The 56,455-nt window shown below is 71.2% G+C and carries 57 protein-coding genes and 1 riboswitch (2 of these 58 cut by a window edge); of the genes, 10 read left to right on the top strand and 47 right to left on the bottom strand.

The genetic code is table 11. The features are described from left to right. From infC to BKA14_RS42480, 4 genes are all read right to left on the bottom strand, one after another. Nucleotides 1-8: the beginning of a translation initiation factor IF-3 gene (gene infC / locus BKA14_RS42495; protein WP_184957278.1), read on the bottom strand. It extends 619 nt beyond the left edge of the window; only the first 8 of its 627 coding nucleotides appear in the window; the start codon lies at nt 6-8; its stop codon lies beyond the left edge, outside the window. Between the two features lie 285 nt (nt 9-293). Then, a complete protein-coding gene (locus BKA14_RS42490; protein ID WP_184956365.1) occupies nt 294-731 on the bottom strand; it encodes a PH domain-containing protein in 438 nt (145 codons plus the stop codon). Continuing rightward, entirely contained in the window at nt 731-1,576 is an 846-nt protein-coding gene (gene hisG, locus BKA14_RS42485; protein ID WP_184956364.1) for an ATP phosphoribosyltransferase, read from the bottom strand. Before hisG ends, BKA14_RS42490 begins: the two co-directional genes overlap by 1 nt. Nucleotides 1,577-1,624: 48 nt before the next feature. Next, nucleotides 1,625-1,888 carry a phosphoribosyl-ATP diphosphatase gene (locus BKA14_RS42480; RefSeq protein WP_184956363.1) on the bottom strand — a complete coding sequence of 88 codons (264 nt, stop codon included), beginning with the start codon at nt 1,886-1,888 and terminating at the stop codon, nt 1,625-1,627. A gap of 77 nt (nt 1,889-1,965) precedes the next feature. On the opposite strand from BKA14_RS42480, the gene BKA14_RS42475 reads away from it, so the two are divergent. The 5 genes from BKA14_RS42475 to BKA14_RS42455 all read left to right on the top strand — a co-directional run bounded on the left by BKA14_RS42475 (nt 1,966) and on the right by BKA14_RS42455 (nt 5,390). Continuing rightward, entirely contained in the window at nt 1,966-2,838 is an 873-nt protein-coding gene (locus tag BKA14_RS42475) for an ABC transporter substrate-binding protein (RefSeq protein ID WP_184956362.1), read from the top strand. Further along, complete coding sequence (locus BKA14_RS42470) at nt 2,835-3,698, top strand: amino acid ABC transporter permease (RefSeq protein WP_184956361.1); 864 nt, start codon at nt 2,835-2,837, stop codon at nt 3,696-3,698. The genes BKA14_RS42475 and BKA14_RS42470 overlap by 4 nt, the downstream gene beginning before the upstream one ends. Continuing rightward, the gene (locus BKA14_RS42465) at nt 3,698-4,438 is read left to right on the top strand and encodes an amino acid ABC transporter ATP-binding protein (RefSeq protein ID WP_184956360.1); all 741 of its coding nucleotides are present in this window, start codon (nt 3,698-3,700) and stop codon (nt 4,436-4,438) included. Before BKA14_RS42470 ends, BKA14_RS42465 begins: the two co-directional genes overlap by 1 nt. Nucleotides 4,439-4,540: 102 nt before the next feature. After that, nucleotides 4,541-4,957 carry a hypothetical protein gene (locus BKA14_RS42460; protein ID WP_184956359.1) on the top strand — a complete coding sequence of 139 codons (417 nt, stop codon included), beginning with the start codon at nt 4,541-4,543 and terminating at the stop codon, nt 4,955-4,957. Nucleotides 4,958-4,967: 10 nt separating this feature from the next. Continuing rightward, nucleotides 4,968-5,390 (top strand): hypothetical protein, encoded by a 423-nt coding sequence (locus tag BKA14_RS42455; protein WP_184956358.1) that lies wholly within the window; start codon nt 4,968-4,970, stop codon nt 5,388-5,390. On the opposite strand, the gene ribH is transcribed toward BKA14_RS42455, so the two are convergent. The 6 genes from ribH to rpe all read right to left on the bottom strand — a co-directional run bounded on the left by ribH (nt 5,387) and on the right by rpe (nt 11,064). Next, nucleotides 5,387-5,863 carry a 6,7-dimethyl-8-ribityllumazine synthase gene (ribH, locus tag BKA14_RS42450; RefSeq protein ID WP_184956357.1) on the bottom strand — a complete coding sequence of 159 codons (477 nt, stop codon included), beginning with the start codon at nt 5,861-5,863 and terminating at the stop codon, nt 5,387-5,389. The two genes, BKA14_RS42455 and ribH, sit on opposite strands and share 4 nt — an antisense overlap. 47 nt (nt 5,864-5,910) lie before the next feature. Then, a complete protein-coding gene (locus tag BKA14_RS42445) occupies nt 5,911-7,116 on the bottom strand; it encodes a bifunctional 3,4-dihydroxy-2-butanone-4-phosphate synthase/GTP cyclohydrolase II (RefSeq protein WP_184956356.1) in 1,206 nt (401 codons plus the stop codon). Next, on the bottom strand, nt 7,109-7,708 hold the full coding sequence (locus BKA14_RS42440) for a riboflavin synthase (protein WP_184956355.1): 600 nt from the start codon (nt 7,706-7,708) through the stop codon (nt 7,109-7,111). Before BKA14_RS42440 ends, BKA14_RS42445 begins: the two co-directional genes overlap by 8 nt. A gap of 233 nt (nt 7,709-7,941) precedes the next feature. Continuing rightward, entirely contained in the window at nt 7,942-8,997 is a 1,056-nt protein-coding gene (ribD, locus tag BKA14_RS42435; protein WP_184956354.1) for a bifunctional diaminohydroxyphosphoribosylaminopyrimidine deaminase/5-amino-6-(5-phosphoribosylamino)uracil reductase RibD, read from the bottom strand. 121 nt (nt 8,998-9,118) lie between these two features. Beyond that, nucleotides 9,119-9,293: riboswitch (FMN riboswitch) on the bottom strand. Nucleotides 9,294-9,391: 98 nt separating this feature from the next. Beyond that, the gene (locus BKA14_RS42430; protein ID WP_184956353.1) at nt 9,392-10,399 is read right to left on the bottom strand and encodes a GGDEF domain-containing response regulator; all 1,008 of its coding nucleotides are present in this window, start codon (nt 10,397-10,399) and stop codon (nt 9,392-9,394) included. Beyond that, nucleotides 10,396-11,064, bottom strand: a complete 669-nt coding sequence (gene rpe, locus BKA14_RS42425) for a ribulose-phosphate 3-epimerase (RefSeq protein WP_184956352.1) — start codon at nt 11,062-11,064, stop codon at nt 10,396-10,398. The genes BKA14_RS42430 and rpe overlap by 4 nt, the downstream gene beginning before the upstream one ends. Nucleotides 11,065-11,403: 339 nt before the next feature. On the opposite strand from rpe, the gene BKA14_RS42420 reads away from it, so the two are divergent. Then, entirely contained in the window at nt 11,404-12,267 is an 864-nt protein-coding gene (locus BKA14_RS42420) for a septum formation family protein (RefSeq protein ID WP_184956351.1), read from the top strand. Nucleotides 12,268-12,280: 13 nt separating this feature from the next. Here BKA14_RS42420 and BKA14_RS42415 read toward each other — a convergent pair whose 3' ends face one another. The 4 genes from BKA14_RS42415 to BKA14_RS42400 form a co-directional block, all read right to left on the bottom strand. Next, nucleotides 12,281-13,753 carry an RsmB/NOP family class I SAM-dependent RNA methyltransferase gene (locus tag BKA14_RS42415; protein WP_438861937.1) on the bottom strand — a complete coding sequence of 491 codons (1,473 nt, stop codon included), beginning with the start codon at nt 13,751-13,753 and terminating at the stop codon, nt 12,281-12,283. Next, on the bottom strand, nt 13,750-14,676 hold the full coding sequence (gene fmt, locus BKA14_RS42410; protein ID WP_184956350.1) for a methionyl-tRNA formyltransferase: 927 nt from the start codon (nt 14,674-14,676) through the stop codon (nt 13,750-13,752). Before fmt ends, BKA14_RS42415 begins: the two co-directional genes overlap by 4 nt. Before the next feature lie 5 nt (nt 14,677-14,681). Further along, nucleotides 14,682-15,239 carry a peptide deformylase gene (gene def / locus BKA14_RS42405; protein ID WP_184956349.1) on the bottom strand — a complete coding sequence of 186 codons (558 nt, stop codon included), beginning with the start codon at nt 15,237-15,239 and terminating at the stop codon, nt 14,682-14,684. 104 nt (nt 15,240-15,343) lie between these two features. Further along, nucleotides 15,344-16,663 carry a cytochrome P450 gene (locus BKA14_RS42400; protein WP_184957276.1) on the bottom strand — a complete coding sequence of 440 codons (1,320 nt, stop codon included), beginning with the start codon at nt 16,661-16,663 and terminating at the stop codon, nt 15,344-15,346. Nucleotides 16,664-16,942: 279 nt separating this feature from the next. On the opposite strand from BKA14_RS42400, the gene BKA14_RS42395 reads away from it, so the two are divergent. Next, nucleotides 16,943-19,321: a primosomal protein N' family DNA-binding protein gene (locus tag BKA14_RS42395; protein WP_311776129.1), complete on the top strand. Its 2,379-nt coding sequence runs from the start codon at nt 16,943-16,945 to the stop codon at nt 19,319-19,321. A gap of 72 nt (nt 19,322-19,393) precedes the next feature. On the opposite strand, the gene metK is transcribed toward BKA14_RS42395, so the two are convergent. From metK to pyrR, 13 genes are all read right to left on the bottom strand, one after another. Further along, a complete protein-coding gene (gene metK, locus BKA14_RS42390) occupies nt 19,394-20,584 on the bottom strand; it encodes a methionine adenosyltransferase (protein WP_184956347.1) in 1,191 nt (396 codons plus the stop codon). A 45-nt stretch (nt 20,585-20,629) separates the two neighbouring features. Then, nucleotides 20,630-21,877: a bifunctional phosphopantothenoylcysteine decarboxylase/phosphopantothenate--cysteine ligase CoaBC gene (coaBC, locus tag BKA14_RS42385; protein WP_184956346.1), complete on the bottom strand. Its 1,248-nt coding sequence runs from the start codon at nt 21,875-21,877 to the stop codon at nt 20,630-20,632. An 896-nt stretch (nt 21,878-22,773) separates the two neighbouring features. Further along, nucleotides 22,774-23,037, bottom strand: coding sequence for a DNA-directed RNA polymerase subunit omega (rpoZ, locus tag BKA14_RS42380; protein ID WP_015623990.1), 264 nt, complete (start codon nt 23,035-23,037; stop codon nt 22,774-22,776). A 13-nt stretch (nt 23,038-23,050) separates the two neighbouring features. Continuing rightward, nucleotides 23,051-23,650 (bottom strand): guanylate kinase, encoded by a 600-nt coding sequence (gene gmk / locus BKA14_RS42375; RefSeq protein WP_184956345.1) that lies wholly within the window; start codon nt 23,648-23,650, stop codon nt 23,051-23,053. Between the two features lie 32 nt (nt 23,651-23,682). Beyond that, nucleotides 23,683-24,000, bottom strand: coding sequence for an integration host factor, actinobacterial type (gene mihF, locus BKA14_RS42370; RefSeq protein ID WP_020517554.1), 318 nt, complete (start codon nt 23,998-24,000; stop codon nt 23,683-23,685). A 185-nt stretch (nt 24,001-24,185) separates the two neighbouring features. Next, complete coding sequence (gene pyrF / locus BKA14_RS42365) at nt 24,186-25,016, bottom strand: orotidine-5'-phosphate decarboxylase (protein WP_184956344.1); 831 nt, start codon at nt 25,014-25,016, stop codon at nt 24,186-24,188. Between the two features lie 35 nt (nt 25,017-25,051). Further along, on the bottom strand, nt 25,052-26,314 hold the full coding sequence (locus BKA14_RS42360) for an adenosylmethionine--8-amino-7-oxononanoate transaminase (protein ID WP_184956343.1): 1,263 nt from the start codon (nt 26,312-26,314) through the stop codon (nt 25,052-25,054). Further along, entirely contained in the window at nt 26,311-27,312 is a 1,002-nt protein-coding gene (locus BKA14_RS42355; protein WP_184956342.1) for a quinone-dependent dihydroorotate dehydrogenase, read from the bottom strand. The genes BKA14_RS42360 and BKA14_RS42355 overlap by 4 nt, the downstream gene beginning before the upstream one ends. Next, the gene (carB, locus tag BKA14_RS42350) at nt 27,309-30,617 is read right to left on the bottom strand and encodes a carbamoyl-phosphate synthase large subunit (RefSeq protein WP_184956341.1); all 3,309 of its coding nucleotides are present in this window, start codon (nt 30,615-30,617) and stop codon (nt 27,309-27,311) included. The genes BKA14_RS42355 and carB overlap by 4 nt, the downstream gene beginning before the upstream one ends. 2 nt (nt 30,618-30,619) lie before the next feature. Beyond that, on the bottom strand, nt 30,620-31,726 hold the full coding sequence (carA, locus tag BKA14_RS42345) for a glutamine-hydrolyzing carbamoyl-phosphate synthase small subunit (RefSeq protein WP_184956340.1): 1,107 nt from the start codon (nt 31,724-31,726) through the stop codon (nt 30,620-30,622). Beyond that, on the bottom strand, nt 31,727-32,992 hold the full coding sequence (locus tag BKA14_RS42340) for a dihydroorotase (protein WP_184956339.1): 1,266 nt from the start codon (nt 32,990-32,992) through the stop codon (nt 31,727-31,729). After that, nucleotides 32,989-33,912, bottom strand: a complete 924-nt coding sequence (locus tag BKA14_RS42335) for an aspartate carbamoyltransferase catalytic subunit (protein WP_184956338.1) — start codon at nt 33,910-33,912, stop codon at nt 32,989-32,991. The genes BKA14_RS42340 and BKA14_RS42335 overlap by 4 nt, the downstream gene beginning before the upstream one ends. Beyond that, nucleotides 33,909-34,469, bottom strand: a complete 561-nt coding sequence (gene pyrR, locus BKA14_RS42330) for a bifunctional pyr operon transcriptional regulator/uracil phosphoribosyltransferase PyrR (RefSeq protein WP_184956337.1) — start codon at nt 34,467-34,469, stop codon at nt 33,909-33,911. Before pyrR ends, BKA14_RS42335 begins: the two co-directional genes overlap by 4 nt. A gap of 287 nt (nt 34,470-34,756) precedes the next feature. Between pyrR and bldD the strand changes: the two genes are divergently transcribed. Then, complete coding sequence (gene bldD, locus BKA14_RS42325) at nt 34,757-35,245, top strand: transcriptional regulator BldD (RefSeq protein WP_020517563.1); 489 nt, start codon at nt 34,757-34,759, stop codon at nt 35,243-35,245. Between the two features lie 261 nt (nt 35,246-35,506). Here bldD and BKA14_RS42320 read toward each other — a convergent pair whose 3' ends face one another. Further along, nucleotides 35,507-35,998, bottom strand: coding sequence for an NUDIX hydrolase (locus BKA14_RS42320; RefSeq protein ID WP_184956336.1), 492 nt, complete (start codon nt 35,996-35,998; stop codon nt 35,507-35,509). A gap of 90 nt (nt 35,999-36,088) precedes the next feature. Here BKA14_RS42320 and BKA14_RS42315 point away from each other — a divergent pair, with 90 nt between their 5' ends. Further along, nucleotides 36,089-36,583: a GNAT family N-acetyltransferase gene (locus tag BKA14_RS42315; RefSeq protein ID WP_184956335.1), complete on the top strand. Its 495-nt coding sequence runs from the start codon at nt 36,089-36,091 to the stop codon at nt 36,581-36,583. A 48-nt stretch (nt 36,584-36,631) separates the two neighbouring features. On the opposite strand, the gene nusB is transcribed toward BKA14_RS42315, so the two are convergent. The 4 genes from nusB to aroB all read right to left on the bottom strand — a co-directional run bounded on the left by nusB (nt 36,632) and on the right by aroB (nt 39,190). Further along, nucleotides 36,632-37,042, bottom strand: a complete 411-nt coding sequence (nusB, locus tag BKA14_RS42310) for a transcription antitermination factor NusB (protein ID WP_184957275.1) — start codon at nt 37,040-37,042, stop codon at nt 36,632-36,634. Nucleotides 37,043-37,067: 25 nt separating this feature from the next. After that, entirely contained in the window at nt 37,068-37,625 is a 558-nt protein-coding gene (gene efp / locus BKA14_RS42305; protein ID WP_184956334.1) for an elongation factor P, read from the bottom strand. Nucleotides 37,626-37,688: 63 nt separating this feature from the next. After that, nucleotides 37,689-38,123, bottom strand: a complete 435-nt coding sequence (gene aroQ, locus BKA14_RS42300; protein WP_184956333.1) for a type II 3-dehydroquinate dehydratase — start codon at nt 38,121-38,123, stop codon at nt 37,689-37,691. After that, on the bottom strand, nt 38,120-39,190 hold the full coding sequence (aroB, locus tag BKA14_RS42295; RefSeq protein ID WP_184956332.1) for a 3-dehydroquinate synthase: 1,071 nt from the start codon (nt 39,188-39,190) through the stop codon (nt 38,120-38,122). The genes aroQ and aroB overlap by 4 nt, the downstream gene beginning before the upstream one ends. A gap of 59 nt (nt 39,191-39,249) precedes the next feature. On the opposite strand from aroB, the gene BKA14_RS42290 reads away from it, so the two are divergent. Continuing rightward, on the top strand, nt 39,250-39,945 hold the full coding sequence (locus tag BKA14_RS42290) for a Clp protease N-terminal domain-containing protein (RefSeq protein WP_184956331.1): 696 nt from the start codon (nt 39,250-39,252) through the stop codon (nt 39,943-39,945). On the opposite strand, the gene BKA14_RS42285 is transcribed toward BKA14_RS42290, so the two are convergent. From BKA14_RS42285 to aspS, 15 genes are all read right to left on the bottom strand, one after another. Beyond that, nucleotides 39,942-40,445 carry a shikimate kinase gene (locus BKA14_RS42285; RefSeq protein ID WP_184956330.1) on the bottom strand — a complete coding sequence of 168 codons (504 nt, stop codon included), beginning with the start codon at nt 40,443-40,445 and terminating at the stop codon, nt 39,942-39,944. The two genes, BKA14_RS42290 and BKA14_RS42285, sit on opposite strands and share 4 nt — an antisense overlap. Next, nucleotides 40,445-41,623, bottom strand: a complete 1,179-nt coding sequence (gene aroC / locus BKA14_RS42280) for a chorismate synthase (RefSeq protein ID WP_184956329.1) — start codon at nt 41,621-41,623, stop codon at nt 40,445-40,447. Before aroC ends, BKA14_RS42285 begins: the two co-directional genes overlap by 1 nt. Nucleotides 41,624-41,658: 35 nt before the next feature. Next, entirely contained in the window at nt 41,659-42,489 is an 831-nt protein-coding gene (locus tag BKA14_RS42275; RefSeq protein WP_184956328.1) for a shikimate dehydrogenase, read from the bottom strand. 77 nt (nt 42,490-42,566) lie between these two features. Next, nucleotides 42,567-42,920 carry a hypothetical protein gene (locus BKA14_RS42270; RefSeq protein WP_239092625.1) on the bottom strand — a complete coding sequence of 118 codons (354 nt, stop codon included), beginning with the start codon at nt 42,918-42,920 and terminating at the stop codon, nt 42,567-42,569. Between the two features lie 97 nt (nt 42,921-43,017). Beyond that, a complete protein-coding gene (mltG, locus tag BKA14_RS42265; protein ID WP_184956327.1) occupies nt 43,018-44,217 on the bottom strand; it encodes an endolytic transglycosylase MltG in 1,200 nt (399 codons plus the stop codon). Next, nucleotides 44,214-44,672, bottom strand: a complete 459-nt coding sequence (ruvX, locus tag BKA14_RS42260) for a Holliday junction resolvase RuvX (RefSeq protein ID WP_184956326.1) — start codon at nt 44,670-44,672, stop codon at nt 44,214-44,216. The genes mltG and ruvX overlap by 4 nt, the downstream gene beginning before the upstream one ends. Before the next feature lie 23 nt (nt 44,673-44,695). Then, a complete protein-coding gene (gene alaS / locus BKA14_RS42255) occupies nt 44,696-47,380 on the bottom strand; it encodes an alanine--tRNA ligase (protein WP_184956325.1) in 2,685 nt (894 codons plus the stop codon). Further along, nucleotides 47,377-47,652, bottom strand: a complete 276-nt coding sequence (locus BKA14_RS42250; RefSeq protein WP_184956324.1) for a hypothetical protein — start codon at nt 47,650-47,652, stop codon at nt 47,377-47,379. The genes alaS and BKA14_RS42250 overlap by 4 nt, the downstream gene beginning before the upstream one ends. Before the next feature lie 25 nt (nt 47,653-47,677). Continuing rightward, a complete protein-coding gene (locus tag BKA14_RS42245) occupies nt 47,678-48,130 on the bottom strand; it encodes a DUF948 domain-containing protein (protein ID WP_184956323.1) in 453 nt (150 codons plus the stop codon). Nucleotides 48,131-48,206: 76 nt separating this feature from the next. After that, complete coding sequence (locus BKA14_RS44805; protein ID WP_184956322.1) at nt 48,207-52,175, bottom strand: hypothetical protein; 3,969 nt, start codon at nt 52,173-52,175, stop codon at nt 48,207-48,209. Then, nucleotides 52,172-53,833: a replication-associated recombination protein A gene (locus BKA14_RS42235; protein WP_184956321.1), complete on the bottom strand. Its 1,662-nt coding sequence runs from the start codon at nt 53,831-53,833 to the stop codon at nt 52,172-52,174. Before BKA14_RS42235 ends, BKA14_RS44805 begins: the two co-directional genes overlap by 4 nt. Nucleotides 53,834-54,051: 218 nt before the next feature. Further along, nucleotides 54,052-54,270, bottom strand: a complete 219-nt coding sequence (locus BKA14_RS42230; RefSeq protein ID WP_184956320.1) for a hypothetical protein — start codon at nt 54,268-54,270, stop codon at nt 54,052-54,054. Between the two features lie 60 nt (nt 54,271-54,330). Further along, complete coding sequence (locus BKA14_RS42225; protein ID WP_184956319.1) at nt 54,331-54,825, bottom strand: GyrI-like domain-containing protein; 495 nt, start codon at nt 54,823-54,825, stop codon at nt 54,331-54,333. Between the two features lie 90 nt (nt 54,826-54,915). Then, nucleotides 54,916-55,713 (bottom strand): sugar nucleotide-binding protein, encoded by a 798-nt coding sequence (locus BKA14_RS42220; RefSeq protein WP_184956318.1) that lies wholly within the window; start codon nt 55,711-55,713, stop codon nt 54,916-54,918. Nucleotides 55,714-55,803: 90 nt separating this feature from the next. Beyond that, nucleotides 55,804-56,455 carry the 3' portion of an aspartate--tRNA ligase gene (aspS, locus tag BKA14_RS42215; RefSeq protein WP_184956317.1) on the bottom strand. The gene runs 1,151 nt beyond the window's last position, so the window shows 652 of its 1,803 coding nt (coding positions 1,152-1,803); its start codon lies beyond the right edge, outside the window; the stop codon is at nt 55,804-55,806.

The following is a 56,455-nucleotide window of genomic DNA, read 5'->3' as shown; positions in this document are numbered from 1 at the left end:
ACGCTGATGGGGCCTCCTCAGAACGGTTACACATGCCAATGTCGGTCGGCCCCGTCGCCCCTTTGTTGCAGGGCCGGGAAAGCAGAAGACCTCAGCACATGGCTGAGGCCCGCTCGACCGGTCATCGGCGCCCATGAGGACGCTCCCCGAGCGCTGGATATTCCCCAGCGCTCGGGTGACCGGACCCGGCCCTCAAGGAAAGGGCGGCGGGTGGGAACCAGCGGGCTCCTCTTTCGCGCACACTCTCACGAGCATGCGTGGTCGACGGCGTCAAGCTTACCAGGTGCCGCTGGTCACGCGTCCACCGCGGCCGAGTGCAGCTTTCGCAGGGTGCGCACACCCTCCACGGCGTAGTCCTTGTCGGCCGCCTGCAGCGCGTGGATCGACACCTGCTCCTCGTCGTGCAGCTCGAGCTGGGCCCACGGGGAGTTGCGGTCGAAGCGCACCGCCCGCACCACCGACCACGGCAGCTCGTAACCGCCGACGACGTTGCGAATGCGGATCTTCTCCTCGTCGGCGATCACGCGTGGGCGCAGGAAGGCCAGCACGCCCAGGCCGATCAGGATGCCCAGGCCGATCATGGCGGCCTGGTCGCCGCGCTGGAACGAGCCCGAGTTGTCGAAGCCTGCCGAGCCCTTAAGACCGAAGCTGAGCACGGTGAACAGGATCATGACCGCCACGGCGATCGGGACGGCGACCAGGCGGATCTTCTTGGGGCGATAAGTGACCATCACAACCTGCAATTCGCGATATCGGTCACGAGGATAGCGCGCGCGCCCAGCTCGTAGAGCTCGTCCATCACGCGGTGCACGTCCTTGCGGGGCACCATCGCCTGCACGGCCACCCAGCCCTCGCGGTGCAGCGGCGAGACGGTCGGCGACTCGATGCCGGGGGTGAGCGCACCGGCGTCCTCGAGGAGATCGGCCCGTACGTCGTAGGCCAGCATCACGTACGACCGGGCGACCAGCACGCCCTGCAGCCGGCGGATCAGCTGGGAGACACCGGCCGCCGGCTCCCCCTCGGCCCGGCCGATCATGATGGCGGACGAGCGCAGCAGCGGCTCGCCCAGCGTGACCAGGCCGGCCTGACGCAGCGTGGCGCCGGTCTCGACGACGTCGGCGATCAGGTCGGCCACGCCGAGCCGCACCGCGTTCTCGACGGCACCGTCGAGCCGCACGACGTCGGCCTTGAGCTCGTGCTCGGCCAGGTAGCGCTCGACCACCCCGGGGTAGGCGGTGGCGATGCGCTTGCCTCCGATCTCGTCGGCCGAGGCCAGCGCGCCGGACGGGGCGGCCCAGCGGAACGTGGCGCCGCCGAAGTTGAGGTCGAGCACCTCGGTGGCGGGCACGCCGGAGTCGACGAGCAGGTCACGCCCGGTGATGCCGAGGTCGAGGTCGCCCGAGCCCACGTACGTCGCGATGTCGCGCGGACGCAGGTAGAAGAACTCGACGTGGTTGGCCTCGTCGCGGCAGATCAGGTCTTTGGGGTCGGTGCGCTGGCGGTAGCCGGCGTCACGCAGCATCTGGGAGGCGGGCTGGGACAGGGTCCCCTTGTTGGGGACGGCGATGCGCAGCATTACGGACGTGCTCCTTCTGTTTCTGCTGATGAGAGACGAGGTGGCACGTCACAGATGTCGATACACGTCCTTGAGGTCGAGGCCGGTCGCGATCATCAGGACCTGAGCCTGGTAGAGCAGCTGGGAGATCTCCTCGGCGGCCCGCTCGGGGCCCTCGTGCTCGGCGGCCATCCAGGATTCGGCCGCCTCCTCGACGACCTTCTTCCCGATGAAGTGGACTCCGCGCTCCAGGGCGGCGACGGTGCCGGAACCCGGGGTCCCCTCCGCCGCTTTCGCCTGCAGCTCGGCGAACAGCTCTTCGAACGTCTTCACGGCGGCCATTTTGCCAACTCGTCACGGGATGGCGACGAACGGCCCCAGCAGGTGAGACGTGCCCTAGGCTCCCGGACATGGTCAGCCGATTCACCCTTCTCACCACCGGCGGCGCCGTCCTTGCGCTCGCCGCCCTCGCGGGCTGCTCGCCCGTCGAGGACAACGCCGCCCCCACCGCGTCGGCCAGCGCCTCCGCGGACGTTTGCCCTGCTGGCGCCCTTCCGACGAAGACCGCCGGCAAGTTGACGATCGGCACCGACAACCCGGCCTACGAGCCGTGGTTCTCCGACAACGACCCCAAGAACGGCAAGGGGTTCGAATCGGCCGTCGCGTACCAGGTCGCCCAGCGTCTGGGCTATTCGCCGGACAACGTGATCTGGACCTCTGTGACGTTCAACAACGCCATCGCGCCGGGTCCGAAGGCGTTCGACTTCGACGTCAACCAGTTCTCGATCACCCCCGAACGGCGCAACGCGGTGGACTTCTCGTCGCCGTACTACCTCGTACGGCAGACGGTCATCTCCACCAAGGGCTCGAAGATCGCCAACGCCAAGACGCTGGCCGACCTCAAGGAGGCCAAGCTCGGCGCGCAGGTCGGCACGACCAGCTATCAGGCCGTGACCGACCTGATCAAGCCGAGCAACCAGCCGTCGGTGTTCAACAACAACGACGACGCCAAGGCCGCGCTGGTCAACGGCACCGTCGACGGCATCGTGGTGGACCTGCCGACCGCGTTCTACATGACCGCGGCCGAGCTCAAGGACGGCATCATCGTCGGCCAGCTGCCCCAGGTGGGCGTGCCCGAGCAGTTCGGCCTGGTGCTCGACAAGGGCTCCACACTGACCAGCTGCGTCAGCACCGCGGTGGACCAGTTGCGCCAGGACGGCACCCTGGCCGTGCTGGAGAAGACCTGGCTGGCCGGCTCGGGCGGGGCCCCCGAACTCCAGTGACCGGTTCTCACAAGCCGAGCGACATCCAGCTGGAACGGGTCGCCTATCGCCGTAAGCGGGCGATCCGTTCCACGCTGCTCGCCGCCCTGTCGACGGCCGTCGTGGGCGTGCTGCTCTATCTCGGGGTCACCGGCTCGCCGGGCTGGGAGCGGGTCAAGGCGTCGTTCCTCGACTGGGACATCGCGGTCAAGGCGCTGACCGGCCGGGACAACTACCCCTCGATCCTGTCGGGGCTGTGGCTCAACATCCGGCTGATGGTGATCTGCACGGCCTGCGCGCTCGCGCTCGGCCTGCTCATCGCGATCCTGCGCACCCTGCGGGGTCCGGTCACTTTCCCCGTACGGGCCCTGGCCACCACGTATACGTACTCGTTCCGCGGCCTGCCGCTGATCATCGTGATCTACCTGTTCGCGTTCGGCATCCCGGGTCTGCGGTTGCAGGGCACGCCGAGCGTGACGGTGCTCGGCGCGGCGGCCATCGTGGTGACCTACGGGGCCTACCTGGCCGAGGTGTTCCGGGCCGGCATCGAGTCGGTGCACCCGAGCCAGGTGGCGGCGGCCCGCTCGCTCGGGCTGAGCTATCGCCGCACCATGCGCCACGTGGTGCTGCCGCAGGCCATCCGACGGGTCACGCCGCCACTGCTCAACGACACCGTGGCCCTGCAGAAGGACGTCGGGTTGATCTCACTGGCGGGGCCGATCGACGCGATCCGGGCCGCGCAGATCAATCAGGCCGGCACGGCCAACTTCACCCCGTACGTGGTGGCCGGCGTGCTCTTCGTGCTGCTGGCCCTGCCGCTGATCGGGGTCACCGACTGGGTGACGTTACGCGCCGCGCGCCGGCAGAACGCGGGTAACTGATGCTGCTCTCCTGCACCGACGTCCGGAAGACGTTCGGCCCCAACGTGGTGCTCGACAACCTCTCGCTCGACGTGGACGAGCACGAGGTGGTCGCGCTGATCGGGGCCTCCGGTTCGGGCAAGTCGACCCTGCTGCGCTGCGTCAACCTGCTCACCGAGATCGACGACGGGGTGGTGCGGCTCGACGGCGAGGACATCACCGATCCGCGGGTCGACCCCGACCTCGTACGGCAGAAGATCGGCCTGGTCTTCCAGTCGTACAACCTGTTCCCGCACATGACCGTGCTCGACAACATCACCCTGGCCCCCGTACGGGTGCACAAGCGCACTTCGAAGGACGCGCGCGACCAGGCGATGGAGTGGCTGGGCCGGGTCGGCTTGTCGGACAAATCAGGCAGCTATCCCGATCGCTTGTCGGGTGGGCAGCAGCAGCGCGTCGCGATCGTGCGGGCGCTGGTCAACAGTCCCCGCCTGCTCCTGCTGGACGAGGTCACGTCGGCGCTCGACCCGGAACTGGTGGGTGAGGTGCTCACGATGATCCGCGAGCTCAAGGACGAGGGCATGACGATGGTGCTGGCCACGCACGAGATGGGCTTCGCCCGGCAGGTGGCCGACCGGGTGGCCTTCCTCGACAAGGGACGCGTGCTCGAACAGGGACCGCCCTCCCAGGTGCTGGGCGACCCGGTCGAGGCACGGACGCGGCAGTTCCTGGCCCGGATCTTCGAGGCGGGCCGGCTTTAAGGCCTGGCGCATTGAAGCCGGTGCATGGCATGGTGCTATCGCGGGCACGGGGGTGAACCGCCGAATACGGGGAGGCGGCCCTCTGCCCTGGAGAGGACCGTAATGCGCCGAATTCTGGCATTCTCCGGCTTCCTGGCCGCTGTCGTCACCGGGTCCCTGCTCGTCGCGCCGGCCGCCAACGCCGCCACCGGCCCGTCGTCGACCCGCATCGACTCCGTCGACCGTCGCCAGCAGGGCGACCGGGTTCTGGTCAACCTCAGCTACAACTGCCCCGCCGGGGCGCGGATCCAGCTCGTGGTGACCGTCACCGCGGCCAACGGCACCCGCATCGCGCAGGGCACCCGGCAGAAGCGGGTCGACTGCACGGGCGACTGGACGGCCACCGAGCTGCGGGTCGACCGTGACCTCGCGGGCGCCGTCTTCATCGTCGGCGCGGCCACCGCGCGGACGGTGCGCACGGTATGCGACGACACGAGCTGCGAGACCATCTCGTTCGACGAGACCATCCGGATCAGCTGAGGAGGCTGCTGTGCTTGTGCGTGGACGTATCGCTCTGGCTTCCGCCCTGTCCGCTTTGACTTTCGCTTCCCTCGGCGCGGTGCCCGCTCACGCCGCCGCTGACGCCACGATCGACGTCATGTTCGCTTTCCGGGTCGCCCGGGGCGCGGCCGTCGACGTGTCGTACGGGATCACCTGCCCGGCCGACTACCGGGCGACCGTCACCGTCTCGCTCGACCAGGTTCGCAAGGACGGGCTGCGGGCCAGCGGCACCGTCACCGAGCAGCTGACCTGCGCCGGCACCGGCGTGCTGGAGATGGGCCGGGTCACCGCGAACATCGGCGGGGCGCCGTTCCAGGTCGGCTCGGCCACGCTGGCCGTCCTGGCGACCGGCTGCAACAACCAGGACTGCTTCGTTGTGCCGGTCAACCAGGAGATCCACGTTCAGAACTAAGGCTTGCTGATCTCGCGGAGGGCGAGGGCCGCGTCGAGCACGGCGACCGTGCTCTGCCAGCCCTTGTCCTCCACCGAGTCCTCCAAGCCGGCCCGGTCGCGGGCCTGGCCCAGGCTCATCACCGTCAGCACACCGTGGGCGACGGGGGTGCTCTCGTCGAGCGCGACCCGGGTCAGGCCGTCGGTCACGGCATCGCAGACGTACTTGAAGTGGTCGGTCTCGCCCTTGATGACCACGCCCAGGGCAACCACGGCGTCACACTTGCGGGCCAGCGCCTGCGCCACGACCGGCAGCTCGACCGAGCCGGCCACCCGCACCACCACGACGTCCTCGACCCCGCACTCCTCCGCCGCCGCCTTGGCCCGTTCGATCATGTGATCGACCAGGTCGGCGTGCCAGCGCGAGCCGACGATCCCGAGCCGCAGCCCGGCCGCGTCGACCGTCTCCAAATGCGGATCCCCGAAGCCGGCCATGTGTCCCCCTCTGTGAAAGTTCATCCTCACCCGTACCGGGCGGGAAATCAGCCCAATGCTTCGAACAGGTGCCCCATGCGGTCCCGCTTGGTTCGCAGGTAACGCACGTTCTCGGGGTGCAGGCGCACGGGCAGCGCCTCCCGGCCGGTGATCGTCAGGCCGTAGCCCTCGAGCCCGGCCCGCTTGGCCGGGTTGTTGGTGAGCAGCCGCATCGAGCGCACACCCAGGTCGTAGAGGATCTGCGCGCCCGTGCCGTAGTCGCGGGCGTCGGCCGGCAAGCCCAGCTCGAGATTGGCGTCGACGGTGTCGAACCCGCGGTCCTGCAACTGGTACGCCTGGAGCTTGTGCAGCAGGCCGATCCCCCGGCCCTCGTGCCCGCGCATGTAGAGCACCACGCCCCGGCCCGCATCGGCCACCCGCTCCAGAGCGGCGTCCAGCTGAGGGCCGCAGTCGCAGCGCTGCGAGCCGAAGACGTCGCCGGTCAGGCACTCCGAGTGCACGCGCACCAGCACGTCCTCGCCGTCGCCGAGCTCGCCGCAGACCAGCGCCACGTGCTCGCTGTCGTCGGTCCGCGACCGGTAGCCGACCGCCGTGAACAGGCCCTTCTCGGTGGGCAGCCGGGTCTCGACCACCCGCTCGACCTGGGTCTCGCGGTGCCGGCGGTAGGCGATCAGCTCGGTGATGCTGATCAGCGCCAGGTCGTGCTCGACGGCGAACTTCTCGAGGTCGGGGCGGCGCTGCATGGTGCCGTCGTCGTTGACCATCTCGCACAGCACACCGGCCGGTCGCAGCCCGGCCAGCACGGACAGGTCGATGGCGGCCTCGGTGTGGCCGGGACGGCGCAGCACCCCGCCCGGCTTGGCCCGCAGCGGCACCACGTGGCCGGGGCGGGACAGATCCGACGGCTTGGTCTCGGGCGAGGCCAGCAGGCGGATGGTGCGGGCCCGGTCGGCGGCCGAGATGCCGGTCGCGACACCCTCACGGGCGTCCACGGTCACGGCGTACGCGGTGCCGCGGGCGTCCTGGTTGGTGTGGAACATCGGCGGCAGGTCGAGCCGGTCGGCCTCGTCCTCGGTGATCGGCACGCAGATGTAGCCCGACGTGTAACGCACCATGAAGGCGACGAGCTCCGGCGTGGCCTTCTCGGCCGCGAAGATCAGATCACCCTCGTTCTCGCGGTCCTCGTTGTCGACCACGATCACCGCGCGTCCGGCCGCGATGTCCGCGATCGCCCTCTCGACCTGCTCAAACATTGCGGCCCCCCAGCATCTTCTCCACGTACTTGGCGATCACGTCGACCTCGAGGTTCACCGGCTCGCACGGCTGCTTGCTGCCCAGGACGGTCAGCTTGGAAGTGGTCGGGATCATCCCGATGCTGAACGTCTCGTCGTCGACGGCCATGACGGTCAGCGAGACGCCGTCGACAGTGATCGAACCCTTCTCGACCACGTATTTCGCCAGGTCGGCGGGGAGCGAGAAACGCACGACCTCCCAGTCGGCGGCGGGCTCGCGGGCGATCACCCGGGCCACCCCGTCGACGTGGCCCTGCACCAGGTGACCGCCGAGGCGGCTGCCCAGCGCGGCGGCCCGCTCCAGGTTGACCTGACTGCCCACCTCGAGCGCGCCCAGCGAGGAGCGGCGCAACGTCTCACCCATGACGTCGGCGGTGAAGACGCCGCCGACGTTGTCGATCACGGTGAGACAGACGCCGTTGACCGAGATCGAGTCGCCGTGCTTCGCGTCCGACGTGACCACCGGCCCCCGTACGGCCAGCACGGCGGAGTCGTCGGTGGTGTGCTCGAGGCGGACGATCTCGCCCAGCTCCTCGATGATGCCCGTGAACATCCGATCTCCTTCTTGGGCGCCTCGCCCTTGTGCCTCACGGCCCTTGCCTTACCTGCCCTGCCGCCTTGCCCCTGCCGCCTTGCCCTGCCGCCTTGCCTTGCCCGGCCGCCTTGCCCTGCCCGGCCGCCTTGCCCTGCCGCCTTGCCCTGCCCTGCCCTGCCGCCTTGCCTGCCGCCTTGCCCTACGCCCCGCCTTGCACTGCCCGATTTATCCCTTTGGCGAGGATGCCTGCATCAGCTCTCCTTCTGCCGGAGGGCGGCGGTGAAGCGCAGGTCGGGGCCGATCTGCGCGATGTCCTTGAGGTCGAGCTCGATGGCGTCGCCGATCGTGGCGACGCCCGCGTCGACCAGGGCCGTCTTGCCCGCGCCGAGCAGCTTGGGCGCCACATAGCCGATCACCTGGTCGACCAGCCCCGCCTCCAGGAACGCGCCGGCCAGCGTGGGGCCGCCCTCCAGCAGCACCGAGCGGATGCCCCGGCCGAACATGGCGGCCAGCAGCGCGTGCAGGTCGACGCGGCCGTCCGTCCCCGCGCCGAGCTCGTGCTTCGTGGCGATCCAGGTCGGTGCGGCGGCGTCCCTCACTCGCGCTTTCTCCGGCGTACGCCCCTCGGAGTCGACGACCACCCGGAGCGGCTGCTTGATGGCGAGCGTGCCGTCCTTGAGGTCGCGCACGGTGAGCTGGGGGTCGTCGGCGATGACGGTGCCGACGCCGGCCACGATCGCGTCGACCGTGCTGCGCAGCACGTGCACGTCCGAGCGGGCGGGCGCCGACGTGATCCACTGGCTGGTGCCGTCCGCGGCGGCCGACCGGCCGTCCAGCGTGGCGGCGAACTTCCAGGTCACGTACGGCCGGCCGCGGCGCACGGCGGTCAGCCAGGCCACGTTGCCCTCGCTCGCCTCCAGGCGGCGCACACCGGTCTCGACCTGAAGCCCGGCGGCGCGCATGGTGACCGCGCCACCCGCCGCGACGGGCGTGGGGTCGTCGACGGCGATCACGACCCGCCGGATGCCCGCGTTGATCAGGGCCCGGCTGCAGGGCCCCGTACGGCCGGTGTGGTTGCAGGGCTCCAGCGTGACGACGGCCGTGCCGCCCTGAGCCCGCTCACCGGCCTGCGCGAGCGCGACGATCTCGGCGTGCGGCCCGCCGGCGTACGCGTGGAAGCCCTCGCCGACGATCTCACCGTCGCTGTCGAGCAGGATGCAGCCGACCACCGGGTTGGGGCTGGTCGTGCCGAGGCCCCGGGCGGCCAGCGCGATCGCGCGGCGCATCGCCTCGTCCTCGGTCACCATCGTCGTCTTCCTCTCACAGCGCGGACAAAACACGCGCTGTGCACGGGGAGGAAACGCCGAGAATCGGACACGAGGGTACGCTTCGCGCACCCCGGACATGGACTGGCCATGATCCGATTCCGCGCGCTGTCTCCCATCCGGACTGTCTGATCGGGCTGCTGCCTGATCAACCGTCGGCCCTGGGTTTTCACCAGGTCCACCGTCCGTCGTCGGGTAACGACGTCCGGGTCGCGGGCTTACCGATCAACGATCGGATCACCGCCGGTTCGGAATTTCACCGAGTCCCGCCAGCGCGTGGTGGGTCAATCCCGAGTTTGACACGACAACAAACTTTTGACACCCCTCGGGCGAGGCATCTCACATCTTGACCGGTTAGATGGGGTTTGACCAGCGCTTATCCTTCTTCGCCGTCCGCACGCCGACGGTCGATCGCCACATACGACCCGGGCTGCGACTTGGCCACCTTCTTCATCTCGGACGCCACAGCGATCACCACGCGCGGGTCGGTGAAGCGGCGCCCGTCGACTGTGGCCTGGGCGACGCCGATCGACAGGGTCACCAGGGCGGCCCGGTTCTTGTTGCCGCGGCGGTCGGGCACCTCGATGTAGCCACGCTCGGCGTCGCGGGCGTCGTACAACTGGTCGGCCGCCTGCTCGAAGTCCGTGACCGTGCGTTTCGTCAACGGCAGCACCTGGTCAGGCGTACAGATGAAAACGAAGTCGTCGCCGCCGATGTGGCCCAGGAAGATCGAGGGCGGGCCGACAGTGGTGACCGCCCGGTGCAGGCTGCGGGCGAGCGCGGTGATGAATTCGTCGCCCCGGTCGAAGCCGTAGACGTCGTTGACGCTCTTGAACCGGTCGACGTCGATGTAGCCCACCGAATACTCGCCGCCCAGCTTCATCCGGTCGGCGATCTCGCGCCGCACCCGCGCGTTGCCGGGCAGACCGGTCAGCGGCGAGACCTCGCGGAACTCCTTGTTGCGGCGCAGCGTGGAGGCCACCCGCGCGATCAGCTCGGCCGTGTCGAACGGCTTGACCAGGTAGTCGTCGACCCCGGCGGTCAGCCCCACGACCTTGTCGACGGTCATGCTCTTGGCGGTCAGCATGATCACTGGGAGGGCCGAGGTGAGCGGCTCGGCGCGCAGCCGGCGGGTCAGCTCGACGCCGTCCATGCGCGGCATCATCCAGTCGACCACGGCCAGGTCGGGCCGGTTGTTCTGCATCAGGTCGAGCGCAGCCTGGCCGTCGGGGGCGCGGATCACCTCGTACCCGTGGACCTTGAGGTTGAACTCGACGAAGCTGGCGATGTCCTGATCGTCGTCGACGACCAGGATCAGATCGGGGCGGTCCTCGGGCTCGGGACCCAGCTCCTCCGGCTTGGGATCGGCGACCCCAGTGCTCATCCGGCTCCTCCCGCCAGCTCTCGCAGCTTACGAATGGCCGCGGCGGGATCCTGCGCCCCGTAGACCGCCGTGCCGGCCACGAAGGCGTCGGCGCCCGCTTCCGCCGCCTGTTCAATTGTGTCGGCCGCGATGCCGCCGTCCACCTCCAGGCGCACTTCGAGATGACCGGCCTCGATGCGGCGGCGCACCTCGCGCACCTTACCGAGCGTTTCGGGCAGGAACTTCTGGCCGCCGAACCCGGCCTTGATCGTCATGATCAGCACCGTGTCCACATGGGGCAGCAGGTCGAGATAGGGCTCGACAGGAGTGTCGCGGTCGATCGCAAGGCCGGCCTTGGCCCCCGCCGCACGCAGGGTCTTCGCCAGTGCCACAGGGTCGTCGGTGGCCTCGGCATGGAAGGTGACGTTGTAGGCCCCGGCCTCGGCGTAGCCCGGTGCCCACCGCTCCGGATCAGTGATCATCAGATGCACGTCGAACGGGATGCTGGTCGCCTTGCGCAGACTCTGCACAACCGGGAGCCCGATTGTCAGATTGGGCACGAAGTGGTTGTCCATGACGTCGACATGCACCCAGTCGGCCGCACCTTCGATGGCGTGCACCTCGTCGGCCAGACGGGCGAAATCGGCGGCCAGGATGCTGGGAGCAATGATCAGCGACGGTTCCACGGGACGAAGTCTATGGCCTCGCTGTCGCCGCCCGTGGCCAACCGCACCCCGCGCCGGCCGCTCCGCCCTCCAGCGGCGCCCCTCACACCCCGGCCCGCCCGCCCTCCATCGGTTCCTCTCACACCCCCGCTCGTCCCGCCCTTCCCACCCCGCTCGCCTCGCCCTCCAGCCGCGCCCTCCACACCCCCGCTCGCCACACCTCCAGCCGCGCCCTCCACACCCACCGCCCCGGCCCCGCCTCGCCTCAACCACGCCTCAGCCCGCCCTCGCCGGCGATGGACCGGTCTCGCTGTCTTCCCGATAGAGTGACGGCCCTTGACCGCTCGACGGGGGGACAGCATGCGACGGTGGGCTGCCGGACTGGCCGCCGCCGCGCTCGCGCTCCTGCCGGCCGGGTGTGCCGACCTGCCGGAAGGCGTCGACGGCGACCTCACCGACGCCTGGCCCGCCGTGCCCGCGGCCCAGCAGTTCCGGCCGACGGCCGCGTGCCACCCCGACGTCGTCGCGGAGGGCACGATCGACAACTGGTCGCCGGTCGCGTGCACCGGACCGCACCTGACCGAGACGGCGGTGATCGCCGATGTGACGGACGGCGGTGTCTCGGCCGACCGGGGCCGGGCGTTCCGGGAGTGCTCGAAGCGGGTCAACGCGTTTCTCGGCGGCGACTGGCGTACGGGCTGGCTGGTGCTGCAACCGGTGCTGCCCGGCCAGGCGGCCTGGCGGGGCGGCGCCCGGTGGTTTCGCTGCGACCTCATGGAGACCTCACCCGTGAACGGGGAGCTGGTGCGCCGGTCGGGCAGCCTCAAGGGTGCGCTCGCCGGGGCGGGCAAGCTCCGGATGACCTGCGCGAACCCCGAGGTCGTGGACGAACGGGTGACCGCGATGCACCCGGTGGCCTGCTCAACCGGGCACACGTCGGAGTTCGCGGGCCTGTTCGTGAGCAAGCGCGCCACCGTGTCCGGCCTGACCCCCGGCGAGCTGGAGAAAGGCTGCGACACGACGATCGCCGAGTTCGCCGGCATCCCGGACGACGGGACCGTGCGCAACCGGGTGGGCTGGCTCGGTTTCCCGCCTGACGCGGCGTCGTGGAAGCTGGGCGACCGCGCGGTCCGCTGCTTCCTGTGGCTCAACGGCGAGCGGATGACCGGCTCCTACCGGAACGCGGGCACCCGCAAGCTCAAAATCCACTACATCTACCGCTAGCCCGCCGCCCCCGTCAGCTGGTCCTCCTCAGGACAGCGAGGAACATCGCGTCGGTGCCGTGGCGGTGCGGCCACAGCTGCACCGTCGGCCCCGAACCCAGCCCCGGCATGCCCGGCGGCAGCAGCGGCCGCGCGTCCACGAAGTCGACCCCGACCCCGCTGCGGCGCGACCCCTCGGTCACGGTCACCTGGGTCTCGACCATGTGCGGTGAACACGTCACGTAGGCCACGACGCCACCCACCCGCACCGCCCGCAGGGCCGCCACCAGCAGTTCCCGCTGCAGTTTGGTCAGCGGCGGCAGGTCGGCGGGCTGCCGGCGCCAGCGCGACTCGGGCCGCCGCCGCAGCGAGCCGAGCCCGGTGCACGGCGCGTCGACCAGCACCCGGTCGAACGCCTCCTCGGGCAGGTCGGGGTCGCGGCCCACGGAACGCCCGTCCATCGGCAGCACGGTCACCGGCATGCCCTCGGTGGCCTGCTCGACCAGCCGGGCACGGTGCTCGGCCACCTCGACGGCGGTCACCTCGGCGCCCCGGCCCGCGGCGATCGCCCCGATCAGGCCGGTCTTGCCGCCCGGCCCGGCGCACAGGTCGAGCCAGCGCGTGTCCTGCCCCTCGATCGGCGCGGCCAGCAGCGCGGCCGCCACCAGCTGGGAGCCCTCGTCCTGCACGTGCGCGCGACCCTGCCGGATGGCGGACAGCTCGCGCGGGGAGCCGCCGTTGAGATAGACCGCGTACGGCGAGAACGCCCCCGGCACCCCGTCGACCTCGTCGGCCAGCTCGACCGCGTCGGCCCGGCCCGGGCGGGCGCACAGGTGCACCACCGGCGGCTGGTTGTCCTCGATCAGCAGCCGGGTGGTCTCGGCCAGATCGCCGCCCAGCGCCTCCGAGAACGCCCGGATGATCCACTCGGGGTGGTTGTGATGGACCGCGAGATTGCCGATCGGGTTGGCCTCGTAGTCGGGCGCGAGCCGCTCGAGCCACTTCTCCAGCGGCGTCTCGGCGATCGTGCGCATCACGGCGTTCGCGAATCCGGCCGCCCCCGGCGCGACCGAACGCACCAGGTCGACGGTCTGGTTGACGGCGGCGTGCGCGGGCACCCGGGTGTGCAGCAGCTGGTAGGCGCCCAGCCGCAGCGCGTCGCGCGCCGGCGGGTCGATCCGGGACACCTCACGCCCGGCCGCGTCGGCCACGATCAGGTCGAGCGTGCCCAGCATGCGCAGCGTGCCGTAGGTCAGCTCGGTCGCGAACGCGGCGTCCCGCCCGGACAGCGCCATGCCCCGCAGGATCTCGGGAAGAACCAGGTTCGCGTACGCGTCGTCGCGGTGCACGGCCGCAATGGCCTCGTACGCCGCTTGCCGCGCCGGATCCGACGGCGGCCGCCCACCGCGGGGAGCCCGCCCCGAACGTGCGTCCCGGTCGAACCCGGGGCCGCCGGGGCGCCGGGGCCGCCCCGAACCGTGCGGCCGATCTGCCCTGTGCTCGGTCACTGAAGCTTCTCTCCCTGCTGGATGCGGAGGCCGCGGGCCCAGTCGGTGGCCGCCATCGGCTTCTTGCCCGCGGCGCGCACCTCGCCCAGCACCACCGGCGTGGTCGCCGTGCCCACGAGCACCTGCGTCCGCTCGACGAGCAGGTCACCCGGCGCCAGCTCGGGACCGTTGGCCACCGGCCGAACCGGACCCAGCTTGAGCCGGTCGTCGCGCAGGGTCGTCCACGCGCCCGGCGCCGGGGTGCACGCGCGGATCCGCCGATCGACCGCGAACGCCGGGTCACCCCAGCGGATGCGCGCGTCCTCCACGGTCAGCTTGGGCGCGAGAGTGACGCCGTCGGCCGGTTGCGGATGCGCCCGGGCCGAGCCGGACTCGATCGCGTCGAGCACCGCGACGAGCAGGCCCGCTCCCTCGGTGGCGAGCCGTTCGAGCAGGTCGCCGGACGTGTCGGTGGGCCGGATGTCCTCGGTCAGCGTGCCGTAGACCGGGCCGGTGTCGAGGCCCGCCTCCAGCTCGAACACGCTGGCCCCGGTCACCTCGTCGCCGTGCAGGACGGCGTGCTGCACGGGGGCCGCGCCCCGCCAGGCGGGCAGCAGCGAGAAGTGCAGGTTGACCCAGCCGTGCTTGGGGATCTCGAGCGCACTCGGCGGCACCAGAGCGCCGTAAGCCACCACGGGGACGCAGTCGGGCGCGAGCGACCGCAGCCGCTCCTGGAACTCGGGCTCGCGCGGCCTCTCCGGCGTGAGCACCTCGATGCCCCGCTCGTCGGCCCACGCGGCGGCGGGCGAACGCACCAGACGACGGCCCCGCCCGGCGGGCGCGTCGGGACGGGTGACCACGGCGAGCAACTCGTGCCCCGAGGCCGCGATCGCGTCGAGGCTGGGCACGGCGACGGCCGGCGTGCCGGCGAAGATCAGACGCATCCCGCTCACCGCCCCAGACCGAAGAGGCCCCGGCCGTGCGGGCTCTCCTTGATCGTCGGCGGCTTGCCCGCGTCGTACCAGTCGGCGGCGCGGATCTGCTTCATCGCGTCCTTGCGCGAGGCGGCATCGAGGCGGTCGAGGAACAGCACGCCGTCGAGGTGATCGGTCTCGTGCTGCACGCAACGCGCCATCAGGCCGGTGCCGACGATCTGGATCGGGTCGCCGTGCTCGTTGAACCCGGCGGCCACGACGTTCTGCCGGCGCTTGGTGTCGATGTAGATGCCCGGGATCGACAGACAGCCCTCGGGACCGTCCTGCTCCTCGTCGTCGGGGAACGACAGCTCGGGGTTGATGATGTGCCCCACGACGTCATCCACGTCGAACGAGAAAACGCGCAGTCCGACACCGATCTGCGGAGCGGCCAGGCCGGCCCCGCCCTCCTCCAGCATGCTGTCGGTCAGGTCCTTGACCAGGGTGCGCAGTTCCTTGTCGAAGTCGACGACGGGATCGGCCGGCGTCCGGAGCACCGGATCGCCGAACAGACGGATGGACTGGACGGTCACGCGGGCAGACTCCTGACATCTCGGCTCGGCACCCGACTAGTCTACGGAGTGCCTCGGACCAGGCACGGTTCGCGTCACGCTCGCACCCTCCGACGTGCCCGGCGTCACGCCCCGGCCCCCGGCGGGCCGGGCGTCGCGCCACCACCGGCCGACGGGCTCAGCGCCGTGCCACCACCGGCCGGTGGGCCCGGCGCCGTGCCACCACCCGCCGGCGGGCCCAGCGTCACCGGCAAGGAAGACCAGCCGCGCAGATTCATGCGGGGGCGGCGTGTGGGTGGCCCGGCCGGCGCCAGCTCGGGGAAACGGCGCAGCAGAGCGGGCAGGGTGATCTGGGCCTCCAGCCGGGCCAGCGGCGCGCCCAGGCAATAGTGAGCGCCCGCGCCGAACGACAACGGCGCGTTGCCTGGCCGGTCCGGGTCGAAGACGCCGGGATCGCCGAACCGGGCCGGATCCCGGTTGGCCGCCCCGAGCAGCAGCACCAGTTCCGCGTCGGCCGGCACCTCGATCCCCCCGATCACGGCCGGGCGTGACGTGTAACGCTCGGTCAGCTGCACCGGCGACTCGATCCGCAGCACCTCCTCCACATACGCCGGGGCCAGCCCCGGGTCGGCGCGCAGCCGCTCGGCGTAGGCCGGGTGCTCGAGCAGCAGCACGATGCCGTTGCCCAGCAGGTTGGTCGTCGTCTCGAAGCCCGCCACCAGCAGCAGCGTGAGGTTGCCCAGCAACTCGGCGCCGGTCAGCTGCTCACCACCGGCGTCGTGGGCCGCGGCCAGGGCGGTGACCAGGTCGTCCTGCGGATGCTCGCGGCGCAACGCGACCAGATCGGTGAAGTAGTCCTCCAGCTCGAGCGCGGCCTCGTGGGCGAGTCGCCGATCCTCCTCGGTCCAGCGGACCTCGAGCACGGCCGTGAGTGCCTCGGCCAGCCGCCGGAACCGCCCCCGATCGGCCGCGGGCACCCCGAGCAGGGCGGTGATCACCCCGATGGGCAGCGGATAGGTCAGCTGGCCGACCAGGTCGACGACCCCGCCCTGGGCCCGCTCGGGCAGCGCCTCGATCGCCTCGTCGACCTGGGCCGTGATCACCTCGCGGAGGGCGCTCACCCGGCGCGCGGTGAACACCCCGGCGGCGAGGCGGCGCATCCGCGTGTGCTGCGGCGGGTTGGTCCTCAGCATCGAGTCGGCGAACAGCGCGACCGCCCGGTTGTCACGCCAGTCGGACCACTGGCTGTCGAGCCGGCGCGCGTCGTAGGCCTCCATGCCCGGGTCGCGCAGCACCGCGTCGACCTCCGCGTAGCCCGAGACGAAGTAGTAGCCTCGGCCCGCCCGCACGACGGGGCCGTGGTGGTGCAGCGCCTCGTAGGCCGGGACAGGGTCGTGATTCGCGCGCGGGTCCAACAGCATCGCAACCGCCGCGGCCGCATCCATGGGCCCCTCGTGGGTGATCGTCACCACTGCGCTCTGCCTCCCACGGTCCATCGAGGAACTGACGCCTCCCACCGTAGGGAATGCGGGCCGGGGCTGCGTCGACCCGGGGTTCGACTTCGGGTTCCACCCGTGGGTTGACGCCACGAAAACGCGATCCGGCAAGGATCTGGGAGCGACCAGGATTGTCGGAGGGGGCGGGCAGAATGTTCAGCGATGGCGACAAAGGGTGGACGCAGCGAACGGGTGCCGGCGGAACGGTTACCTGTGGCTCGCGTGTGCGTGGACGTGCCGCTGGCCCACCTCGACCGCCCGTTCGACTATCTGGTCGCGGCGGCCGACGACGAGGCGGCGCAGCCGGGTGTGCGGGTGCGGGTTCGGTTCGCGGGTCAGCTGGTCAGCGGCTTCCTGCTCGAGCGGGCGGAGTCCTCGCCCCACGGTGGCAAGCTGGCCTATCTCGACAGGGTGGTCTCCCCCGAGCGGGTCCTCGACCCCGAGATCGCCCGGGCGGCCCGCGCGGTGGCCGATCGCTACGCGGGCAATCTGTACGACGTGCTGCGCCTGGCCGTCCCCCCTCGCCACGCCCGCGTCGAGGCCCAGCCCTCGAAAGCACCCAAAAACAACGATCACCCCTCGTTGGCCGACGGCAGCGATGAGTCGGATGTGGCCGGCCACGACGCGGACACCGAGGTGGTCGACGACGCAGACGAATTGGCGGCGGGCAGCCGCGCTGCCGCGGAAGGGAGCGGCGACGCGGACGACGAGCCGGGCGTCAGAGCGCCGGAGGGCAGCGAGCCGGGCGCCGTCGCGCCGGAGAGCAACGAGCTGGGCGGCAGCGTCGGCCCAGACGGCCCGGGCGCCGGCCCGGAGGGCGCGGATGACAGCGTGAGCTCGGACGCCTCGGGCGGCAGCGTCGGCCCGGACGGCCCGGGCGCCGGCCCGGAGGGCGCGGATGACAGCGTGAGCTCGGACGCCTCGGGCGGCAGCGTCGGCCCGGACGGCCCGGGCGCCGGCCCGGAGGGCGCGGATGACAGCGTGAGCTCGGACGCCTCGGGCGGCAGTGCCGGCCCCGGGGGCTCGGGTGGTGGCGGTGGTTCGGTGCGGGGTGACGGCTTCGGGCGGTGGGGGCAGTACGTCGCTGGGCCGGCGTTCTTGCGGGCGCTCGCCGACGGGCGGAACGCCCGGGCGGTGTGGGGTGCGTTGCCCGGTGAGGACTGGGCGGCACGGATCGCCGAGGCCGCCGAGGCGACCGCGCGGGGTGGGCGTGGTGTGGTGATCGTGGTGGCCGACGCGCGGGACCTGGAACGGGTTGATCGGGCCCTGGGGGCGGTGCTCGGGCCGGGGCGGCACGTGGCGCTCAACGCGGCGCTGGGGCCGGCCGAGCGCTACCGGCGGTTCCTGGCGGCCAGCCGGCATCAGGTGCCCGTCGTGGTCGGCACCCGGGCCGCGATGTGGGCGCCGGTGGCTGAGCTGGGGCTGGTCGTGATCTGGGACGACGGCGACGACCTGCACGCGGAGCCCCGCTCGCCCTATCCGCACGCCCGCGAGGTGCTGTTGACCAGGGCTCAGCTGGCCGGTTGTGCGGCGTTGGTGGGGGGCTTCGCTCGTACGGGCGAGGGGCAGTTGCTGCTCGAGACCGGCTGGGCCCGCGAGATCAGCGCCACCCGTGACGTGCTCCGCCGGCACGCACCGGCGATCGCGCCGACCGGGGACGACCCGCAGATGGCCCGCGACCCGGCCGCGGCCACCGCCCGGCTGCCCAGCCTGGTCTGGGAGACGGCCCGGCAGGCGTTGAAGACGGGCGCGCCCGTGTTGGTGCAGGTGCCGCGGCGGGGCTACCTGCCGTCGATCGCCTGCAACGACTGCCGGACCCCGGCGCGTTGTCCACAGTGTTCGGGGCCGCTGGGTCTGCACGGGGCGCGCGAAGTTCCCGTCTGCCACTGGTGTGGCCGCGCGGCGGCCGCCTACGCCTGCCCGGCCTGCGGCGGGCGGCGGTTGCGGGCCTCGATCACCGGCGCCAAGCGGACGGCGGAGGAGCTGGGCCGGGCTTTTCCCGGTTCGCCGGTGCGCACGTCGGGGCGGGACGAGATCCTCGACTCGGTGCCGGGTGAGCCCGCCGTCGTGGTCGCGACGCCGGGGGCCGAACCGGTCGCCGAGGGCGGCTACGGCGCGGTGCTGCTGCTGGACGCGTGGGCCCTGCTCACCCGGGCCGACCTGCGGGCCGCGGAGGAGACCATGCGCCGCTGGCTGAACGCCGCCGCCCTGGCCAAGCCGGCCGCGGCCGGTGGGCGTGTCGTCGTGGTGGCCGACGGCTCGCTGGCCACGGTGCAGGCGTTGATCCGCTGGGATCCGGCCTGGTTCGCCTCGCGCGAGCTGGCCGAACGCCGCGAGCTGGCGTTCCCCCCGGCCTCCCGGATGGCCAGCCTCACCGGCAAAGCCGAGGCGGTCGCCGACTTCCTGGCCATCGCGAAGCTACCGTCCGACACGGAACTGCTGGGCCCGGTCCCTGCCGACGAGGAACAGGAACGCATGCTGCTCCGGGTCCCCCGCTCCGGTCTGGCCCCGCTGGCCAAGGCGCTGCACGAGGCGGCCGCGGTCCGCAGCGCCAAGAAGGCCCCCCTCACGGTCCGCATCGAGATCGACCCGTCCGCTCTCTTCTAGACCCGACGAGCTGACCCGGAAACAACAACGCCCCCGCGAAGGTGATCGCGGGGGCGTCGAGGTGGAGAAAGGTCAGGCGGCGGCGTTCTTCAGGTCCTGCGCGCGCTCGGTGCTCTCCCAGAGCAGCTCGGGGATGTCCCGGCCGAAGTGACCGTAGGCGGCCGTCTGCTGGTAGATCGGGCGCAGCAGGTCGAGGTCGCGGATGATGGCGGCCGGGCGCAGGTCGAAGACGGCGTTGATGGCCTTCTCGATCCGCTCGACCGGCACGTTCTCGGTGCCGAACGTCTCGACGAACAGCGACACCGGGTGAGCCTTGCCGATCGCGTACGCCACCTGGGTCTCGCAACGCTCGGCCAGACCGGCCGCCACCACGTTCTTGGCCACCCAGCGCATCGCGTACGCCGCGGAACGGTCCACCTTGGACGGGTCCTTGCCGGAGAACGCGCCGCCGCCGTGGCGGGCGTACCCGCCGTACGTGTCGACGATGATCTTGCGGCCGGTGAGGCCGGCGTCGCCCATCGGGCCGCCGATCTCGAAGCGGCCGGTCGGGTTGACCAGCAGGCGGTAACCCTCGGTGTCGAGCCCCAGGCCCTCCAGCTCGGGCGCGATCACGTGCTCGCGGATGTCGGGCGTGAGCAGCGACTCGAGCGAGATGTCGGCCGCGTGCTGCGACGAGACGACCACCGTGTCGAGGCGGACCGGCTTGAGACCGTCGTACTCGATCGTGACCTGGGTCTTGCCGTCGGGCCGCAGGTAGGGAATCGTGCCGTCCTTGCGGGCGGCCGACAGCCGGCGGGCCAGGCGGTGCGCGAGGGCGATCGGCAGCGGCATCAGCTCGGGGGTCTCCGAGCAGGCGAAACCGAACATCATGCCCTGGTCGCCGGCGCCCTGGGCGTCGAGCACGTGCTCGCTGTCACCCTCGCGCAGCTCGATCGCGCTGTCGACACCCTGCGCGATGTCGGGCGACTGCGAGCCGATCGAGACGCTGACGCCGCAGGACGCGCCGTCGAAGCCCTTCTTGGACGAGTCGTATCCGATCTTGAGGATCGTGTCGCGCACGATGCTCGGAATGTCGGCGTACGACTGGGTGGTGACCTCGCCCGCCACGTGCACCTGGCCGGTCGTGATCAAGGTTTCCACCGCGACCCGGCTGCGGGGGTCCTGCGCCAGCAGGGCGTCGAGAATGCCGTCGCTGATCTGGTCAGCGATCTTGTCCGGGTGGCCTTCCGTGACCGACTCGGAGGTGAACAGGCGGCGTGCCACGGTGCTCCTCAGATTTGTCGAATACAACGTAACGCGGAAGTGTAGTCACCGTGCCGGACCGGACTCGCGTGGGTGCTGTGCCGTCCCATCGTCTGCGACCTGGCGTTCCAGGAGCGTCGCGACACGGTCGTAAATCATATCGGCCACATCGTCTTTAGGGAGTTCGGCATGACTGTCGGTGCTTCCGTCCGCTCCCAGCAGCGTGACCTCATTGTGGTCGGCCCCGAACACGCGGTCCACTCCAACCTCGTTAACGACGATCAGGTCGGCACGTTTCTTGACCAGTTTCGCCCGCGCGTGTTCGATCGCGTCGTGCGTTTCGGCTGCGAACGCGACCAGGATCTGCCCAGGTCGTTTGCTCGCGCCCAGTTCGGCCGCGATGTCCGGGTTGGTGGCCAGCTCGATCGGCGCCGGGGTGCCGCCCTCCGTCTTCTTGATCTTTTCCGCGGCCACGGTGACGGGCCGGAAGTCCGCCGGAGCGGCCGACATCACCACGACGTCGGCGTCGGCCGCGGCTTTCACAACCGCCAACCGCAGCTCCTCGGTCGTGCCGACGCGCACGATGTCGACCCCCGCCGGATCGGGCAGCGTCACGTTGGCCGCGATCAGCGTCGTCCGTGCGCCCCGGGCCGCGGCCGCCTTGGCCAGCGCGTAGCCCTGCTTGCCGGACGACCGGTTGCCGAGAAAACGCACCGGGTCGAGCGGCTCGCGCGTGCCGCCCGCCGTCACCACCACGTGCCGCCCGGCAAAATCAAGATCAAGACCGCGTTTCCGTACGCGTCGAGCCAGCTCCCAAATCGCCGAAGGATCGGGGAGACGACCCTTACCGGTGTCCTTGCCGGTCAGCCGGCCCACCGCCGGCTCGATCACCACCGCACCGCGGGCCCGCAGGGTCGCGACATTGGCTTGAGTGGCCGGGTTCTCCCACATCTCGGTATGCATGGCCGGCGCGTACACGATCGGGCAGGTCGCCGTGAGCAGCGTGTTGGTCAGCAAGTCGTCGGCGATGCCGTGCGCGGCCTTGGCCAGCAGGTCGGCGGTCGCCGGGGCGACGACGACCAGCTCGGCCGCCCGCCCGATCCGCACGTGCGGCACCTCGTGCGCGTCGTCCCACACGTCGGTCGCCACGGGCTGCCCCGACAGGGCGGCCCACGTCGGCGCCCCGACGAACTTCAGCGCCGAAGCCGTCGGCACCACGCGCACCCGGTCGCCCGACTCGGTGAACAACCGAAGCAGTTCACAGGCCTTGTAGGCGGCGATGCCACCGCCCACCCCGAGCACCACTTCAGTCACCGCGAGACCCCTTCCGAGCGCTGTCGGAGCCAACGCTAGCCCGCTCAAAGCCCCCGCGCGGTCCGGACCCCAGGCCTGTGGACAAGGAGCACGGAGATATCCACAGGGACGGCGCGGATGCGAGAAAGGCGTATAAGGGCGGACCGGGACAGCGGCACACAGAGCAAAGACCCCAGAGCCGCGCAGAGGCGGAGTGCGGGGCGAGGCGCGGGGCGGGGCGCCGGGCGCGGGGGCGGGACGCGGGCGCGGGGCGGGGGGCGGAGGCGCGCAGGGCGCGATTTGCGGGGCGGAACGCGCGGAGGCGCAGGCGCGCAGGGCGCGATTGCGGGGCGGAACGCGCGGAGGCGCAGGCGCGCAGGGCGCGATTGCGGGGCGGAACGCGCGGAGGCGCAGGCGCGCAGGGCGCGATTGCGGGGCGGAACGCGCGGAGGCGCAGGCGCGCAGGGCGTGGGTGCGGGGTGCAGGCGCAGAGGGCGCGGCGCGGAGGACGCGCGCGATAAGCGGGGCGCGCAGCGCTTCGCGCAGGGCGGGCACGCAGGGCGCGGGGCGCTTCGCGCGGGGCGGCCGTGCAGAGCGCAGACGCGCGGAACGCGGGCACGAGGTCGCGGGACCCGGGCACGAGGACGCGGACACGCAGGACGCGGACACGCAGGACGCGGACACGCAGGACGCGCGCGCAGTGCGCGGGCGCAGCAGGTGCGGGAAGCGCAGGCACGGGCCGCGACGCCGCGGAAACCGAGGAAGCACAAGAGCGCGAAGCGGCGAGCGGCGGCTGGTGGGGCAGCGAGCCGGACAGCAAAGATCCCGCGCCCGGCAACCCGGGGACGCGGGATCAATGGGACCGCGCGGTGCGCGGCGTTGGACCGGTGACGAAGGCCCCGGTCAGGCAGCCCGGGTCACGGGTTGTCGGTGGCCTCGGCGGTCAGCAGGCCAGCGTTGATCTCACGCATGGCGATCGAGAGCGGCTTCTCCTGCGGCGTGGTCTCGACCAGCGGGCCCACGTATTCGAGGAGGCCCTCACCGAGCTGGCTGTAGTAGGCGTTGACCTGGCGGGCGCGCTTAGCCGCGAAGATCACCAGCGAGTACTTCGACGAGGTCTTGTCGAGCAGCTCGTCGATCGGCGGGTTGGTGATGCCTTCGGGGTTCGCGATGGTTCCCACAGTTTCAAAGTCCTTAATGCTCTGGGGCTTGCGCTGGCGTCAGATATGACGAACCGAGCAATCCTACCAGCTCATCGGCGGCCCGCTCGACGAAGTCGTTGACCACCGTGCGGTCGAATTCCTTCTCGGCGGCCAGTTCCTCGTCGGCGTGGGCCAACCGGCGGCGGATGGTCTCCTCGTCGTCGGTGCCCCGGCCGATCAGCCGGCGCCGCAGTTCTTCGACGCTGGGTGGGGCCAGGAACACCAGTTGGGCGTCGGGCATCGTGGCCCGCACCTGCCGGGCGCCCTGCAGATCGATCTTGAGCAGGACCGGCCGGCCCTGACCCAGCCAACCTTCGACCTGCGCCCGTGGCGTGCCGTAGAGGTTGCCGGCGAACTCGGCCCATTCGAGCAGCTGACCGCCGTCGATCAGTCGCTGGAATTCCTGCCGGTTCACGAAGTGGTAGTGCTCGCCGTCGGTCTCGTAGTCGCGCATCTTCCGCGTCGTCACGGAGACGGACAGCTTGATCCAAGGCGAGCGCGCCCGGATCAGCTCGATCACGCTGTCCTTGCCGACCCCGGAGGGGCCGGACAGGACGGTGAGGCGGGCTGCCGGGCGCGCGTCGTCATCCATGCTCACAGGCTCATTCAACACGAGCCCATGAGTCAGTTCGCAGCGAACTCCCCCAGGAGGGCCTTGCGCTGCTGGTCGCCGAGACCGCGCAGCCGGCGGCTGTCAGCGATCTTGAGCTTCTCCATGATCTGGGTCGCGCGGATCTTGCCGATGCCCGGCAGCGCCTGAAGCACGGCCGAGACCTTCAGCTTGCCGACGACCTCGTCCTCCTCCGCGCGGTCAAGCACAGCGGCGAGGGTGGTCTTGCCGGACTTGAGCTGTTCCTTCAGCTCAGCCCGAGCCTTGCGAACTTCCGCAGCCTTTTCCAGCGCGGCAGCGCGCTGCTCGGGGCTCAGTGACGGGAGCGGCACCAGTTCTCCTCAGGTCCCTATCGCGGCGGCGGTAGAAAGCCGCCGCTTCTGTGAAACGTGGTGTGCCAGGGAACCAAAGGGGCATGTGGTTCCCGGCGCCGGGAAAACTAGCGGTCAATGGCGCTTTCGGCAACGTGGGGGTACCCCCGATCCGGCTGTCCTACGGCCTGATAAGCAGGCGCGTTTCACCCGAGAGCGGTTTCACAGTCGGCCACCGCACGCTCCGCGGCGGCCCGCAACTCGACCACGCCGGGTCCCGCCGCGAGGACTTCCCGTGAGTACGACGGCAGCACGTTGCGCAGGCTTTCGCCGAAGACGGATCGCAGGTCGGAGGGGGTCGCGCCCTGCGCGCCGAGCCCCGGAGCGAGCAGCGGACCGTTTACTCGCGACAGATCGTGGCCCGTATCGCCGATCGTCGCTCCGATTACGAGCCCGAGGCTTCCGAGCGGCTCCGCACCGGCGTTGAGCTGGGAAATCTCGTCGATCACCGCCTGCCCCACGGTCCTTTTGTCCGATGCGACAGCATGCTGGACGGACGGTCCCTCCGGATTGGACGTCAGGGCCAGGACAAACACGCCACCGCCGTTGCGCGCCGCGACGTCGAACGCCGGCTGCAACGAGCCGACTCCGAGATAGGGACTGACAGTAATCGCGTCAGCACAGAGAGAACTGGACGGATCGAGGTAGGCGTCGGCGTACGCGGCCATCGTCGAGCCGATGTCGCCGCGCTTCACGTCGAGAAGAACCAGCGCACCGGCCTCGCGGGACTGTCGGATAGTTGACTCAAGAATTCCGATGCCACGTGACCCAAATCTCTCGAAAAACGCGGACTGCGGCTTGAGCACGGCCACCCGATCGGCCAGGGCTTCGACCACCGTACGGGCGAAGCGTTCCAGGCCGGCGATGTCGTCCGAGAGGCCCCACCTGGTCAGCAGGGCGGCGTGCGGATCGATGCCGACGCAGAGCCGGCCCCTCTTCTCCGTGGCCTCTGCGAGGCGCTTGCCGAAGGTCTCCACAGGGACTCCTCAAGATTGGGCGGTCAAGTAGTCAGTCAGGTTGCCGCCACCGCGGCGGCGATCCCGGAGACGATCAGGGCGACGTCCTCGGGCGATGTCACGAACGGCGGCATCGTGTAGATCAGGTCGCGGAACGGGCGCAGCCACACGCCCGCCTCGACGGCCGCCTCGGTCGCGGCCGCCATGTCGACGGGGCGATCCAGCTGGACGACCCCGATCGCGCCGAGGACCCGCACGTCGGCGACACCGGGCGCGTCCCGCAGCGGCGTCAGCCCGTCACGGAGACCGCTTTCGATCATCCGTACGCGGGAGGTCCAATCGCCGGCTCGCAGCAGGCCCAGCGACGCGTTGGCCACCGCGCAGGCCAGCGGGTTACCCATGAACGTCGGGCCGTGGGCGAGGCCGCCACCCTCCCCCGCCGAGATCGCCGCGGCCACCCGGGGAGTGCACAGCGTCGCGGCCAAGGTCAGGTAGCCACCGGTCAGGGCTTTCCCGACGCACATGATGTCGGGAGTCACCCCGGCCAGCTCGGCGGCGAAGAAGGATCCCGTACGCCCGAAGCCCGTCGCGATCTCATCGAAGATCAGGAAGATGCCGTGCTCGGCCGTCACGTCGCGCAGGACGCGCAAATACGCCGGATCGTGAAACCGCATACCCCCGGCGCCCTGCACGACCGGCTCGACGATCACAGCCGCGATCTCGTCGGCGTGGCGCGAGATCATGTCGACGAGCGAGGCGGCGTACGCGTCGTCGTAAGCGGCGGGCGGCGGGCCGGCGAAGATCTGGGCCGGCAGCACCCCGGTCCACAGCGAATGCATGCCGCCGACCGGGTCGCACACGCTCATCGGGTGGAACGTGTCGCCGTGATAGCCGCCGCGCCACGTCGCGAGCTTGCGCCGGCCGGGCCGCCCGAGGGCGAGCTGGGCCTGCAACGCCATCTTGATCGCCACCTCGACCCCGACCGAACCGGAGTCGCACAGGAAAACGTGTTCGAGACCGTCCGGCGCGAGGTCGACCAGTGTGGTGGCGAGCCGGACGGCGGGCTCGTGGGTGAGCCCGCCGAACATCACGTGGCTCATCCGCTGGGACTGCTCGACCAACGCCGCGTCGAGCACCGGGTGCCGGTAGCCGTGGATGGCCGCCCACCAGGACGACATCCCGTCGACCACCTCGCGGCCGCCGGCCAGCCGCAGACGCACCCCCTGCGCGCTCTCGACCAGATAGGGCTCGCTGCGTCCGGGCATCGGCCCGTACGGGTGCCAGACGTGCGCCCGGTCGAGCGCCAGCAGGTCGGTCATATCGAGCGCGCCGCCGCCCGCACCAGCGCGGGACCGTGATAAATGAAACCGCTGTAGAGCTGGATCAGCGCCGCACCCGCGTCGAACAACCGCGCCGCGTCGTCGGCGCACATAACCCCGCCCACCCCGATGATCGGCAGTCGTCCACCGGTCTCGGTGTGGACGAAATGGACCACTTTGCGGGCCTTCTCGGTCAGCGGCGCCCCGGACAGCCCGCCCGCCTCGGTGGCGCGCGGCTGGTCGGCGGCCGCGAGCCCCTCCCGGGCCAGGGTCGTGTTGGTCGCGATGACCCCGGCCGCGCCGTGACTGAGGCAGACCTCGAGCAGTTCGGCGATGGCCGGTTCGGTGAGATCCGGGGCGATTTTCACCAGTACGGGGGTCTCGCCGCGCAGCGCGCCCAGCAGTTCCGCGACCGCGTCCTTGTCCTGCAGTGTCCGCAGCCCCGGTGTGTTGGGCGACGAGACGTTGACGGCGATGTAGTCCGCGTACGGGTGCAGCAGCCGGTAGGAGGTCAGATAGTCCTCCACCGCCTCGCCCAGCGGGGTGACCTTGGACTTGCCGAGCGACACACCCAGCGGCACACCGATCGGGCCCAGGGTCTTCAGCCGCTCGGCCAGCGCGGCCGCTCCGGCGTTGTTGAAGCCCATCCGGTTGATGATCGCCGCGCTGTCCCGCAGACGGAACAGGCGCGGCTTGTCGTTGCCGGGCTGCGCCCGCGCGGTGACCGTGCCGACCTCGACGAAGCCGAACCCGAGGGCGGGCCAGGCCGGCAGCGCGACACCGTTCTTGTCCATGCCCGCGGCCAGCCCGACCGAGTTGGCGAAGCGCACCCCGAACACCTCGACCGGTTTGTCGGTCGCGTAGCGCGAGCGCAGCGCGGACCGGACGGGGGCGGGCAGCGCGGCCAGGCGCTTGAGCGTGAACTCGTGCGCCGTCTCGGCGTCGCCGCCGCCCACCCGGAACAGGACCGGGCGGACGGCGGACTCGAACAAGGTCACTCGGCGCCTCGCAGGACGGCGTGCAACTCCTGCAGCGGCCGCACGGTCATGTCGCCGCGCATCAACGCCTCGATGCCCATCACCGCGGCCGCCGCCCCCGGCACCGTGGTGATGCTCGGGATGTCCGCGGTGACCGCGGCGCTGCGGATCTCGTACCCGTCGTTGCGGGCGTGGGCCCCCGACGGCGTGTTGATGATCATCGCGATCTCGCCGGCCAGGATGAGCTCCACCGCGTTCTTGCCGGGGCTCTCGTAGTGCTTGGGGACGACCTCGCAGACCACGCCGTAGCGTCGCAGCACCTCGCCGGTGCCGGCCGTGGTGACGATCGTGAAGCCGAGGTCGGCCAGCCGCTTGATCGGGAAGACCATGGCCCGCTTGTCGCGGTTGGCCACCGAGACGAAGATCTTGCCGGCGGTCGGGAGCGACCCGTACGCCGCGGCCTGCGACTTGGCGAACGCCTGACCGAAGCCGGCGTCGATGCCCATCACCTCGCCGGTCGACTTCATCTCGGGGCCGAGCAGGCTGTCCACGCCCTGGCCGGCCGGGGTGCGGAACCGCTTGAACGGCAGCACCGCCTCCTTGATCGCGATCGGCGCGCCCTCGGGCACCGTGCCGCCGTCGCCTTCCGGCAGCAGGATCCCCTCGGCCCGCAGCTCGGCGACCGTCGCGCCCAGCATGATCCGGGCGGCCGCCTTGGCCAGCGGCACCGCGGTCGCCTTGGAGACGAACGGGACCGTACGGGAGGCCCGCGGGTTGGCCTCGAGCACGTAGAGGGTGTCGTCCTTGAGCGCGTACTGCACGTTGAGCAGGCCGCGCACCCCGACGCCGCGGGCGATCGCCTCCGTGTAGCGGCGCACCTCGGCCAGGTGCGAGCCCGCGAGGGTGATCGGCGGCAGCGAGCACGACGAGTCGCCGGAGTGGATGCCGGCCTCCTCGATGTGCTCCATCACGCCGCCCAGGTAGACCTCGCCGGTGTCGTCGCAGAGCGCGTCCACGTCGATCTCGATCGCGTCGTCGAGGAACCGGTCGACCAGCACCGGGTGGTCGGGCGAGATCTCGGTGGCCCGCTCGATGTAGCCCTTCAGCGTCGCCTCGTCGTAGACGATCTCCATGCCGCGCCCGCCCAGCACGTACGACGGGCGGACCAGCACCGGGTAGCCGATCGTGTCGGCGATCGTCTTGGCCTCGTCGAAGCTGGTGGCGGTGCCGTGGTCGGGCGAGCGCAGGCCGGCCTTGGCCAGCACGGCGCCGAACAGCCCGCGGTCCTCGGCCAGGTCGATCGACTCGGGCGAGGTGCCGACGATCGGCACGCCCGCGGCCTTGAGCCGGTTGGCCAGGCCGAGCGGGGTCTGCCCGCCGAGCTGCACGATCACGCCGACCACACCGGGGCCGCCGGCCGCCTTGCCGCTGGAGTCCTCCGAGTGGAACACCTCGTAGACGTCCTCGAAGGTGAGCGGCTCGAAGTAGAGCCGGTCGGCCGTGTCGTAGTCGGTCGAGACCGTCTCGGGGTTGCAGTTGACCATCACGGTCTCGAAATCGACCCCGCGCAACGCCATCACGGCGTGCACGCACGAGTAGTCGAACTCGATGCCCTGGCCGATGCGGTTCGGACCCGAGCCGAGGATGAGCACCTTGGGCCGGTCCGACGGCGCGACCTCGGTCTCCTCGTCGTACGTCGAGTAGTGGTACGGGGTGTCGGCCTCGAACTCGGCCGCACACGTGTCGACGGTCTTGTAGACCGGGCGGATGCCCAGCCGGTGCCGCAGCGTGCGCACCCCGTCCTCGCCGGCCAGCTCAGGACGCAAAGCGGCCAGCTGCTTGTCGGAGACGCCCGAGCGCTTGGCCCGGCGCAGCAGCTTCCCGTCGAGCACCGGCGCGTCGATGATCTCCGCACGGAGGTCGACCAGCGCCTTGATCTCGTCGAGGAACCACGGGTCGATCCGTCCGCTGGCCTCGTGCACCTGCTCGACCGTCGCGCCCAGCCGCAGCGCCCGCTCGACGGTGTACAGACGGCCGTCGTGCGGAACGCGCAACGCGGCCAGTGCTTCTTCCACTGAGTCCGACTTGTCCGATGAGGTCCAGAAGCCCGCGGCAGATGTTTCGAGCGACCGCATCGCCTTGTTGAGGGCCTCGGCGAAGTTGCGCCCGATGGACATCGCCTCACCGACCGACTTCATGGTCGTGGTCAGCTCGGGGTCGGCCCCCGGGAACTTCTCGAACGCGAACCGCGGAATCTTCACGACCACGTAGTCGAGGGCCGGCTCGAACGCGGCCGGCGTCTTGAGCGTGATGTCGTTGGGGATCTCGTCGAGCGTGTAACCGATGGCCAGCTTGGCCGCGATCTTCGCGATCGGGAAGCCGGTCGCCTTGGAGGCCAGCGCCGACGACCGCGACACGCGCGGGTTCATCTCGATCACGACCAGGCGCCCGTTGTCCGGGTTGATGGCGAACTGGATGTTGCAGCCGCCGGTGTCCACGCCGACCTCGCGCAGCACGGCGATGCCGAGGTCGCGCAGGTTCTGATACTCCCGGTCGGTCAGGGTCATGGCCGGGGCCACGGTCACCGAGTCGCCGGTGTGCACGCCCATCGGGTCGACGTTCTCGATCGAGCAGACGACCACGACGTTGTCGTGCTTGTCGCGCATCAGCTCGAGCTCGTACTCCTTCCAGCCGAGCACGCTCTCCTCGATGAGCACCTCGTGCACGGGCGAGGCGGCCAGGCCGGCGCCCGCGATGCGCTCGAGGTCCTCGTCGGTGTGGGCCATGCCCGAGCCCAGGCCGCCCATGGTGAACGAGGGCCGGATGACCACCGGCAGGCCGAGGTCGGCCACGGTGGCCTTGACCTCGTCCATCGAGTGGCAGACGCGCGAGCGCGGGGTCTCGCCGCCCGCCTTGGCCACGATCTCCTTGAACAGCTGACGGTCCTCGCCGCGGCGGATCGCGTCGACGTCCGCGCCGATCAGCTCGACGCCGTACTTCTCCAGGACGCCGCTCTCGTGCAGCGCGATCGCGGTGTTGAGCGCGGTCTGCCCGCCCAGCGTGGGCAGGATCGCGTCGGGGCGCTCCTTGGCGATGACCAGCTCGACGAATTCCGGGGTGATCGGCTCGACGTAGGTGGCGTCGGCGAACTCGGGGTCGGTCATGATCGTGGCCGGGTTGGAGTTGACCAGCGAGACCCGGATGCCCTCGGCCCGCAGCACCCGGCAGGCCTGGGTGCCCGAGTAGTCGAACTCGCAGGCCTGGCCGATGACGATCGGACCGGAGCCGATCACCATGACGTGCTTGAGATCTTCACGCTTCGGCATGATCAGGCCTTCCGTTCCACGAGCTCGACGAACCTGTCGAAGAGGTAGTCGGCGTCGTGCGGGCCCGCCGCGGCCTCGGGGTGGTACTGGACGGTGAACGCGGGCACCTCGAGCCCGCGCAGGCCCTCGACCACGTTGTCGTTGAGGCAGACGTGCGAGACCTCGACCCCGCCGAACTCGGTGTCGATCACGGTGTTGAGCGGCGCGTCGACCGCGAACCCGTGGTTGTGGCTGGTCACCTCGACCTTGCCGGTGGTCTTGTCGAGCACCGGCTGGTTGATGCCACGGTGGCCGTAGCCCAGCTTGTAGGTGCCGAAGCCGAGCGCGCGGCCCAGGATCTGGCTGCCGAAGCAGATGCCGAACAGCGGCTTCTGCCGGCGCATGACCTCTTGGGCCAGCGCGACCGGGCCGTCGGCGGTCGCCGGGTCGCCGGGGCCGGGTGAGAAGAAGACCGCGTCGGGCGAGACCGCGAGCAGCTCGTCGATCGACGCCGACGCCGGGAAGACGTGCGTCGTCACCCCGCGCTCGGCCAGCCGCCGCGAGACGTTCCGCTTGATCCCGAGGTCGAGCGCGGCCACGGTGTAGCGGTGTTCGCCGACGGCGTCGACTCGATACGGCGAGGACGTCGTCACCTCGGCCGACAGGTCCGCGCCGACCATCTCCGGCGCCGCCTGCACGCGCGACAACAGCGACTGCGGGTCCAGGTCCACCGATGAGATGCCCACCCGCATCGCACCCCGCGAGCGGAGATGACGCGTCAGCGCCCGGGTGTCGATCCCACTGATCCCGACCACACCCTCGGCCGCGAGCCGCTCCCCCAGGTCGCCGGTCGAGCGCCAGTTCGAGGGCCGGCGAGCCGGGTCCCGTACGACGTAGCCCGCCACCCAGATGCGCGAGGACTCGTCGTCCTCGGTGTTGACCCCGGTGTTGCCGATCTGCGGCGCCGTCTGCACGACGACCTGCCGGTGATACGACGGGTCGGTCAGTGTCTCCTGATAACCGGTCATGCCGGTGGTGAACACGGCCTCGCCGAACGTCTCCCCGGTGGCGCCGTAGGCGTCGCCGATGAAGGTGCGTCCGTCCTCGAGAACCAAAAGCGCTTTTGACATCTACTTAACAGCCTTCCCGTCCAGGACCGTCGGCTCTCCCCGGAGGAAGGTCGCGACGATGCGACCCGGCAGGGTGGTGCCCGCGTACGGTGTGTTGCGGCTCTTGCTCGCCAGCTCGGACGGGTCGACGACCCGCCGGGCGGACGGATCCACCAGCGTGAGGTTGGCCGGCTGCCCGACGCTGAGGTCGGTGCCGTGGCCGGTCAGGCCCGCGATGCGCGCGGGCGTCCGGGACATGCGCTCGGCGATCAGATCCCAGCGGTCACCCAGCACGGAGAGCACCACGGGCAGCGCGGTCTCCAGACCGACCATGCCCGGCCGCGCGTACGCCCATTCGCACTCCTTGTCCTCCGTCGCGTGCGGCGCGTGATCCGTGGCGACGATGTCGATCACGCCCTCGATCAGCGCGGCCCGCAGGGCTTCGACGTCGGAGGCCGTACGCAACGGGGGGTTGACCTTGTAGACCGGATCGTAGGACGCGGCCAGCTCGTCGGTCAGCAGCAGGTGGTGCGGCGTGACCTCGGCCGTCACCCGCACCCCGCGGGCCTTGGCCTGGCGCAGCACCTCGACCGAACCGGCCGTGGAGACGTGGCAGACGTGCAGGCGGCTGCCCACGTGCTCGGCCAGCAGCACGTCGCGCGCGATAATCGCCTCTTCCGCGACGGCCGGCCAGCCGGTGAGCCCGAGCCGGGTGCTGACCTCGCCCTCGTGCATCTGGGCGCCCTCGGTGAGCCGCGGCTCCTCGGCGTGCTGGGCGATGATGCCGTCGAACGCCTTCACGTATTCGAGCGCGCGGCGCATCAGCCGCGGGTCGGCCACGCAGTGCCCGTCGTCCGAGAAGATCCGGACGTTGGCCGCGGAGCTTGCCATCGCGCCCAGCTCGGCCAGCTGGCGACCGGCCAGCCCGACAGTGACCGCGCCGATCGGCTGCACGTCGACCAGGCCGGCCTCCTTGCCCAGGCGCCAGACCTGCTCGACCACGCCGGCCGTGTCGGCCACCGGCGAGGTGTTGGCCATCGCGAAGACCGCCGTGTAACCACCCAGCGCGGCCGAGCGGGAGCCCGTCTCGACCGTCTCGGCGTCTTCCCGGCCGGGTTCGCGCAGATGGGTGTGCAGGTCGACCAGGCCCGGCAGCGCGACGAGCCCGGCCGCGTCGATGACCTCGGCGTCCCCGGCGGCCCCGGAGGAAACAACGCCGTCGCGGATGAGCAGGTCGGCCGGGTCGGCGCCCAGCACCGACACCCCACGAAGCAGATAAGAGGTCATGCCTTGCCCCCAAGCAGCAGGTAGAGAACGGCCATCCGGGCGCTGACCCCGTTGGCGACCTGTTCGACGATCGTGGATCGCGACGAGTCCGCCACCTCGGGCGTGATCTCCATGCCGCGGTTCATCGGGCCGGGGTGCATCACGATCGCGTGCTCCGGCAGCTTGCGCATGCGCGCGAGGTCGAGACCGTAGCGGCGGCTGTACTCCCGGGCCGAGGGGAAGTACGAGTCCTGCATGCGCTCGGTCTGCACCCGCAGCATCATCACAACGTCCATGTCGGGCAGGACGCTATCGAGGTCGTACGACACTTTGGTGGCCGGCGACAGGGCGGCCGCGATGTCCACCGGAATGAGTGTCGGCGGCCCGACCAGGGTCACCTCGGCGCCCAGGGTCGTCAGCAGCAGCACGTTGGAGCGGGCGACCCGGCTGTGAAGCACGTCACCCACGATGGCGACGCGCAGACCGTCGAGGCGGCCCAGGCGCGACCGCATCGTGTACGCGTCGAGCAGCGCCTGCGTCGGGTGCTCGTGGGTGCCGTCCCCCGCGTTGACCACCGACCCGTCGACCCACGCGGCCAGCCGGTGCGGCGCGCCCGAGGCGGGGTGCCGGATCACGACCGCGTCGGCCCCCATGGCCTGCAGGGTCAGCGCGGTGTCCTTGAGGCTCTCGCCCTTCGACACGCTGGAGCCCTTGGCCGAGAAGTTGATGACGTCGGCCGAGAGCCGCTTGGCGGCCGCCTCGAACGAGATGCGCGTGCGGGTCGAGTCCTCGTAGAACAGGTTGACCACCGTACGGCCGCGCAGCGTCGGCAGCTTCTTGACCTCGCGGCCGGCCAGCGCGGCCATCTCGCCCGCGGTGTCCAGGATCAGGGTCGCGGTGGCCGCGTCGAGGTCGGCGGCCGAGCGCAGATGCTTGATCACTTGTCACCCCCGGTCAGCTTGACCTCGTCGAGGCCGTCGGTCTCGGTCAGCGAGACCCGGACGCTCTCGACCAGCGAGGTCGGAATGTTCTTGCCCACGTAGTCGGCGCGGATCGGCAGCTCCCGGTGACCGCGGTCGACCAGCACCGCGAGCTGCACCGAGCTCGGCCGGCCCTCGTCCTTCAGGGCGTCGAGCGCGGCCCGGACCGTACGGCCGGAGAAGAGCACGTCGTCGACGAGGACCACGCGCCGCCCGTCGATCCCCCCGCCGGGCAGCTCGGTCTTGCCGAGCGCGCGGGTGGCCTGCAACCGCAGGTCGTCGCGGTAGAGAGTGATGTCGAGCGAGCCGACCGGGACGTCGATGCCCTCGAAGGCGTGGATGCGGGCGGCCAGCCGGCGGGCCAGCGGCACTCCGCGGGTGGGGATGCCGAGAAGCACGGTGCCGGTGGCGCCGGAGGTCTTCTCGAGAATCTGATGAGCAATGCGATCGACAACCCGTTGCAGGTCGGACGCACTCAAAATGATCTTGCTGGGCGCGTCGGCGCGTGGCGATGCCACGGCGGACCTCCTTCCCCGCCTCACGGGACGGGTCGTTAAAGGATGTCTTCGGGGCAACCCGTGAGGGGCCGCCCCTATGGCTGACGCTACGTTACCAGTGGTCGCGGTGATGACCATGGTGACGTGGCTGACCCGAGAACACGCCCGGCGAATCGGACACTTCGCCCCGGGTGAACGCGACTCATAGGTAACCGACACTTGACCAGGGGTCGCAAACTCCGTACCGTCACGCTGCGTAGCGATCGCCGAGGGGAACCCTCGGGGCCAGCACAGTGGGAGTGTTCCGAATGCCGTCTGAGTACGCCAAGTCGCTGGGTGCGCGCCTGCGCTCCATCCGGCAGCAGCAGGGCCTGTCCCTGCAGGGTGTGGAAGAGAAGTCCAACGGCCGGTGGAAGGCCGTCGTGGTGGGCTCGTACGAGCGCGGCGACCGTGCCGTCACCGTCTCGCGCCTCGCCGAGCTGGCCGACTTCTACCGGGTGCCCGTCTCGGAGCTGCTGCCCGACGGCAGCGGCGTCCGGCTCGAGGCCACCAACAAGATCGTGCTCGACCTCGAGAAGCTCTACGACACCACCGGCGAGGACCTCGCCTACGTCGCCCGTTACGCCCGCGCCATTCAGCAGCAGCGCGGCGACTACAACGGCCGCGTCCTCTCCATCCGCGCCGACGACCTGCGGGCGCTGGCCATCGTGTACGACATCTCGCCGTCGGGCCTGATCGAGCGCCTGACCGAGCAGGGCGTTCTCGTGGCCGACCCCCGGGCCTTCTTCGCCAGCTAGTCCGCTCCACCACCGGCCCCCAACCGGTCACAATCCCCCATCCTCGACCGCGCCGAATCCACCATCGGCACGCGTCCCGAGTCCGAAAAGCCCGCGGCCGTCGCGGGCTTTTTCGTTTTCCCGGCCGTGTCGTTCCGTGCGACGATCGACATCACTGATCGTGGCCGACGTGACTACGATGATCGACTCAGCCGCCGGAATTTGCGCGATCAGTGATGCCGGGGCCGCGTACGGTCAACTATTTTGCCGCCGGGACCGGGCTCAGCCGAAGTGGTGCCAGGGCAGCTCGACCAGCTCGGCCGGCGACGCGCCGACGACGAGGTCGGCGAGCAGTCCGGCCAGGCGGAACGGATAGACGGTCTCGTCGGTGGCGGCCAGTTCCGCGGCCGACCACCACCGGAATCCCGCGTAGTGCTTTCGTTCCAGCTCCGTGTGACCGCTCGTGTCCACTTCGTGCCGATCGACCCGATACACGAAGAAGTCGTCGCGGAACAGGCCCCGGGCGAACGTGAGATCCGCATGGCCCGTCGTGAACGCGACCGGCCGCAGGTCCCGCGGCCGCACCGCGAGGCCGACCTCCTCCCGCAGCTCGCGCGCGGCGGCCGGCCGAAGCCGCTCCCACCACTTCACGCCGCCGCCCGGAGTGAGCCACACATGCCCCGGACCGGGAAGCAGCGCCGATCGCAGCAGCAACACCCGATCCTCGGAGTCGATCAACAAGACGCGGGCCGAGCGGCGGGCGTAGCGAGGCATGGCCACACCCTACGATGCCGATCGATGTCCGGAACGTGACCGTTCCCGCGGAAACGGTAAACGAGTGGACACGGCTGCCAGGCTGGCGGCATGCCGATCGAGATCCGCCCGCTCGCCGCGAGCGACATACCCGCTGTAGTCGAATTCTCGTTACGCGCCTGGGCTCCGGTGTTCGCCTCGTTCGAGGCGGTGCTCGGCCGCCGGATCTTCGAGCGCATCTACCCCGACTGGCACCGGATCCAGGCCGCCGCGGTCGAGCAGACGTGCCGTGAGCTGACCGAAACCACATGGGTCGCCGTGGAGAACGGTCAGCCGCTCGGTTTCGTCGCGGTCGTCCATCACCGTGACGGGGCCGGCGAGCCGAACAGCGCCGAGATTGAGATGATCGCCGTCGATCCGGACGCCCAGCGCCGCGGCATCGCCCGCACGCTGATCGCGTTCGCCCTGGCGCACATGCGGACCGCCGGTTGCGTCCTGGCTGTGGTCGCCACCGGCGGCGACCCGGGTCATGCGCCGGCCCGCGCGGCGTACGAAGAAGCCGGCTTCACGGGGCTGCCCCTGGTGCGCTACTACCAGGAATTATGAGCTGACGGACAGGCTCCGGTCGCGCCGGGCGACCGGAACCTGGGACGACTAGCGCGTGGCGAACTCGGCGATGCGGCCGAGGATGCCGTTGAGGAAGCGCGGGCTGTCGTCGGTCGACATCGTCTTGGCCAGCTCGACCGCCTCGGTGATCGCGACCGGATCGTCGATCTCGGGCACGTAGAGCAACTCGTAGACCGCGATGCGGGCCAGGTTGCGGTCGATCACGGGCATGCGGTCGATCGTCCAGCCCTCGGCGTAGCTGGCGATCAGCTCGTCGATCCGGTCGAGATGCTCGGCCACGCCCTCGACCAGGCCGACCGCGTAGTCGAGGTGGTCGGGGTGCGGCTTGGCGATCCGCTCGAGATAGGTCGCCAGCACCTGCCGGGGCGGCAGGTCGCGCAGGTCGGCCTCGTAAAGCACGTCGAGGGCCCGCTTGCGCGCCTTGCGGCGCGCGGGCATCTGCGTCTTGGGGCCTTCCGACATCTCAGGAACGACCGAGGTAACGGCCGTCGCGGGTGTCGACCTTGATCTTCTCGCCGGTGGTGATGAACAGCGGCACGTTAACCGTGGCACCGGTCTCGACCGTGGCCGGCTTGGTGCCGCCGGTGGAGCGGTCGCCCTGCAGGCCGGGCTCGGTGTAGGTGACCTCGAGGAAGACGCTGGTCGGGAGCTCGATGTAAAGCGGGACGCCCTCGTGCAACGCGACCGTGGCCTCGGCCTCGGGCAGCAGGTAGTTGGCGTTCTCGCCGACCGTGCCGCCCTGGACGGTGATCTGGTCGTAGGTGTCGAGGTCCATGAAGACGAAGTCCTCGCCGTCCTGGTACAGGTACTGCATCGTGCGCTTGTCGACCGTGGCGGTCTCGACCTTGGTGCCGGCGTTGAACGTCTTGTCGACGACCTTGCCGGACAGCACGTTCTTGAGCGTGGTGCGCACGAACGCCCCGCCCTTACCCGGCTTCACGTGCTGGAACTCGACGACCGACCAGAGGTCGCCGTCGAGGTTGAGCACCAGGCCGTTCTTGAGGTCGTTCGTGGAAGCCATGTTGTCTGCAAGCCCTCTGAGTTATGAAAGAACCAATCGGTGACCGTCCGAGTTTACCGGCGCTCAGCCTTTACCGGCCAATGGGGCCAGATGCTGCAGCGCGAGGCGGTACCCATCGATACCCAAGCCCGCGATGACACCGGTGGCGACGGCCGAGATGACCGAATGATGCCGGAATTCCTCGCGCGTGTGGATGTTGGAGATGTGCACCTCGACGAGCCGTCCGCGCAGCATGGACGCGGCGTCCCGGATCGCGATGTTGTAGTGGCTCCAAGCGGCCGGGTTGAGCACCACGTCGGCGCCCTCGTCGGCGGCCGCGTGCAGCCACCGGAGCATCTCGTGCTCGGCGTCGGTCTGGCGCACCTCGACCTCGACCCCGAGCGCGGCGCCCGTCTCCAGGCACAGCCGTTCGAGGTCGGCGAACGTGGTCGTTCCGTAGATCTCGGGCTCGCGGGTGCCCAGGCGGCCCAGGTTGGGCCCGTTCAGCACGTAGATCATCGAGCCACCTCCGCGTACGCCCGCTCCAGCAGGGCATCGTCGGGACCGGCCAGAATGCCGGGCTTGGCCAGCTCGTCGAGCACCACGAAGCGCAGCGTGGCCGCCCGGGCCTTCTTGTCCACACGCATCGCGCTGAGCAGATCGGGCCAGGCGTCTTTGGAGTACGAGACCGGCAGCCCCACCTGCCGCAGGATCGCGCGGTGCCGCGCATGCGCCGCCGCGTCGAGCCGCCCGGACAGGTGCGACAAGGCGGCCGCGAAGATCAGGCCCACGGCGACGGCGTGCCCGTGCTTCCAGGTGTACTGCTCGCGCTTCTCGATCGCGTGACCCAGCGTGTGGCCGTAGTTGAGGATCTCGCGCAGCCCCGACTCCTTGAGGTCGACGCTCACCACCTCGGCCTTGACCCGGATCGCCCGCTCGACCAGCTCGCGCAGCACCGGCGACTCGGGGTCAACCGCCCCGGCCGGATCGTTCTCGACCAGGTCGAGGATCGCCGGGTCGGCGATGAAACCGCACTTGATCACCTCGGCCAGGCCGGCCAGCAGGTCGTCGGCGGGCAGAGTGCGCAGCGCGTCGAGGTCGCAGAGCACACCGGCGGGCGGATGGAACGCGCCGACCAGGTTCTTGCCCGCGGCGATGTTGACGCCGGTCTTGCCGCCGACGGCCGCGTCGACCATGCCGAGCAGCGACGTCGAGCACGGCACCCAGCGCACGCCGCGGAGCCAGCTCGCGGCGACGTAGCCGGCCAGGTCGGTCACGGCGCCGCCGCCCACCCCGACCACCGCATCCGTACGGGTGAAGTTGTTGGCGCCCAGTTTGTCCCAGCACATCGCGGCGACCTCGATCGTCTTGCCGCGCTCGGCGTCGGGCACCTCGATCAGCAGGGCCGGCACCCCGGCGGCCTCGGCGACGAGCTGCGCCCGGTCCCGCAGCGGGGCCGAGAACAGCACCGCCACCTGGGCCGCGCCCTCGATCAGCGACGGCAGCTCGCCCGCGAGATCCCGCCCGACAAGCACGTCGTACGGACGGTCACCGCTCACCTGAATCCGTGTCACCACGGCGGACACCCTATCGGCGGCGGAATGGGGTTATATCTTTCTACCCCCATAGGGGTTACAAAGACGGCATGCCGAAAATCAACGTGTACCTTCCCGACGACCTGGCCGAGTCCGTCCGCGAGAGCGGCATACCGGTCTCCGCGATCTGCCAGCGGGCACTGGAGCAGGCGGTGCAGCGGGTGACCACGATCCGCGCGACCATCCTGGACGACCTTTCGGGTGATCTGTCCGATCGCTTGTCCGCCTTCACGGCCCGGCTCGTCACCGTGGTCACGCTGGCCGTCGATCGGGCCCGCGAGGCCGGCGCCCCGACCGTGTCGACCGGCGACCTGCTGCACGGCGTGCTGACCGAGGGCAACAACCTGGCCCTGCAGATCCTGACCGCGATGGACGTCGCGCCGGCGTCGCTGACCGCGCCCACCACCCGCGAGCCCGGCGGCCCGGCCGAGGGCCTGCGGTTCAGCCGGCCCGCCGCGATCGCCCTGGAACAAACCGTCGGCGAGGCGATCGGATTCGGACACAACTACGTAGGCTGCGAACACCTGCTGGTCGCCCTGGCCGCGGAGCAGGACGGCGCCGCGGGCCGGCTGCTGCGCGAACGCGGCGCCGACGCCAAGTCGATCCGGCGGGCGGTCGGGGTGGCCCTGGCCGGCTACGCCCACCTGCGGGCGAACATGGGCACCCCCGGTGTCCTCACCGCCGTGCGGGCGGAACTCGCCCCGCTGATCGCCCGGATCGAGCGGCTCGAGGCGAACGCGAGCTAGCCCCGCAGCAGGGTCGCGACCTCGCTAGCGATCTCGTCGGGCTCGCGGCCGTCGGTCTTGATCGTGTGCGTGGCCACCTCGGCGTAGAGCGGGCGGCGCTGGTCGAGCAGGTATTTCAAGGTGGCCCGAGGGTTGATGGCCAGCAGCGGCCGGCCCGCGCCGAGGCCCACCCGCTTGACCGCGTCGCTCAGCTCGACCGACAGGTAGACCACCGTGTGCTTGCGCAGCAACTCCCGGGTGCCCCCGTCGAGGATCGCGCCACCACCGAGGGCGAGCACACCGTCGTACGCCTCCAGCGCGGAAGCGATGACGGACCGTTCGAGGGCGCGGAAAGCCTCTTCGCCGTCGTCGATGAAGATCTCGGGGATGGGCTTGCCCGCCTCGACCTCGATGATCGCGTCGGCGTCGGCGAACGGGACCCCGAGCAGCTGCGCGACCGCGGCGCCGATGGTCGATTTGCCGGCGCCGGGGGCACCCACGAACACGGCCCGCGGCGCCATCAGCGGACGACCAGGTTGTCGAGGTAGCCCTGCAGGTTGCGGCGGATCTCGCCGACCGAGTCGCCGCCGAACTTCTCGACCGCGGCCTCGGCCAGCACCAGCGCGACCATCGCCTCGGCCACGATCGCCCCGGCCGGCACCGCTACCACGTCGGAGCGCTGGTTGATGGCCGTGGCGGGCTCGCCGGTGGTGACGTCGATCGTCTGCAGAGCGCGGTTGAGCGACGAGATCGGCTTGAGCGCGGCCCGCACCCGCAGCGGCTCACCGTTGGTGATGCCGCCCTCGAGACCGCCGGCGCGGTCGGTGACGCGCTTGACGCCGTCGTCGGTCGGGATGATCTCGTCGTGCGCCACCGAGCCGCGCGAGCGGGCCTGGGTGAAGCCGTCACCGATCTCGACGCCCTTGACGGACTGGATCGACATCAGGGCCGCGGCCAGCCGAGCGTCGAGCTTGCGGTCCCACTGCACGTGCGAGCCCAGACCCGGGGGCACGCCGTAGGCCAGCACCTCGACGATGCCGCCCAGGGTGTCGGCGTCGCCCTTGGCCGCGTCGACCTCGGCCACCATGCGCGCGCTGGCCTCGGGGTCGAGGCAGCGCAGCGGGTCGGCGTCGATCCGGTCGAAGTCGGCCGGGGTGGGGATCAGGCCGGTCTTGGCCGCCACCGAACCCAGCTCGATGACGTGCGAGACGATCTCGATGCCGAGCGCCTGCTTGATCAGCGCCTTGGCCACCACGCCGACGGCCACGCGGGCCGCGGTCTCGCGGGCACTGGCCCGTTCGAGGATCGGGCGGGCGTCGGTGTGCGCGTATTTCTGCATGCCGGCCAGGTCGGCGTGACCGGGGCGCGGGCGGGTCAGCGGCGCGTTGCGGGCCTGCGACGCGAGCTCGGCCGGGTCGACCGGGTCGGCCGCCATGACGGTCTCCCACTTGGGCCACTCCGAGTTGGCCACCCGGATCGCGACGGGGCTGCCCAGCGTGAGCCCGTGCCGGATGCCACCGACGATCTCGATGACGTCCTGCTCGAACTTCATGCGGGCGCCGCGGCCGTAACCCAGCCGGCGGCGCGCGAGATCGCGCCCGATCTCCGTGCTCGTCACCTCGACCCCGGAGGGCACTCCCTCGAGGAGCGCGACGAGCGCCGGTCCGTGCGATTCACCTGCGGTTAGCCAGCGCAACACGGGACACAGTCTGGCATGTCCCGCCGTGAGCGGCGCTAACGGGCCGCCGCCGCGGCGAGCAGAGCCGCCCGCATCGCCTCTTCCGGGGCCGGTTTGACGCCGGTGAACTGCTCGAACTGGCTCAGCGCCTGTGCCAGCAAAAGATCAAGACCGGACAGCACCGGTACGCCGTGGGCTTGCGCGTCGGCGGCCAGAGGTGTCGGCCACGGGTCGTAGATCGCGTCGAAGAGCACCGTGCCGGCACGCCAGGGCACATCACCCGCCAGATGGTCGGCGGCGCCCTTGGGCACAGTCGAGATCACGGCGTCGGCCTCGAACGCGGTGCTCGCCAGCTCCCACGGTGTGCTCAGGACGGCCAGGCCCAGCGCCGTCGCCACGGGGATCAGCTCCTCGCGGGCCGCCGGGCGCCGGGTCACCACCGTGACGGCTGAGGCGCCCAGGTCGGCCGCCGCGGCCAGGGCCGCACGCGCCGTGCCCCCGCCGCCCAGCACGGAGACCGTCGGCGCGGGCTTCAAGCCGGCCTCGCGCAGCACCCGGACCATGCCCGCCACGTCCGTGTTGTCGGCCTGCCAGCTGCCGTCCTCCCGGCGTACGAGGGTGTTGGCCGCGCCGATCGCCACCGCCACCGGGGACGCCGCCGCGGCCAGGCGCAGCCCCTCCTCCTTGAGCGGCATGGTCAGCGACAGCCCGGCCCACTCGGGGCCGAGCCCGCCGACCAATGCGGCCAGGTCGGCCTGGCCGCATTCGAAGGAGCCGTAGGACCAGCCGGACAACCCCGCGGCCGCGAAACCCGCGTTGTGGATCACGGGCGACAACGAGTGGCTGATCGGCATGCCGCACACGGCGGCCCGGCGGATGGCGGTCATCAGGCTGAACTCCGGGAGGTCGGGAAACACAGCGGCGGCCGGGCGGGAAACCCGACCGGCCGCCGACTCGCAGCGTATTACAGCGTGCGGGTGCCCGAGCAGTTCCAGACGCCGGTGCGGCAGATCCGGATCTGGTAGCCCGAGCGGGCCGAACCGGCCCAGGTCTCGGTGCTCGTGCAGACGCTGTTCAGCGAGTTCGTCCAGGAACCGCCGGGCGCCTTGTACTGCCACTGGGCGCAGTGGCCGTCGGTCAGCGGGTCCTTGGCGTAGAGGCTCCAGTCACCGTTCCTGATGTAGGACCAGCGGCCCGACGCGCCGGTGGTGCTCAGGGTGTCCGCAGCCAGTGCCGGCGTCGAGACGACCCCGAGGACCGCGGCCGTGCCGGCGGCGACGAACGCCGTACGCCTCATCCAGTTGGAGACAGTAGTCAACGCACCACTCCTTTGCAGAAGTCGCGCCCCCCGTGGGCGAGATGCCCTAAACCATAGGGAATCATCGATCGGTTCGTTGCCCCGAGTTACATACCGGTCACTTCGGGCAGTTGCTCAGCGGGACGCCGTTCCGGCAGGCCTTGAGCCGGTTCGCGTCGTGCTGCTCGTTGGTGATGGCGAAGGCCGAGTTGCCCTTCTTGTCGACGGCCACGAAGAACAGCCACTCGCCCGAGGCCGGCTTCATCGCACCCTCGAGCGCGGACTTGCCCGGGTTGTCGATCGGGCCCGGGGGCAGACCGGCCCGGCTCACCGAGTTGTACGGATTGTTCGGGTCGTCGAGTTCCTTCTGGCTGAGCTGCCCCGAGTGCTTGGCCGCGCTGCCCTTGAGCTGCAGCCAGTAGTTCGCGGTGACGTCGAACTGCAGCGGCATGGCCGGCTGCTGCTTGTACGTGCGGTTGTAGGCGACCCGGGCGATCTTCGACAGGTCCTGGGGGACGCCCGCCTCGGCCTCGGCCAGCGAGGCGACCACGAGCGCCTCGAACGGCGAGACCGACAGATTCTTCTGCACGGTGTCGACGAAGCCGATCTCGGTGGCGGTGTCGAGGAAGCGGCCGATCATCACCTCGAGGATCGCCTTGGCGTCCATCTTGGGATCGAACTCGTACGTGTCGGGGAAGAGGAAGCCCTCGACCGTCTTCTTGGCCTGCTTGCCGTCGCGCCGGTTGAACCAGAAGTCGGGGATGCCCAGCGCCTCCGGGTCCTTCGCGGCCTGCACGAAGTCGTCTTCCGGGATCTTTGTGGCCTTGGACAGCAGAGCGAACGTCTGCATCATCGTGAGACCCTCGCGGAAGGTGACACCCTTGGTGACCCGCGCCTTGGGGTCGAGCAGCAGGGTGACGGCGCTTTCGGCCGACATCTGCTTCTTCATGTTGTACGTGCCGGACTGGATGTTCTTGCCCTTGGGGTTGGCGTCCGCCGCGTTCACGAAGGCCTTGGTGCTCTTGACGACGTCGACGTCGACCAGGGCGTTGCCGATATCGGTGAGGGTCGCGTTCTTCTCGATCGTCACCTGGATGGCGTCGCCACCCGCGCCGTCGTAATCGGCCGCCGTGAAGAAGTCCTTGACCTTGTTGTAGCCGAAGTAGACACCACCGCCGAGCGCGGCAAGCAGGACAAAAGCCATGACAAAGGCGATGCCGGACTTGCCCGAGCTCTTCTTGCCGCCGCGACCCCGGCGGTGCCGGGGTTTCGTCTTGTCGGCGTGCTCGTCGAACGCCAGATCCAGCTCGTCGATCATCTCTGCCTCCGCTGCGCGTCCAGCCAGCTCTGCAGGATCTCCACCGCGGCCGCCTGGTCGACGACCGCGCGTTGGCGCTTCCCTCGGACGCCACGCTCGGCAAGCCTACGGGTTGCGACCACCGTCGACATCCTCTCGTCAGCAAGAGCAACCGGAACCTCACCGGCCGAAGCCGACAGGCGCTCCACGTACGCGCGGATGTCGATGGCGGCGGGTCCCTCGGCCCCGTTCAGGCGCACCGGGAGCCCCACCACGATCTGCACCACCTCGTGTTCCCCCACAAGGCGGACGAGCTCAGCTATGTCGCTAGGCACGGCATCGGTTGCCGCACCCATGTCACGGGGCACCGTGACCAGGGGGGTGGCCAGGATCCCGTCAGGGTCGCTGATCGCGACCCCGACGCGCACCTTACCGACATCGACGCCCAGTCGCCTACCCCGCGACAGCGCGCTCATCCGGCCACCCTCCGTAGTTACCGCTACTGAGCGGTGTCACCCACCGCCTTCTCGACCGCCGCCAAAAGTACCGGCACCTGGTCGGCGGGCAGCCCACCGCCCTGCGCGAGGTCGGCGTTGCCGCCACCCCGGCCGGACAGGGCGCCCTTGACCAGATCGGCCGCGGAGAGCCCACGGGCCTTGGCCGCGCCGTTGAGAGCAACGATCAGCGACGCCTTGCCGTTAGCCCGGGCCGCCACCGCGACCACCGCGGGACGAGCCGCGTCGATCTTGCCGCGGATCTCCTGAGCCAGCGTACGCACGTCGTTGCCGGCCGCGCCCTCGGGAGCCTCGGTGCCGACGAAGGCCACCCCGCGCACATCCTTGGCCTGGGCCGCGAGCGTACCCGCACCGCCCAGCACCATCTGCGCGCGCATCTTCTCGAGCTCCTTCTCGGCGTCGCGCAGCGCGGTCACCGTCTGCTCGACCCGGTCCGCGACCTGGTCCCCGGGCACCCGGAAAAGCTCGGCCAGACGCGCCACCAACAGGTGTTCCTTGGCCAGGAAGCCGAACGCGTCGATGCCGACGAGCGCCTCGACCCGGCGCACACCGGAGCCGATCGACTGCTCGTTGAGGATCTTCACCAGGCCCAGCTGACCCGAGCGGGCGACGTGCGTGCCACCACAAAGCTCACGCGCGTAGTCGCCGACTTCAACCACACGGACCTCATCGCCGTACTTCTCTCCGAACAGCGCCATCGCGCCCAACCGGCGCGCCTCGGACTGGGAGGTGATGAACGCGTGGACTTCCAGGTCACGCAGCAGCACCTCGTTGACCTGCTGCTCGACGTCGTGCAGCACCGCGGGCGAGACGGCCCCCGGCGTGTTGAAGTCGAAACGCAGCCGGCCCGGCGCGTTCAGCGAACCGGCCTGGGTCGCCGACTCGCCGAGGAACGCGCGCATGGTCTGGTGGATCAGGTGGGTGGCGGTGTGCGACCGCGAGATCGCCTTGCGCCGGGTCACGTCGATCTCGGCCTCGGCCGCCTCACCCGTGCGCACCTCACCGCGGATCACCCGCGCCTTGTGCACGATCAGGCCCGGCAGCGGCTGCTGCACGTCGACGATCTCGAGCTGGCCCCCGCCGACCTTGATCACGCCGGTGTCGGCCTGCTGGCCACCGCCCTCGGCGTAGAACGGCGTGGTGTCGAGCACCAGCTCCACGAAGTCACCCTCGCCGGCCACCTCGACCGCGCCGCTGCCACCGATGAGCGCCCGCACCCGCGACTCGCGCGAGACCTCCTGATAACCGGTGAACTCGACCGGACCACCGAGATCCAGAGCGTTCCGGTACGCGCTGAGGTCGGCGTGGCCCGTCTTGCGCGCGGCCGCGTCCGCCTTCGCGCGGGCCCGCTGGTCGGCCATCAGCCGGCGGAAGCCGTCCTGGTCGACCTCGAGGCCCTGCTCCTGCGCGATCTCCAGGGTCAGGTCGATCGGGAAGCCGTACGTGTCGTGCAGCTGGAAGGCCTGGTCGCCGCTGAGCGCCTTGCCGCCCTTGGCCCGGGTGTCGCTGATCGCCGTGTCCAGGATCGTCGTGCCCGCGCGCAGCGTGGACAGGAACGCGTCCTCCTCGGCGTACGCGTACGTGGAGATCCGGCCGAACTCCTCGGCCAGCTCGGGGTACGACGGGGCCATGCAGTCGCGCGCCACCGGCAGCAGCTCGGGCAGCGCCGGCGCTTGCCAGCCGAGCAGACGGATCGCCCGGATCGCGCGGCGCATGATCCGGCGCAGCACGTATCCACGGCCCTCGTTGCTGGGCGTGACACCGTCGCCGATCAGCATCAGCGCGGTGCGCACGTGGTCGGCGATCACCCGCAGGCGTACGTCGTCGGGGTGGGACTCACCCGCGATGTGCCCGGACTTCGCGCCGTACTGCTTGCCGGTCATCTCGGCCGCGCGGTCGAGGATCGGGCGCACCTCGTCGATCTCGTACAGGTTGTCGACGCCCTGCAGCAGCGCCGCGACGCGCTCCAGGCCCATGCCGGTGTCGATGTTCTGCTTGGGCAGGTCACCGACGACCGTGAACTCCGACTTCGACTTCACGTCGGTGATCTCGTACTGCATGAAGACCAGGTTCCAGAACTCCATGAACCGGTCCTCGTCGACCTCGGGGCCGCCGTCCTTGCCGTACTCGGGGCCGCGGTCGTAGAACAGCTCGGAGCACGGGCCGGCCGGGCCCGGGATGCCCATCGACCAGTAGTTGTCCTTCTTGCCGCGGCGCACGATCCGCGACTCGGGCACCCCGATCGCCTTCCAGTGGGCGAACGCCTCGTCGTCGTCGAGGTAGACGGTCGGCCAGATGCGCTCCGGGTCGAGCCCGAAGCCGCCCTGCTCGACCGGGTTCGTCGACAGCTCCCAGGCGAGCTTGATCGCGCCTTCCTTGAAGTAGTCGCCGAACGAGAAGTTGCCGTTCATCTGGAAGAACGTGCCGTGCCGGGAGGTCTTGCCGACCTCGTCGATGTCGGGCGTGCGGATGCACTTCTGCACGCTCACCGCACGAGGGAAAGGCGGGGTGCGCTGGCCCAGGAAATACGGCACGAACTGCACCATGCCGGCGTTGATGAACAGCAGGTTGGGGTCGTCGATAGCGGGCAGCGGGGCACTCGGCACGACCGTGTGCCCGTTGGCCTCGAAATGCGCCAGATAGCGCCGCTTGATCTCCGCCGTCTTCATCGGTTCCCCTCCTGGCCGTCCGGGCCGTCCTCGTCCTCGTAGACGTACAGCTCACCCTCGGCGAACGCCTTGTTGATCTGTTCCTCGCGTTCGGCCGCGTTGGCGCGCACGTCTTCCACGAAGCTACGCATCGACTCGACCAGGCCGCCAGCGGATTGCGACAGCGAGGTGGCTATGCCGGTAGGGGTGAACTCGTTCGCCTTCTGGGTGAGTTTGCGAACGACGATGGCGCCGACGGCGAGGCCGACACCCAGCCAGAGCAGCCGCTTCATGGCGGGTTGGTTCCCTTCTGACGAATTAGCGGCGGGCGGCCTTGCGGCGCTGCTTCATGGTCTCGCGCACCTCGCGAGCCTCGTCGGCGTTGCGGCGCGCCTGGACGGTCTTGCGCAAGCCGTACCCGAACGAGGCCACCTTGACCAGCGGGTTGGCCGCGGCGGCGGCCACGACGGTGGACAGGTTGGCCACGTTGGCGGTGACGTGGGCGGCGTGCTCGGTGATCGTGTCGACCTTGCCGAGCTGGACGTTCACACCGTCCAAAGAGACCTGCACCTGACCGAGGGCGACGTTCACGCCCTTGACGGTCTCGTTGACATCGGTCAGCAGCGGGCCGGTGCGGTCGGTCACGTCGTTGATGGCCCTGGTGGCGGCGTCGACGGTGCGGCCCAGCTTGAGCAGCGGAACGGCGAGCACGACGACGAGCATCAGAAAGGCGCCCGCCGCGATCAGGCCTGCGATTTCTCCGGCGTCCATCAGGCGCGTCTCCCTCATAAGGTCACGGGTGGGCGGTTCAACGTGCAGACCCTACCGTCCGTGACCACAACCCGCGTCACGACGCCGTGGGTGTCGGCTCCAGGAGGTCCTCCGTGATGACCGGGTCGGGCGTCTCGCCGGTGAACGGGCTCTTCTCCGGGTCCGGTTTGCCCCGGGTGTCGGCGATCGCGGCCTGCACCTTGATGCTGACGGCGGAGCCCGTGCAGGAGCCCTGAGGCGGCACGGTCGGCGCCACCGAACCCGCGACGGCCGGGTCGTTCGCGGTCACCTGGTCGATCTTGCAGTCGGGCGGACTGACCCGCAGATCCAGAGTGAACTCGTCACGCTTCCAGCAGCTGTACGTGCTCTCGGCCGGGTCGACGGCCTGCTCCGGGCAGTCCTCGACCTGCCACGGCTGCCACCCGGCGGCGGTCAGGGCCGACGTGTAGGCCGCGGTCGTCTCCTTGAACGGCCGCTGCGAGTCGGCGGTGCGCTCGCGGAACCGGCACTCCTCGAAACACCACTGGCTGCCGAAATCCTGGTCGTCGACCTGCTGCTCGGCCCACGACGGCACGTTCAGCGCGTCGAGCGAGCCGAAAACCGGGTCTTTGCTCGCCGACCGCAGCCCGAAGAACGCGGGCAGCACGACCAGCACGACGATCGCCAGCGCGACCAGCGTCACGACGCGCAGCTTGCGCTGGGCGCGGATCTGCTCCCGGATGCCGTTGAGGCCGCCGGAGGTCGCACCGGGCTCGTCCCCGTCCGGCGCCGCCACCATCGTGGCCCCGGCCGCCCCGGCCGCCCCGACTGCTTTGGCTGCTCCGGCCGCTCCGGCCGCCTTGGCCGCTCCGGCCGCCACGCCCGCCTTGGCCGCTCCGGCCGCCTTGGCCGCTCCGGCCGCCTTGGCTCCGACCACCGGTGACCCGCCCTGAGCGGGCAAGGGGCCGCCGCCGGTCTCGACGACGACCCGCCCGGGCGCGCCGGCCCGAGCCGTCGCGCCGGCCTTGGCCGCCCCCGCAGCCGCGCCGGCGGGCCGCACGCTCGTGCTGCCCTTCGGCGCCGAGCCGTCCGGACCCGCTGCCCCACGCACCGAGGCGGAGCCGAGCGCCCCCGGAACGGACGCCGCACCGTGGGCCGCACCGCTTTCGACATCGGCCAGGCTCGCGGCCCCCCGCGCCCCCCGCAGCGGGGCCGCGGCGTGCGGGCCACTGTCCGCGTCGTCCCGCCCGCCACGCACCGCGCCGCTGTCGGCCTTGTCCACGTCGAAGCGGCCACGACCACGAACCTCGCCGCTGTCAGCGTCATCCACGCCGAACCGGCCACGACCGCTGCGAGCGAAGCCGCCGCCGGCGTCGTCGTGACCGCGGCCACCGCGCAGGGCGCCGCCGTCGGCGTCATCCTGGCCGCGGCCACCGCGCAGGGTGGCGCTGTCGGCGTCGTCCAGGCTTTCCGACCTGCGCCCGCCCCGCACCGGGGCGGCGCCGCGGTTGGCGTCACCCGGCCCGCCGGCACCACGGACCGGGGCGGCCCCGACGGAAGCCGCGCCCGCGGCCGCACCGGCGATTCCCCCCACCACGGCGGCGCCGGCGGCACCCCGGGCGGGGTCGCCGCTGATCTGGGCGGAACCGGGGGCACGACCGCCGGGCCCGTTACGGCCACGCTCACCACGGCCGGCCGGGCCGCGCACAGCGCCCGTCGCCTGACCCGGTTCGAGCTGCGGCTGCCCGGGGACGGCCTGGGCCCGCGACAGCTGCCCGTACTCCCCCGGCACCTGATCGGCGTCGGCCTGCGGCGGCCGCGGCGCGCTCTGGGCCTGGGAGAGCTGGCCGTACTCACCCGGGGTCGGCTGCTGCGACGGCGGCTGGCCGTAGACGTTCTGCCCGGGCGAGACCGGCCCCGCCGGCGGACGCCCGTAGACGTTCTGCGGAGTTTGCCCCGGCGAGACCGGGCCCGTCGGCGGCGAGACCTGACCGGCGGGCACAGCCCGGCCCCGGCCCTGCGGTTGCCCCGGCCCCTGCGGACCGCTGCCCGGTTGCCCACCGCGCGGCGCTATCCGCCCGGAGCTGTCGCCGGGGCGGGGAACCACACCCGAGGTCTGCCCGGCCATGGCGCCGGCGCGCCCGGGAACGGCCGGGGTCCGCACCCCTTCGCGTCCCGGCACGACCGGCGGCACGACGGCCGCGGCCCGCACCGGACCGGTGCCCGAACCGGCCGCGGGGAAGCTGCCCGTGTGCCCGGACACGCCCGGCCCGCGCCCACCCGGCTGCGGGTCGTTGCCCTGCGCACGCCCTTGGGGTCCGCCACGCCCGGGAGCACCCGGTCCACCCGGCACCCCGGACCGACCCGGCACCCCGGGCCCGCCGGGCGCAGCCGGCCCGGCCTGCCCACCAGGCCCGCCCTGCGGACCGTGACCGCCCTGCGGACCGTGACCGCCCTGCGGACCGAGTCCGCCCGGCGCACCGGGGCCCTGCGGGCCGGGCCCGGCACCGGGCGATCCCGGCCCGGCGCCCTGGCGACCTGGGCCGGGCGGCGCGCCCGGAGACCCCGGCCCCTGCGGCCCGGCCAGCTCGGCGCCACCGTGGCGGGAAACGTTCTGGCTGGTGCCACTCGGTCCCGGCGCACCCGACCACGGGGCGCCCTGACCGGGCGGGTTGCCGCGCCCGGACCGTCGGCCGCGTTCCCCCGGCTCGCCACCGCCGTGCCGGCCGGTGCGCTCGCCCGGAGCGTCATCGCCACCACGGCCGTGCCGTCCGGTGGTCTGCCCCGGACCGTCCGGCCCTGCGCCGCCTTGTCCATGTGCACCCGGCACCGGCCGCCCGGCACCGCCGTACTCCCCCGGCGCCGAGGCGCGCCCGCCGAAGCCGGCACCTTCCGGCGCGCCCGAGACCGGCCGCCCGGCACCGCCGTACTCCCCGGGCGCCGAAGCGCGCCCGCCGAAGCCGGCACCGCCTTGGGCCTCCGGGTCGGCGAAGTCCGGGGCACCGGAGACCGGCCGGCCGGAACCGCCGTAGGCCGAGCCGTCCGGCGAGCCCGAGACGGGACGGCCGGAACCGCCGAAGCCGGCACCGGAGGTCGGGCGACCCGCGGGTGGGCCGTCGGCGCGGAAGCGATCGCGGCCGCGAGTGGGTACGCCCGGCGAGACCGGGCGGGACGCCGGGGACACCGGGCGCACCGACGGGAGTTCGGGGGCGTTGCCCGAAAGCGGAACGACTCCGCCGGCCGCGGGCGATTGCGGCTCGGGGCCGCGCCGGGCGGGTGCTGCCGAGCGGCCGTACTGATCCTGGTCGTCCGGCTGCGCCCGGCCCGGATCGGCGCCTCCGTACTGCCGGCCGGCCGGGGCACCGCCCCCGTGCTGGCCGCCCGGTGCCGGGTTTCCGTACTGCTGACCGGCCGGGGCGCCGCCGTACGGGCGGCCCGCCTGGTCGCGGCCGACCGGCGGTGGACCGCTCTGATCGGGGCCGGCGGACGGGAAAGTCGGTGCGGGCACACCCGCGCGGCCCGGAGCGGCCGGGATCTGGCCCCGTGACGTCTGGCCGGGCCCCTGCGCCGGGACGGCCCCCGAACGCTGACCGGGACCCTGCGGCGCCACAGCTCCCGAACGCTGACCGGGACCCTGCGGCGCCACAGCTCCCGAACGCTGACCAGGACCCTGCGGCGCCACCGCTCCCGAACGCTGACCGCGGCCTTGCGGCGGAACGGCGCCCGAGCGCTGGCCGGGCCGGTTGTCGGCCGCGGGGAACTCGCCGCTGCCGGACTGCCAGCCGGGGGCGGGCAGCTCGTCGCCGGGGTTGTCGTCGGGGCCGGGGGCGACCCGGCCGGACTTGCTGTAGCGGGTCTCGCCGGCCAAGGTGCCGGGGCCGATCGCGGAGCGCTGCTGCTTGGCCGTGCGCAGGTCGTCGAGCCAGCCCGTTTCCTCCTGGGCGACCGGCTCTTCCTCGACCGGTTCCTGCCGCCCGCGACCGAAGCGGCGCCCCTTGCGCCCGCCGGCCTGCTCGTTGCGCAGGTCAGCGTCGTCGTCGGGCCGATCGGCACCGCGCGGGGTCACGGCTGTTCCTCTCCGGCGGCTGGGCCGCTTTCGTCGGGCGTCGTCCCTTCCGGCCCGGTCGCCGCGGGCGGACGGGCGAGACTACCAGTCCCATCTGTGGACACGCTCCCATCGGAGGCGCCACCGGAGCCGGCGACGGCCGTCGATGCGGGCTCGCCCGGCTCCGGATCAGCACCGACGGGAGGGTCGGGCTTTTCCGCTGTGATGTTGGCAGCAGGGGTCAAGGTCGCACCACCCGCCGGGCGGCTGGTCCCGGGCCCCGGAACGTCCCCCGTACGCGGTGTAGCGGCACGACCACGCACGATGCGCCGCAGCCGCGGAACCCGCTCCCCCATCGCCCGTTCGGCGCCGTGGTCGGTCGGCTGGTAATACTCCGCGTCCGCCAGATCGTCGGGCAGATACTGCTGAGTTACCACCCCGCGAGGGTCGTCGTGCGGATAGCGATAACCTCGCCCGTGCCCTAATCCGCGCGCGCCGGGGTAGTGCGCGTCGCGCAGCGCGGACGGCACGGCTCCCCCGCGACCGGCCCGCACGTCGGCCATGGCCGCGCCGATCGCGGTGGTGGCGCTGTTGCTCTTGGGGGCGGTGGCCATGTGGATCACGGCTTGGGCCAGGTTGAGCCCGGCTTCGGGCAGACCGATCAGCTGTACGGCCTGGGCCGCGGCGGTGGCCACGAGCAGCGCCTGCGGGTCGGCCATGCCGACGTCCTCGCTGGCGAAGATGACGATGCGCCGGGCGATGAACCGCGGGTCCTCGCCGGCCACGAGCATGCGGGCCAGCCAGTGCAGGGCCGCGTCGGGGTCGCTGCCGCGCATGCTCTTGATGAAGGCGCTGGTCACGTCGTAGTGGGCGTCGCCGTCGCGGTCGTAGCGCACGGCGGCCACGTCGACCGCTTTCTCCGCGGTGGCGAGGTCGATCTCCTTGACGCCCTGGGCCACGGCCGAACCGGCGGCGGCCTCCAGCGCGGTGAGCGCCTTGCGGACGTCGCCCGAGGCCAGCCGTACGAGATGCTCCTCGGCCTCGGCGGTCAGCGTGACCTCGCCGTTCAGCCCGCGCTCGTCGGCCACGGCCCGGCGGAGCAGGCCACGGACGTCGTCGTCGTCGAGCGCCTGCAGGGTGAGCAGCACGCACCGGGACAGCAGGGGCGAAATGACCGAGAAGTAGGGGTTTTCAGTGGTCGCGGCCAGAAGTGTGACCGTACGGTCCTCGACCGCGGCCAGCAGCGAGTCCTGCTGGGTCTTGCTGAAGCGGTGCACCTCGTCGATGAACAGCACCGTGGGCGGGCCGCCGTAGCGGCGTTCGCGGCGGGCCGTGTCGATCACCGCGCGTACGTCCTTGACCCCGGCCGAGAGCGCGCTCATGGCGACGAACTTGCGATTGGTGGCGCCCGCGACGAGGTGGGCGATGGTGGTCTTGCCGGTGCCGGGCGGGCCCCACAGGATCACCGACATGGGGCTGGCCCCGGTGACCAGTTGCCGCAGCGGGGCGCCGGGGGCGAGCAGGTGTTCCTGACCGACCAGCTCGTCGAGGGAGGCGGGCCGCATCCGCACCGGCAGCGGCGAGCCGGCGTCGGGGGTGGTGAAGCCGGTGGCCGGCGCCGGGGCCTGCGGGGCGCCGGGCTGCGCCACGGAGAAGAGGCCGTCAGCGGGTTCAGTCATCGGCGAAAACAGTACCGGCCCGCCACGGCGTCCCCGAAATGCAGCCGCACGAGGCCGGCCCGCCGGAACACGCGAGAGGCGCAGATCCGACGGGCCGGGTTCGAGCCGTGCCACACGAGACCGGCCCGCCGGAACACGCGAGAGGCGCAGATCCGACGGGCCGGGTTCGAGCCGTGCCGTGCGGGGCCGCCGGTGGCTCGAGGGGGTGGTTCAGGGGGTCAGCCGCGGCCGGGGCGACGACCGTAGAAGCGGCGGCCCGAGCTGTTGCCGCTGCCGCGCGGGCCGCTGCCGATGCCCGCGAGGTAGAGGGAGAGCAGCAGGAGGCCGAGCGAGGCCATGGTCGGGAAGTTGAACAGGTCGGGCGCGCCCAGGTTGGTGTCGAGCAGGTCCAGCAGGAGCCAGACTCCGAAGACGACAGCGGCGGCGATGGCAAGCATTTATGTCCTCCGAGGGGGGTGAGAGCCTTGTCACGGCAGATACCCCGAAGGCCATCGAAGTCAAACTCGGTCCGCGAGCTTGAAGAACAGGTCGGTGCGCCACTTGTGCATGTCGGGTTCGTCGGCCGGGTTGCTCCTCAGCACTTCGAGGCGGCAGCCCCACACCTCGCCGGTCGGGGTGGGCTGCATGTCCCAGGTCAGGCCGTGGTCGCGGGCCCAGTCGAGCAGACGCGCGGTGACCTGCATCAATTCGTCGGGGTGGCCGATGTGGCTGACCGTCACGTACCGCCCGGCGGGCAGGGTCTCGGCGAACATCGGCGCGCTCACCATGGCCGGCGTGGCGACCGGGATGCCGGCTTCGACCACCAGGTCGGCCGACATGTCGATCACCCGGTAGCGGAAGAACGGCGCCCCGGAGACGGGGACACCGCGCTCACCGAGCCGGGTGACCATGGTCGGCAGGTGGTCGGCGACCCGCGCGAACTGGGTCATCGTGATCGTTTCGCGGCGGCCCACGTAGGGCTGCTCGCCCAGCTCGACAATGTGCGGCTCCACCCGATCAGTCTCACACGAGCGCGAGCGCGAGCACGAGCACGAGCACGAGCGCGGAAACGAGCACGAACGCGAACGCGAACGCGAGCGCGATCAGGAGGCGATGGCGGAGACCGGCCGCAGCGGGGTGCGCAGCACCGTACGGGCCAGCGACGTGTCGAGCCGCACGTCGAGCGGGCGCGGCCCGAGCCCGCTGCCGGCGCTCAGGCCGACCGGCAGCGCGTCCGGGTCGTGGCCGTGCGCGCGGGCGACCAGCCGGCCGAAGTCGGCGCGGTTGATCGCTTCGGGGCCGGCCACGTTGATGATGCCCGCGAAGCGCGAGTCGGCCAGTTCGAGCAGGGCCGCGGCCAGGTCGGCCACGTGGACCGGGCAGCGGATCTCGTCGCTGAACAGCGTGCCGCGCTGCCCATTGAGCAGTCCGAGCACGAAGGACTCGTGCCCGCTGTTGTCACCGCCCCAGATCAGCGACGTCCGCACGATCACCGCGGACGGGTCGATTGCCGCCACCGCCGTCTCGGCCGCCGCCTTGGCCGCCCCGTACAGGGAAACCGGGGTCGGCTCGTCGCGTTCGGTGTACGGCGTCGGGCGCCCCGCGTGCAGGGCGTCGGTCGACACGTGCACGAGCCGGGCCCCGACCGCGACCGCCTCGGCGGCCACTGTGGCCGCACCGTCGGCCTCGACCCGCCAGCCGCCCCGCGTGCTGTTGATCACAAGCTTGGGCCGTACGGCGGACATGAGCGCACGCACCGACTTGCGATCGGTGATGTCGACCGGAACGAACCCGCCCGCGGCGGTGGTGGCTGTGCCCACCACCGCCTGGTCGGTGGCCGTCGCCTGACGGGCCACTTCGGAGCCGAGAAAACCGGACGCGCCGACGATGAGTGTGCTCATGCCGCCGCCTCCGCTTCGCTACCGCGGAGGCCTGAGCCGGGCACTGTGCCTGATGATTCGCTCGCAAGCTCGCTCATGTGTCAGATCAGATCAGTTTGAGCGCTCCACGGGAACCGCTTGGCCGTCGGTGCCGGGTGTGCCGGCCGCCGGCTTGGGCTTGGCGTCGATGCCCGCCTCGAGCCGCTGCTGCGTGGTGATCGGGGTGGGCGCCGTGGTCAGCGGGTCGAAGCCGCCGCGCGTCTTGGGGAACGCGATGACCTCGCGGATCGAGTCGTTACCGGAGAGCAGCATGCAGGTGCGGTCCCAGCCGAGCGCGATGCCGGCGTGCGGAGGCGGGCCGTACTTGAAGGCCTCGAGCAGGAAGCCGAACTTGTCCTGCGCTTCCTCGGGCGAGATGCCGAGCAGGTCGAAGACCCGGCTCTGCACGTCGCCGCGGTGGATACGGACGCTGCCGCCGCCGATCTCGTTGCCGTTGACGACGATGTCGTACGCGTACGCGAGGGCCTGGTCGGGCGCCTCCTCGAAGCGGTCCACCCATTCGTTGTTGGGCGAGGTGAAGGGGTGGTGGACCGCGGTCCAGCCGCCCTCGTCGGTCTTCTCGAACATGGGGGCGTCGACGACCCAGCAGAACGCCCAGGCCGACTCGTCGATCAGGCCGGACCGCTTGGCGATCTCGATGCGGGCCGCGCCCAGCAGCTCCTGGGCCTCGCGGCGCTCGTTGGCGGCGGCGAAGAAGATCGCG

This window comes from Paractinoplanes abujensis (genome assembly GCF_014204895.1).
Taxonomy (GTDB): Bacteria; Actinomycetota; Actinomycetes; order Mycobacteriales; family Micromonosporaceae; genus Actinoplanes; species Actinoplanes abujensis.
The sequence above is the reverse complement of the archived record's forward strand: the minus strand, read 5'-3'. Positions and strand labels throughout refer to the sequence as shown.

Coding starts and splice junctions, on each gene's coding strand:
- BKA14_RS42490 (WP_184956365.1), bottom strand. CDS start 731: ATGGTCACTTATCGCCCCAAGAAGATCCGCCTGGTCGCCGTCCCGATC.
- hisG (WP_184956364.1), bottom strand. CDS start 1,576: ATGCTGCGCATCGCCGTCCCCAACAAGGGGACCCTGTCCCAGCCCGCC.
- BKA14_RS42475 (WP_184956362.1), top strand. CDS start 1,966: ATGGTCAGCCGATTCACCCTTCTCACCACCGGCGGCGCCGTCCTTGCG.
- BKA14_RS42465 (WP_184956360.1), top strand. CDS start 3,698: ATGCTGCTCTCCTGCACCGACGTCCGGAAGACGTTCGGCCCCAACGTG.
- BKA14_RS42460 (WP_184956359.1), top strand. CDS start 4,541: ATGCGCCGAATTCTGGCATTCTCCGGCTTCCTGGCCGCTGTCGTCACC.
- ribH (WP_184956357.1), bottom strand. CDS start 5,863: ATGGCCGGCTTCGGGGATCCGCATTTGGAGACGGTCGACGCGGCCGGG.
- BKA14_RS42445 (WP_184956356.1), bottom strand. CDS start 7,116: ATGTTTGAGCAGGTCGAGAGGGCGATCGCGGACATCGCGGCCGGACGC.
- BKA14_RS42440 (WP_184956355.1), bottom strand. CDS start 7,708: ATGTTCACGGGCATCATCGAGGAGCTGGGCGAGATCGTCCGCCTCGAG.
- ribD (WP_184956354.1), bottom strand. CDS start 8,997: ATGGTGACCGAGGACGAGGCGATGCGCCGCGCGATCGCGCTGGCCGCC.
- BKA14_RS42430 (WP_184956353.1), bottom strand. CDS start 10,399: ATGAGCACTGGGGTCGCCGATCCCAAGCCGGAGGAGCTGGGTCCCGAG.
- BKA14_RS42420 (WP_184956351.1), top strand. CDS start 11,404: ATGCGACGGTGGGCTGCCGGACTGGCCGCCGCCGCGCTCGCGCTCCTG.
- fmt (WP_184956350.1), bottom strand. CDS start 14,676: ATGCGTCTGATCTTCGCCGGCACGCCGGCCGTCGCCGTGCCCAGCCTC.
- BKA14_RS42400 (WP_184957276.1), bottom strand. CDS start 16,663: ATGGATGCGGCCGCGGCGGTTGCGATGCTGTTGGACCCGCGCGCGAAT.
- gmk (WP_184956345.1), bottom strand. CDS start 23,650: ATGGATGACGACGCGCGCCCGGCAGCCCGCCTCACCGTCCTGTCCGGC.
- BKA14_RS42360 (WP_184956343.1), bottom strand. CDS start 26,314: ATGACCGACCTGCTGGCGCTCGACCGGGCGCACGTCTGGCACCCGTAC.
- carB (WP_184956341.1), bottom strand. CDS start 30,617: ATGCCGAAGCGTGAAGATCTCAAGCACGTCATGGTGATCGGCTCCGGT.
- carA (WP_184956340.1), bottom strand. CDS start 31,726: ATGTCAAAAGCGCTTTTGGTTCTCGAGGACGGACGCACCTTCATCGGC.
- BKA14_RS42340 (WP_184956339.1), bottom strand. CDS start 32,992: ATGACCTCTTATCTGCTTCGTGGGGTGTCGGTGCTGGGCGCCGACCCG.
- bldD (WP_020517563.1), top strand. CDS start 34,757: ATGCCGTCTGAGTACGCCAAGTCGCTGGGTGCGCGCCTGCGCTCCATC.
- BKA14_RS42320 (WP_184956336.1), bottom strand. CDS start 35,998: ATGCCTCGCTACGCCCGCCGCTCGGCCCGCGTCTTGTTGATCGACTCC.
- BKA14_RS42315 (WP_184956335.1), top strand. CDS start 36,089: ATGCCGATCGAGATCCGCCCGCTCGCCGCGAGCGACATACCCGCTGTA.
- nusB (WP_184957275.1), bottom strand. CDS start 37,042: ATGCCCGCGCGCCGCAAGGCGCGCAAGCGGGCCCTCGACGTGCTTTAC.
- efp (WP_184956334.1), bottom strand. CDS start 37,625: ATGGCTTCCACGAACGACCTCAAGAACGGCCTGGTGCTCAACCTCGAC.
- aroQ (WP_184956333.1), bottom strand. CDS start 38,123: ATGATCTACGTGCTGAACGGGCCCAACCTGGGCCGCCTGGGCACCCGC.
- BKA14_RS42290 (WP_184956331.1), top strand. CDS start 39,250: ATGCCGAAAATCAACGTGTACCTTCCCGACGACCTGGCCGAGTCCGTC.
- BKA14_RS42285 (WP_184956330.1), bottom strand. CDS start 40,445: ATGGCGCCGCGGGCCGTGTTCGTGGGTGCCCCCGGCGCCGGCAAATCG.
- BKA14_RS42275 (WP_184956328.1), bottom strand. CDS start 42,489: ATGACCGCCATCCGCCGGGCCGCCGTGTGCGGCATGCCGATCAGCCAC.
- mltG (WP_184956327.1), bottom strand. CDS start 44,217: ATGATCGACGAGCTGGATCTGGCGTTCGACGAGCACGCCGACAAGACG.
- ruvX (WP_184956326.1), bottom strand. CDS start 44,672: ATGAGCGCGCTGTCGCGGGGTAGGCGACTGGGCGTCGATGTCGGTAAG.
- alaS (WP_184956325.1), bottom strand. CDS start 47,380: ATGAAGACGGCGGAGATCAAGCGGCGCTATCTGGCGCATTTCGAGGCC.
- BKA14_RS42250 (WP_184956324.1), bottom strand. CDS start 47,652: ATGAAGCGGCTGCTCTGGCTGGGTGTCGGCCTCGCCGTCGGCGCCATC.
- BKA14_RS42245 (WP_184956323.1), bottom strand. CDS start 48,130: ATGGACGCCGGAGAAATCGCAGGCCTGATCGCGGCGGGCGCCTTTCTG.
- BKA14_RS42235 (WP_184956321.1), bottom strand. CDS start 53,833: ATGACTGAACCCGCTGACGGCCTCTTCTCCGTGGCGCAGCCCGGCGCC.
- BKA14_RS42230 (WP_184956320.1), bottom strand. CDS start 54,270: ATGCTTGCCATCGCCGCCGCTGTCGTCTTCGGAGTCTGGCTCCTGCTG.
- BKA14_RS42220 (WP_184956318.1), bottom strand. CDS start 55,713: ATGAGCACACTCATCGTCGGCGCGTCCGGTTTTCTCGGCTCCGAAGTG.